This window comes from Pedobacter miscanthi, from assembly GCF_003315595.1.
GTDB classification, from domain to species: Bacteria; Bacteroidota; Bacteroidia; order Sphingobacteriales; family Sphingobacteriaceae; genus Pedobacter; species Pedobacter miscanthi.
In genome coordinates this window covers 1-57,671 of record NZ_QNQU01000017.1, presented here as the reverse complement: position 1 = coordinate 57,671, position 57,671 = coordinate 1, and the positions used below count along the sequence as shown (strand labels likewise).

Here is a 57,671-nt window from a genome sequence, read left to right as displayed (position 1 = left end):
TATCAAAAACGGCCGACATGGCATTCACTATGGTTGTTTCATCTACACTGCCTGTATTGGGGCTCATCATACGGAAAAACCGATCCAGCGATAAACTATCTTTAGGGAACTGAACACCCTCATTAAAGGCAGGGTACAAGCCGATACGAAACTGGGTAAACCAGGTCTGGTCGTCAGGTATTGCTGTAATCTGTGCTGGTTTTGTAGTTTGTCCGGCTTCCCCACGTCCAGGCTGATCCACAAGATATACGCCGTAACCTTTCCTTAAAAACTGATCAGAAAATCCTTCCCTGCCATCGGCAGTGGTTTGCCAGCTCCTTCTTGTCTGGCCGTAACCATGAAGAAAAACCATCGAATGGTGTTTTGCTTTCTGGGGGATCTGATAAAAAACATCCGCGTGGTCTCCATGCCGTGTTTGTCCGCCCTGTGGTAAATTCCATGGTTTGAGCGGGTCGAATACGCCTTCGCTTTTAACCACTGTACCACCAGCAGAAAACGTACCTTGCGCCGCAATGATTAAAGGTTTTGTGTTAGGTTTTTGCTGCGCCTGAAGCGTTATGTAACTTAGCGAGAGCAAGAGTATTGCGCTGGCATAATTTCTTAATTCTCTTTTCATAAAAGTGACTTATTGTGCAGGCTGATTTATTTTGGTGAATGATAATGAACCCATTTTCCAGCCTTTGCCTTGTTTAACATAAACTTCTGTTACGATAAATGGATTGCTTACTTCGTTGCCACCAACTACCGCGAGCAGTGTGATGTTATTGAGCAGGATGGCAGTATTTCCGATTATATTTACAGAAACCGAATGGATATCGGCCTTTTTGTAATGGATGCTACCGCTTTTAATTACAGCTATTTCCCTTTCTTTTCCCCAGCTTCCACCCATGTGTACAAATACCGCTTTTTCATCAAATAGTGTACTCAACGAATCTACATTTTTATCAGCCATCCAATCCCATTTGGTTTTAGATAGTTTAATGATTTCCTGTTCTGCTTTTGCAGGCGTATTGCTTTGTGCATGAGCGGATGCGATACTAATGATGGAGAAAAATAGTAGGATAATTAAAGTTTTCATAATCTTGTTTTTAGGTTGATGTTATCTGATTTATATGCTGATTTTATCTGGTTACAGATCAAGTTTTCGTTCCCCAAGCCATTTAACCATTGCCGGGTCGCGGTGATCAAAAAAGCTGCTGGTAAAAGTGTCCATACTCCTGATCGAATTCATATCCTCATCGCTGAGCTTAAAATCAAAAATATTGAAGTTTTCTGCCATGCGTTCTTTATTAACTGACTTCGGAATAGCAACTACACCACGTTGAGTAAGCCAGCGAAGCACAACCTGAGCCACAGATTTATTGTATTGTGCACCAATGGCCAGCAGCAGCTCATCTTTAAAAATATTGTTCTTTCCTTCTGCAAACGGCCCCCACGACTCAATCTGTACATGGTTATCATTCAGAAATCGATGCGCCTCCCATTGTTGATGAAAAGGATGTGTTTCGACCTGATTAACAGCCGGAACAACCTCATGATGAACAATCAGGTCCATAAGCCGGTCGGGCTGAAAATTACTGACACCAACTGCCCTTACCTTGCCTTCTTTGTACAATTCTTCCATGGCCCTCCATTCTCCGTATACATCACCAAAAGGCTGGTGGATCAGGTATAAATCAAGGTAATCTAACTGCAATTTCTTTAGTGATGCTTCGAAAGCCTTTTTCGTATCCGTGTAACCGTTTGATTGTATCCAAAGTTTGGTGGTAATAAAAAGCTCTTCCCTGGCTACATTGCTCTGTTTAATTGCCCTGCCTACCGCTTCCTCGTTCATATAGGAGGCTGCAGTATCAATCAGGCGGTATCCGGTATCAATTGCGTCCGATACACTGCGTTCGCATTCTTTCAGATCAGTTACCTGAAATACGCCGAATCCAAGTAGTGGCATTTCTATGCCGTTATTTAATTTTACTGTTTCCATAACTAATGGTTATGCCCTTTAAATGATATAATACAAAGATCTGTTCAATATGTAAGACGGGAGTAGACAGATTCCTGCTTTTACTACCAATTTTACTGATCACCTGACAGATAGGCCTGCAAACTAATCGAATTGATTAAGTTTGTACAAGCAATGACATAACGTTATGAAAAAGGAATTTAATTTTGATACGATCAGTGAATACAACGCTTTTAATAACCACGAAACGTTTCATCCACTGGTAAGCGTGCTCGATTTTTCGAAAGCCCATGAACGTACAGGCTCCAAAATGAATTTTGAACTTTATTGCGTTTTCCTGAAGGATGTAAAATGTGGCGACTTAAAATATGGACGTCATAATTACGACTACCAGGCCGGAACATTGGTTTTTATCTCGCCGGGCCAAACCATCGATGTGGAAAATAAAACAGATTATTATCAGCCCGTAGGGCATGGCCTGGTATTTCATCCTGATCTCATCCGCGGGACATCACTTGGAAAAACTTTAAGTGAGTATAATTTCTTTAGCTACAATACCAGCGAAGCCCTACACTTATCAGCTAAAGAAAGGCAGCTGGTATTGGATCTGTTTGCAAAAATTGATACAGAACTTCAGCAATCTATTGATAAACACAGCAAAAAGCTCATTGCCTCAAATATTGAACTGCTGCTGAATTACTGCGATCGTTTTTACGACCGCCAGTTTATTACCCGCGATGCCGTAAACAAAGGTGTGCTCGAGAATTTTGAAGAATTGCTAAATGGCTATTTCAGATCAGAAAAGCCCTATTCAATTGGCCTTCCTTCGGTTGCTTACTGCGCAGAGGAACTTCATTTTTCGGCAAATTATTTTGGCGATCTCATCAAAAAGGAAACCGGCAAATCAGCGCAGGAGTTTATCCAGACTAAAATTATTGATGTGGCCAAAAATAAAATCTTTGACAGCAATAAAACCGTTAGCGAAATCGCTTATGAGCTTGGATTTAAATATCCGCAGCATTTTATCCGCCTGTTTAAAAAAAGGGTTGGCAGTACGCCTAATGAATACCGTATTATGAACTGATTTAAAGTATTGATTTAATACTTAATAACCTTTTATACCCACTACCCACATTTAAGCCTTAGCGCGCGGCATCAAACAGTGGGCAGAATGTGCCTTATTAAAAATTTTACAGGTAAATCTTCCATTCACCTGCATTACTGTTGATTTACTGATCTGTTTCAGAAATTACATTAGTAAAGCCGTAAATAACCATTCACAGTTTTCAAACACCGTTAAAAGGATTTGAAAATTCATCCATTAGATTGTAAAAATTATCCATTCCACAGGATGAGATCATACCGCACCTTTGTATTGTAAACAATTATGATGGCAAAACAGCAATCATAATCTGCGGAAATTATTTAATCCCTTGGTAAAATGGAAAACGTATTTCATGCCGGCGAACTGGAAATCCAGAAAAGGACCGGAGAAGCAGGACTGGCAGAAAGGAACAAAAAAATGTTTAATCCTTTTATTGTTCCTGGCGCGGTAAACTTTGTAGAAAAGCAAGCCATGGCCATTGTAGGAAGCAGAAACCAGAAAAATGAGCTATGGGCATCCATCCTGATCGGCAACTTTGGTTTTGTAAAGGTACCCGATCCGTCTACGATCATTTTCGATACCGATAAACTGGTAAGCAATCCTTCTGACATTTTCTATTCCAACATCGTTCATAATCACCAGATCGGGAGTTTATTTATCGAACTCGATACACGTAAACGACTGAGGGTAAACGGAAGCTGTTGTATTAAAGATTCAACAATCGAATTCAATATTGAACATGCTTATCCCAATTGCCCCAAATACATACAGCGCAGGGTAATTTCAATGCCCGAATATTTTGAGAAAACACTGCCGGAAACCACTCAGGGAACCGGACTGAGCGAAGTGGCCATCAACTGGATTAAAGGTGCCGACACCTTTTTTGTGGCCAGCTCTGGTATTGATGGCCGTTTGGATGCTTCGCACCGAGGAGGTAATCCGGGTTTTTTGGAAATAACCGACAACGGAAGGGTAAAAATACCAGATTATCCGGGCAACAGCATTTTTAACACTTTAGGAAACGTACTGCAAAACCCTAATGTAGGGCTGCTTTTTATCGATTTCGAAAAAAGGGAAACCCTTCAGTTAACCGGTACGGCAAGTCTGCTGTTCGGACAAAGTTCGGAAGAAGATCTTTTGAAAACTAAGGGAACAGGTCGTTTCTGGTTTTTCGAGAGTACGTGCTGGATCCATACCACCGAACACCACCGTGTAGGATGGCAATTTTTAGACTATTCACCATATAATCCATAATAAATGTTTACCGTATTTTTTGATTATTTTGGTGCGCAGCATCTGATATGGAGATAGAACTTTAAAAAAAGCAAGTGGAATCAGAAAATTATATGCATCAGTGTCTTAGCCTGGCCAAAATAGCCTTAGATACAGGTAATCCGCCGGTAGGGGCACTTATCGTGTTGGATGGTAAAGTAATTGGCAAAGGTGTAGAATCGGGAAAATCAACTGGCGATATCAGCAACCATGCAGAAATAATGGCCATTAGGAATGCTATTAAAAATGGTTATTCGGGCAAACTGGGTTCAGCACAGATGTATACCACTCACGAACCCTGTATTATGTGCTCCTATATGATCAGGCACCACAGGATAGGCGAAATAGTATATGGGGTTTCTATTCCTTTTGTTGGTGGTTTTAGCTCCGAATTTAGCGTGCTCTCAACAGCCTCAGTGCCAAAATGGGGAGCCGCACCAAAAGTACTCACCGGAATATGCCTCGATGAGTGTAATGCGCTTAATGAAGAATTTTTGAAAACCTTAAATAAACCCTGACATGCTGGTACAATCTGTTTATACCCTTACCAATCAACAGAACGGAAACCTGTCGTTTAAGGTTTTTGAATTCGATAACAACAGTTATTTCGACCATATCCAGCGAAACAATTATTTTACCCTCATCATAATTACTGCTGGCGAAGGGTTGGCCAAAGTAGACCTTTGCGAGTATCCCTTTAAAGAGAATACCCTGTTTGCCTTTTATCCTTATCAGCCTTTCATGCTGGAATCGAAAGGGACGTTAAGAGGGGTATCCATCCAGTTCCACCACGATTTTTTCTGTATTTACAGGCACCATAAAGAAATTGCCAGTAATGGTATCCTGTTTAATAATGTTTATCAGCAGCCCTTTATCTGGTTACAGGAAAGTTCGAAAAATACCCTGTTAAATTTCGTACAGGAAATTACAGGAGAGCTAAAAACAGAAAGCCTGCGGAGGGATGAAGTGATTGTGTCTTACCTGAAGATTTTTCTGGTACTCGCCACCAGGATAAAACTAGAGCAGCAGCATATCGAAGAAACCGGGGCCGCTGGTGGTAAACAATTGCTGATGGTACAGAACCTGAGAAATGCCATTGAAGAAAATTTCAGGGTTAAACATTCGCCCAGCGACTATGCCGATCTGCTGAATATCGATACAAAATCGCTGGCAAGGATCGCAAAAAACCATTTCAACAAAACACTTTCCGACCTGATCAGCGAGCGGATAATTATCGAAGCTAAAAGGGAATTATACCTCACCAATAAAACCGTTAAGGAAATTGCTTACGAGCTGGGCTATGATGATGAGTTTTACTTCAGCCGTTTTTTTAAAGGCAAAACAGATATATCGCCACAGTTTTACAGGGATACCGTAGGTTTTAACAGGGGTGCCACCGGTTAAGATTGAGTTAATAAAGAACAGAGCGGGATGCTGTAACAGCATAACATTTCATTTTACTGCTGCTTCAAGCAATTAAATGCCATTTATTTTTTCTGTAAATAGAGCTATTGCATATATTTGAGTATTAACAAAATGATGATAAACCTGCCTGCAGGCCGTTATCCCTACAAACCAGATGATACAAAAAGAATTAGCGCAATTAACCGATCAGGAATTATTACAGGAAGCAAAAAAAGTAAAATCAGATAAGATTATTACTGCTGCATTAATCGGCTTTCTGGCCGGAGTTATCGTATACAGTGTGGTGAAAAAAAGCTTTGGTTTTTTAACCCTCATCCCTATTGTTTTCATATACAAACTCATTAACAAACCAAAATACAACACCAAAGAACTGGAAGAAGTATTGAAAGAGCGGGGGTTGAGATAAGCCCTCATGAGGCTTTAACAAGCTATTTTCAAATTCACCGACGTAAACCTAAAAACAATGAACAAAAAAATTGATTTAATACTTCGGGAAACAGAAATTGCCGACCTTGAGCATCTTTTTCAATTTCAAACGGATAAAGAAGCAGGGTACATGGCTGCATTTATGCCAAAAAATCCTACAGACAAAGCTGCCTACCTGAGCAAATACACTAAAATACTGGCCGACCCAACCATAAATAACCAAACCATTGTTGTAAACGGAAATATCGTTGGCAGCATAGCCAAATTCGTGATGCATGGAGATAATGAAATTACCTATTGGATCGACAAAAGTTTCTGGAAACAGGGTATTGCGACTACCGCGCTGCAACAATTTTTATCCATAGAACCGGGCAGACCAATTTTTGGTCGTGTTGCCTTTGATAATTTTGGATCGAAACGGGTGCTGGAAAAATGTGGTTTTGTAAAAGTTGGCTCTGATTTTGGTTTTGCAAATGCCAGGGACGCAGAAATTGAAGAGTTTATTTATAAACTTGAAAGCTAAAAATATTGCAGTAAACCGGTCAACAAAAAGATAAACACAGACATAAATCTGTGTTTATCGGTGTACATCTGTGGTTAAACATTTCCCCCAAGTGTTTCTGACTATAAATCAATTGCTCGTCTTTTTCGTATCATCGTTGTTAATACTCCGCTCATTCTTCTTGATAGAACCTTTTAGTTTTCCGAATTTCCAGCTCATGCTCAGGTTAATGCGCCTGAAAGGATTTTCGCGGATACGCTCCTGTGTAAAATTTGTTCCTTCCGTATAATTCCGGTAAGCCCTGTATTTTTTAAAGGGATTGGCAACCAGGGCAGAAAAGGTCAGTTTGTCCTTGATGATATCCTTGCTTCCGCTAACAGCTACATAATAGTAGTTGTTAGATTGCCCCTGCAACATTACATCAGGTGCACCATAATTAAACGAGAGGTTTGTTTTCCAGTTTTTTTCGAATTTGTACCCGGTAGTCAGATTGGCATAACCCGTTAAGCCACTATTTTTGGTCAGTATACCATTAATCATTCCTTCTAACCAGATATAGTTGAGGTTAGCACTGGCATTAAGACTCCATTTCGCTGTAATCGGGTAATTAAAGTTAGCATTAAGCCCCAGAAGTTTATTTTTACCGATATTGAAAGACGTTACGCGGGTAAGGTTTTCGGCCGCGATATATTCGGATACCTGTTGCTGCGTATTATTCGAAAAATTGTAACTCAAACTCAGGTTAAGCGATCCTTTTTTAAAATTGCTATAAGTTAATTCGAAGTTATTGCTCAGCGTAGCTTCCAGATCGGGATTTCCAAAATATTCAAAATTTGGCCTCGATTTATCTACAAACGGGTTCAGGTCCCATATTCCCGGTCTCTGGATTCTTTGGGTAAAACCTAAACTCAGGCTCTGGCTATTTTTAAGCGTTCGGTTAAGCGAAACAGAAGGAATCAGGTTGAAATAGTCTGATTTTACACTCGAATTTGTGCTTTCGAAGTTACCCGTAACATAAGTTCCTTCCAAACGTGCCCCTGCCTTAAAAGTCCAGTCTTTAAGTTTTAGCGTATAGGTATTATATACTCCGAAAATATCCTGCTGGTTGCTGTAAACATTGCTTTGTGCAGGATCAATCAGATAGTCGTTTTGCGCGGCGTTGAAATTCAGGTACTGGAAATTACTTTCGCCGTTTCTGATGATGGCCTTAACCCCTGCTTCAACAGTAAGCTTTTTAAAAGGATTGATATAATCAATCTGTGCAGTATGTTCTCTTGAGATACTGTTATTATCCTGCCTGTAGTTTAAGCCTGTAAAATTAATCCTGTTATTGAACATCACATCATTACCTTGTGGTGCCGAATTATCGAAAAACTTATATGAAAAAGTTAACAGATGCTCTTTTTTATTCTTAAATCCTTTCTGGTAGTTTAGGGTGTAATCTGTTCCGCTCCACTCATACCGGGTACGGCTATCCATATCGTAACCTGATGATACCGATCCGTCTCTGATGTCGAAATGCTGGTTAAGGTCCTGCTGATTATATCCGCCGTAGGGATTTACCTCTGCCGTGATCAGGTTGAGCGAATCAATCTCATAGCTTAATTCTCCACCTCCCCAGCCCCACCTGTTATCTATTTCCTGAAAACCCAAAGAATAAAGGCTTGATGGCGCTGCTTTGCCCCTGCTGTTCCGCACATCTGTAATTTTTATCCCATGCACCTGCCATATACCCGTACCACCATATAAGTTTGCACCAAAATTACCCTGTTTAAAGGTCAGATTTAAATTTCCGCTTGGTCCGCCCGGAAATTGATGCCGTACGTTAACATTTCCGTTATAGCCGTTTTCCATCTTGCGTGAAGTAATGATATTGATGATGCCCGATAAACCTTCACTTTCATATTTGGATGGCGGTGTGGTAATTACTTCTATTTTTTGCACACCAGAGGCCGGCATGCTTTTTAAATATTCTTTCGGATCGCGGGTGAGTATTCCCGATGGTTTACCATTAATCAGGATGCGGTAATTGCCGGTACCTTTAAGTTTCACATTATCATCTGCATCAACCGACAAAAGCGGCACTTTACGCATCATATCCATCACAGAGAGCACCTTATTTTCTACATCGGCCTGGATATCATACACAATCCGGTCGGGCTCCTGTTTAATGATAGGCCTGCTCGCCGCTACCGAAACCTCATTAAGCTCATTGCCGGAAGGACTAACAACAATTTTCCCCAGATCCATATCCCTGGTTAATTTCACCGCCAGCTGTTTCGGTTTGTAGCCCAAAGAACCTATCATAAGCGTGTATTGCCCTTCACCTATACCTGCAAAGGTAAACTTGCCATGTGCATCAGAAACAGCACTTTTTATGGCTGACGTATCTTTTTTCAATACGATGGTAAAGTATTCTCCACCTTTCTGGCTAAGGCTATCTACAATTACACCAGTAAGCTGATGCTTATTTTCCTGCGCCCGGGCGCTGTTTAACATAAAACTACACTGCATGGCAATGCAAATGAATAATAGGTATCTGCTCATAAAATTTTCCGGTATGCAAAACATTTCTGCATCGCTATACCTACTAGATGCAAAAGTTTAGAGAATGTTGCATCCCTAACAAAAATTTTCTTCAACACATTAACATTCAGACTAATAATTTAGTTCAATTTATTCCTTATGATATCCATAGGGATTATGAATAATTAATTAAACATCAAGATTTTATATTACGACACAGATGTATAACTAAAATTACATTCGTTTTATTGAACACGGCATCAAAAAATCCTTTTCTGGTCGATTATGCCTTTTTTACCCCTCTTCTTTGAAGAGTTTGCCCCTCACAGGGATGATTTGTTAGCTTTAATTTAGCCACAGATAAATGGGATAAAATGATTTTAAATTCAGGGAAACAGGTTTGTACCCGAATGCTTTATTGTTTGTATAACCATTAAACTAACCAGATATAAACTTAAAAACCAGTTATGAAAACAGTAAAAATTTTAACGGGGCTGTTCTTGCCCTTACTATTAATTTTCGTGGTATTGAGCTGCCGTAAAACATCCGAACCTAATGATCCGCAGCTGGAGCAAATAACGAGAGGAAACAACGACAAACTTAGCGCTGTTAATTTTGCACCCGACCCCAGTGCAACATTTTATACCGGTGGAGATATTTATGATACCAACGGGAACATTGTACATGCGGTAGAAGGTGGAATTATCAAAGTTGGTAACCTCTTTTATTTATGGGGCATGGACCGTTCGGATAACAATTATACGTTTAAAGCGGTAAACCTGTATTCATCTCCTGACCTTAAAACCTGGACATTTGTAAATGCCATTCTTAAAAACTCCTCCCACGGGGATGTTGCAAGCGGTTCGGTGGTGGAGCGGCCTAAACTACTCCATAATACCAGCACAGGGCAGTTTGTACTATGGGTACATTACGAAGGCTGGAATGCCTATGCTACATCAGAAGTGGGCTATGCAACAAGTAGTACGATTGGCGGCAATTATAGCTGGAAAGGACATTACAGGCCTTTGGGTTTGGATAGCAAGGACATGAATGTTTTTAAGGATACCGACGGGAAAGCCTACATGATCAGCAGTGTGAACAATAACTCGCAGGTAGCGATTACGGAACTTAACTCATCTTATACCGGACACGTTAGGGAGGTATTTCACGGATCGAGTGTAGGCTGTGAAGGGCATGCCCTGTTTAAATCGGGTAGTACTTATTTCCTGATGGAATCAAATTGTTCGGGTTGGGACACCAATGATAACAAATATTATACTGCCAGCTCACTTGCTGGCCCCTGGACATACCGGGGGTTGCTTGCACCTTCGGGGGCCAGAACCTACCAATCGCAGGTTACCAACGTTTTGGCAGTTTCAGGATCGAGTAAAACTACTTATTTATATCTTGGCGATCGCTGGTCAAGAGACGGCATGTCTTCGAGCCGGTTAGTAATATTACCCCTCCAGGTTTCAGGAACAACAGCTTCGCTTCCATGGTACGATCAATGGACAATTAATACCTCAACGGGTAATACTTCATCTTCTGCGGCAGTTAGTTTTAGCGGAAAGGTAAAGATCATTAACCGTAATTCGGGAAAAGCCTTAGAGGTTGACGGCTGGTCGCAAAACGACAGCGCACCGATAAAACAGTATGATTATAGCGGCGGAAACAATCAACGCTGGACGATTACCAACCTTGGCCGCGGAGAATTCAGGATTGTGAATGTAAACAGTGGAAAAACCCTGGAAGTACCAGGTGGAACACGAACGCCAGGAACAACAGCCACCCAATATACCTGGAACAATGGTTATAACCAGAAATGGCACATCCTGCCATGCAAAGGGGGATATCATCGTTTTGTAAGTGTGAATTCGCTGGGAAAAACACTTTGTATTAAAAATGGATCAACATCAAACAGTGCTGATGCGATTATATATGACTTTGGCTTTCAAAATGATGCACAATGGCAGATATCAGCCGCTAACTAGCTCTTAAAAACAAACTTATTATTTACTATTGCCTTGGAGCAGATCGGAACAGAAACTGATCTGCTCTAATTAAATCAACGCAGGATACGAGAGAGTACCTCATCCTTTTTTTGCCTTGAAATAGGAACAGTACTGCCATCTTCCATCGCAATATATCCTCCATCCTTTTTTACATAAGCACTAATCTTTTTGAAATTAATGAGGTGTGATTGATGCGTACGCACAAACTGGTGTCCTTCTAATAGTTCCTGGTATTCTTTTAATGTTCTGCATACCAGTTGGTGTTTTCCATCATCCAGATAAAAATGGGTATAATTTCCCTCGGCTTCCAACCTCAGGATTCTGGCAACAGGAATAAATTCAATTTTATCGGCAAGAGGCACAGCAATGCGTTGTTCTTCTTCTTTGCGGTCGATATTGGCCATCAGCTCCCTCAATCTTTCATTTTCTTTTTTTGGGCCAATCTGTCCTGAAGCTTTATTTACTGCACTGCACAACTCCATAATATTGATGGGTTTGAGCAGGTAATCAAGCGCACAGGCCTTTACCGCCTGTATACCATATCTATCAAAAGCCGTAACAAAAATCAGTTCGAAGGTTTGTGGCGTATGGAGCATTCTTAGGAGATCGAACCCGGAAAATTCACCCATCTCAATGTCGAGAAAAAGCAGGTCTGGCTGAAGCCTGACAATAAGGGCGAGCGCTTCTGTAGCCGAAGCAGCTTCGGCAACAATTTCAATATCCGGACAATACTCATCCAGCAGCTGTCGCAGGTTTTGCCTGCTTCTTGCCTCATCATCTATAAGAATGGTGCTGATTTTCATTTGTATTTTCGCTTTGCTTACTGCTTTATTTACTAATCGAGGGGAATATTGAGTACCGCTGTTACTCCTTTTGCTGCTGGTCCTAAATTAGGGATTATCTCCAGTTTTCCAACCTCACCCTGCGCATTTAAAAGGGATAGGCGTTCTCTAACCAGTTTCAGGCCCAATCCGATAGGTTTTCCGCTTGTCTTTTCTACTAGGCCGATACCATTGTCCGATACCTCCACCCTCAGGTAAATCCCCCTTCTGCTGATCCGGATATCCAATATTCCTGATGTGCCCATCTGTGCAATGCCGTGTATGATAGCGTTTTCAACCAGTGGCTGGATGATCATGCCGGGTATTTCGATTAGCCCACTGTTAATCCCTTTCTCAACAGAAAGGTTAAACACAAAATTGAAACGGAGTTTTTCCAGTTCGGCATAAAGCGAAACGGCTTCAAGGTCATCTGAAAGGCTTACAAAAGTTTTTTCCGAATTGTTGAGCACCCTTCGCATCAACAGTGAAAATTTTTCGAGGTAGATGTTTGCTTCCTTATATTGCCCGCTATTAATGAGCGACTGGATCGAATTGAGTGCATTGAACATAAAATGTGGGTTCATCTGCGAGCGGATGGCTTTGATTTCGAGTTTCTTGATTTGTCTTTTTAGCGACTCTTTTCTTTTAACAGCCGCAATCCTTGTGCGGTAAATAAGCAAAAAACCTAAACTAACAAACAGTATGGAGCCTAGGCTCCATACTGTAATTTTAATCAGCTCGGCTTTATCCTGCCTACTCATTTTTTTGGGCGCTAATGCCCTTTGTATCGCTTCTTCAAAGCTTTTATCCTGTGGAAGCTCGTTTGGACTATCGTTAATATTATCCTCGATAATATTGAGTTCGGGATCCAAAACAAAGGTTTTAACATCAAAATACTCCAACAATACCTGCTACTTAAGTGCCTGGTTATCTGCCGCAACCTCTACCAGCGTTACCTGGGCAAGTTTTTTCAGTTCGTTTATAACAGTAGATGGCGGATAGCCCGGTTGTTTAAGCTGCACAATAAGGAAATGCACTTGTTTGGGGTCCTGTTTTTTAATCCTTTCCAGCAACCGCTTCATTTCATCCGGGTAGTGGTAATTGAAAGTGATGCTCAATGCCTTTCCTTTAAATTTGTCGAGGCTGAGCAGGCTGCCATCTGCTAGTTTAATACTTTTTAAAGGCAGCGGTTTTCCAGGCGCCCAAGTTGATAAGGTTTTCCATTTTTGGCGTACCGATCCGGTTAAAACGGTATCAGCGCAGTTATTGATAAAATCTTCGTAATAGGGCTTCAATGTCTGGGCCGTTTTCCAGCTGTTATTGCCGAGTTGGTTTTCAAAAGCATCGGCCAGCGAACGGTAAAGCGGAAAACGCCTGAGGTGATTTAACGAAAGCACATAATTTCCGAGGAAAAAATCATTGCTTCCACCGTTAAATTGTCCATCCCTGCTACGTAAATAAGAATGGGAGGCATTAATGAAACTGGTATACCATACCGCATTATTATAATCGGTCATCAATACAGGAAGCGTATCAATCGCCTTAAAAAAATGCTCAGGAAAAGCTTCGAACATTCCATTGGCTGTCGGACTGCTTTTATAACTGGTTTTGGAAAGGAAATCGAGACGTTCACTCCCCTGAAGAAAAGCAAACCTCAAGCGGTAATAATTTTCTGTAATTGGTGAAAGCTGTTTGTCGTATGTTGTATTAAGCTTATTAAAAGTGGCTCTATCAGCATCCTGTTGCTGCATAAAGGTTTCAGCTGCATACGATTTTGTGCTGTAAGGTATTTCCTGCGTCTTTTTCTGAAAATTGGCTTTAGCCAGATCAAGGGCAAATTCAGCCATTTTCGCTGTTTTTCCTGAAAACTGGAGATCAATGTCGGGCTTAAGTGCATCTCCTGTAATCATGAGTGTATCGCCGGGCCTGAAAAAAAGAGGAATATCAATTATGCGCTTGAATACCATCACATCAACGTTTTTCAAATCGCTTTTATTCGGTTTTTCCTGAACCTTTTCTATTGGATAATAGCTTAGGCGCGCACCGGTTCCTTCTGAAAGGCGAGTGGCAATACTGAAATTTCCATCGGCTGAAATCCTGAATGGCTTATTAACACCCGGCAGATAAAAATCTAAGCTACGGGCAAGTGCGGCAGTCATGTTTTTGATATGCCCCACTACAAGTACATTTGGTTTCAATTCAAAAGAGGTAGCCGACAATACAAAACTTAACCCTGAATTTCGGTAAAGTGTTCCATTGTACCACTGCTGTTCGTGGTTTGCTATGGCTTTCATAATGATTCCGGAAATGGCAGTTGCAGTTTCTCCGCTTATCTGTTCAAGCTCTACAGATGTGCCACCATAAGATTTACGGGTGCCGATTTCGTAAAGATTGATTCTGGGCAAATCAGTCTCTGCTTTCATGGAAAGAATGTTGCCTGCCGCATCAACTCTAGAATGGAAAACGGGCTTTTGAACGGGCTTTTCAATACCCTGTTTATAAGGCGGGTAATAGGAATCATAACCAAGCGCAACAGTACCTGCATGGGAGAGAATGATCCTGGTCCGCTCAAATGTTAATGTATATTCGCGGTTACCAGAGGCATCGGTTTTTTTGAGTTGATACCTGATATTATAGCGGTAGCTTTCATTATCAGGTTTTCGGGAGGTATCTGCAACAAGTACCTCAAACCAGTCGCCGGGTTTCATTTTCTGGAATGCATTTTCCTGCTGGGCAAAAAGTGTTCCCGGGAGTCCGAGGAGCAGCATGAGGAGTAGTCGGATAATGTTTTTATGTTTCATAATTCTTGGATTTGAAACAAAGAGAAACATAAGGCTTTTATAAAAAGTAGCTGGCCGAGTAGATGGCAGTTCTGATTTATTATTCTGCAAGATTTCATTTTTTTCGGTTACAAAATGACTGGGCGTCCCGGACATGGAAGAAGAAATCGGTGACTGTACCCTTCCTTCAAAAATAGTATAAATACAACATCACGCAACAATGTTAAAAGCCTGTTTAAAGGTGAATTTTTATTTTTGAGAAATCTAGTTTCCCAAATTATTTTTTTTCCTGATCCGTTGAACTTAAATTTGATAACCATAAACTTAAAATATGCCCCCTTTCAACATGTTGCACCAGGAATTTGAAGCTCCCGAAGCTCTTCGCGAGACCATCAGATGTTTTTGGTATAACAAACGGATGTCGGGCAATGAGCCTTCCGGTTACGAGGTAATTCCCGATGGTTATGCGGAGATCATTTTTTACTTTGGGAATATCTCCATAGAGCAGAACGGGAGTTTGCAGCAATTACCCTCTCCCTTTATGATGGGTCTGCTGAATCAACCGGTTCATTTTTATACAGAAGGGCAACTGGAAATTATCGGGATCAGGTGTTTTCCCTGGGTAGTGGCCGATCTGCTCTCTTTACCTTCGGGAAAATCCGGTGTGCAGGTTTTTGAACATCCAATGGCAACACTTCAGGATAATTTGAGCAGATTAGTGGCTGATGGACAGATAGAAGAAGCGATTGCAACAGTAAAAGAATATTTTCTGGATGCACAATCCGGCCTGGCTACCAACAGTATGTTGCACAAGGCAGGTATTGCCATGCAGGCTGCCAAAGGTAATCTGTCAGTAAGCGGGGTAGCTGAGGCCGCCCATGCCACCGTACGCACACTGGAAAGAAATTTCAAGCAATCTTCCGGACATACGGTTAAAGATGTATCGGGTTTAATGCGTTTTGAGCAGGTACGTAACCGCTTGTGGCTCGAACCCGGTGTAAGCCTTACCAGTTTGGCCTACGAAATGGGTTATACCGATCAACCGCACCTGAGCCGCGAATTTAAACGTTATAGTGGTACTACGCCCGCAGCTTTTGCACGAAATGCGAAAAACGCAAAGTCGCAAAATTTAACGATGTTCTTACCGACGGCGAAAGGCGATAAAAAATAAATTCTGTTATTTACTTTTGGCCCTTAATACATAACAAAAACAAACATCTATTTTATGACAGCAGCTTTCAAAATTATTGGTATTTCTACCCGCACTACAAATCAGAACAATCAATCGGCAGCAGATTTGGGCAAACTTTGGGCTCAATTTTATGCAGAAAACATTTTTGAGAAAATACCGAATAAGGTTTCTACCGATATCATCACCATTTATACCGATTACGTGAGCAATTATACCGATGCCTATACCACCATTATCGGGGTTCCGGTATCTACCTTCGAGCATATTCCCGATGGATTGATCGGCCGTGAGTTTGAAGCAGAAAACTTTCAGCAGTTTACTGCAAAGGGAGAAATGCCCGGTGCCGTGGTAAACACCTGGATGGGTATCTGGAAACGCGATAGCGAACTGAACAGAAAGTACACTTATGATCTGGAAGTTTATGGAGCAAAATCGCAGGATGGTGAAAATGCAGAAGTGGAGATTTTTATAGCGGTTAAGTAAACTCTATTGTCCCGATTTGCAATCCTACCATGTGAACACAATTCCAAAGATATTTCTTTTTCGCTCCTATGCCGCGGGGCATGGTAGTTTTTCACGTTTAAATGTTGTTTTTAATTGTGTTCAAGAATGCTCCGCATTTTGGGGCGCCAAAGTACCCAAAGCACTTCGTCAATCCAGCTAGGTGCTTCCCACAAGGCCCATTCACATCAAAAAAACAGCGGCACTTCGTTTTGTGCAGAAAATATTAGAAAGATTAAAGTCTATCTAAGACCTGCACAAAACCACTGCGTTTTAGGTTTAATAGTGCCAATTGTACTGTTCTGCAACTGTTTTTTTGATTTCCCTGCACTTGGGATTGACGGGCGTAATCGGTAAAACCTGTACGTTTTCAAAGCAAGTTAGCAAAGTGCCTTAAAAAAATGTGTCCACACGATAGGATTTGCAATCAGGATTACCCAATTGATTACCGAACGATTGTCGTATTTATACAAGCCTGGGCTAAACACATTGCCCAACTTTGTGCCATAATCATTACAATATGAATACGACAATCAATAGCGGTACATCCGCACAAAATCATAAAATTTACGATGTGATCATTTCTGGCGCCGGGCCAGTAGGACTTTTTCTGGCCTGCGAACTGGCCCTGGCTAGATGCTCGGTTCTGATCCTCGAAAAAGCGGCAGAGCCAAACTCGGTATTAAAACAACTCCCATTTGGTATCCGCGGACTTTCGGCACCATCGATTGAGGCACTTTACCGCCGTGGTTTGTACCACGAACTCGAAATACACAAACAACTTAAAAATCCGCATCAGCACCAAAATAACAAACAAGGTGCACAAAGACAGGTTGGTCATTTTGCAGGCATTCCTTTTCTGGAAGGCAATATCGACCAGTCTAAATGGAAATACCGCCTGCCCGGCTCAACCGAAACGAGTTTAATCTCTGAAATGGCAGAGCTGGAAACCATCTTTTCGCGCCGTGCAAAAGATCTGGGCGTAACCATTAAACATGGTTATGCTATTGATGGCTTCGATCAAAATGCCGACGGGGTAACTGTTCAGTCGGGCAGTGAAACTTTTAGTGCCAAATGGCTGGTGGGTTGCGACGGCGCCCGTAGTGTGGTGCGTAAAAGCGGTGGGTTCGAATTTGCGGGGACCGAGCCCGAATTTACAGGTTACACTGCCAAAGTAGAGATTTTAGATCCCGAGAAACTTCGCCCCGGCCGTAATGTAACCGAAAGGGGTATGTATATGCAATCGCAACCGGGTTATATGGCTATTCAGGATTTTGATGGAGGTGCTTTCCATGCATCCGAACAGCCCATTACGCTCGAACATGTACAGGAAGTGCTTCGCAGGGTTTCAGGCACCGATGTATCGCTTACCGCTTTACACACGGCCACCACCTGGACCGATAGGGCGCGTCAGGCCACCACTTACCGTAACGGACGGGTATTTCTAGCTGGCGATGCCGCACATATCCATGCCCCACTGGGCGGCCAGGGACTAAACCTTGGTTTAGGAGATGCGATGAACCTGGGCTGGAAATTAGCGGCAACCATTAACAACACCGCGGCAGAAGGCTTGCTCGATACCTATTATTCCGAACGTTATCCAATAGGTGTTAAAGTGCTCGATTGGTCACGGGCGCAGGTAGAAATTATGAAACCTAGCCCGCAAGCCAAGGCGCTGCATTCCATTGTAAGCGAATTGATGAATACCCAGGATGGCGCTACCTATATGGCCGAACGCGTTTGGGGAATTTCTACCCATTACAATCTTGGCGATCAACATCCTTTAGTAGGTTATAGTGTACCAAATTTCGAATTCGATAACGGCAGCACTATCGGCGAACAAATGTATGATGGTAAGGGTATTCTACTTGATTTTAGGAACGATGCCCAGATCAAAGCGCTTGCGGAGAAATATAATCAGCTGAAATATATGGCTGAAGGTGCAAAAGATCAATTGGGATTAAGCGCAGTAGTGATACGCCCTGATGGGATTGTTGCCTGGGTTTCGGAAGGTGAAGCTGATTATAGCAAACTTGAAGAGGTGGTAAATAAGTGGTTTATAGCGGTAAGCTAGTGCTTAGTCAGCATTTATTCGCTGGCGTTAGCTACCCTAGCAAGGTCGTCATTTCGAGCGGAGTGCGACGCAGTCGAGAAATCTATTGATGGATTTCTCCGCTCCGCGATGCTCCGGTCGAGATGACGATTTGCATTTAAAGTCTGTTAATGGGAACTTATCTCAACTGTTCCCTAAGCGTTCAATCCACCATCAATGGTTAAAAACGAACCGGTAATGTATTTGGCTTCGTCGCTTGCGATAAAATTCACAAAAGAAGCAATATCCTCAACCGTACCATATTCTGGCAATGCCATACGTGTTTTTAAGTAATCGGCCAGAGGTGCATCTGCCGGGTTCATATCTGTATTGGTTGGTCCGGGCTGAACAAGGTTTACGGTAATTTTACGTGCGCCCAAATCGCGGGCCAGACCGCGGGTAAAACCCTGTAATGCCGATTTACTCATGGTATACAAGGTAGTTTCAGGTCCAATGGCATTATCGCCCATGTTACTGCCAATGGTAATAATCCTGCCACCTTCGGGCATTCCTTTTACCGCAGCCAAAGCCGCTACAAAAACCGCCTGAACGTTGATCGCCATAATATCATTGTAATCTTCAAGTGTATGCTCTTCAAAAGCCTTACCAATATAGATTCCTGCATTATTGACAAGGATATCCACACGACCAAAATCGGCAATGGTTTTAGTTACTGCTGCAGTTACTTCAACAGGAATTGCACTGCTGGCTTTAATCGCCAATGCCTCGCCTCCGGCTGCTTTAACATCGGCAACAACCGCCTCTGCCTTTTCGGGCGAATTGGCATAGGTAAATACAACTTTTGCACCTTCGACAGCTAATCTTTTTACTATTGCGGCGCCAATACCCCTGCTTCCACCGGTAACAAGGGCTATTTTATCTGTTAATTTTTTCATCTGATTTTCTAAATTTTATGCTAAATTAAAACAGATACTTTATATTTGAGGGTAAGCAACAAATTGTTAGGTACTAACAAAAAAGTTAGAAATGAGAAAAGAGACTTCAACCAACGCATTGAATGAAAAAATGATGATCGATACCTGCGGCATGTCGGCATCTTTAGCTGTAATTGGGGGCCGCTGGAAACCCGCTATATTATGCCGACTTTCTTATGGCACCATGCGTTATGGCGAGTTAAAAAAAGATATTGTGGGCATATCCGAACGGATGCTGGTGGCACAATTAAGGGAGCTGGAAAAAGACCAGATCATTAGCCGCGTGGTTTTCCCCGAAGTGCCTCCACGGGTAGAATATAACTTAACCGACCTGGGCCGTACGATGAAAGATATGCTCAATGCCATGTCTGATTGGGGGAACATGTACCGTACACACATTCATCAAACAGAAGATCTGGAGGTTGAGGAAACGGTGAGTTCACTATAAATTATTTTTCTTTTTTTTGAAAAGCAGGGCCTCTGGTTCTTTTTAATGTTCGTCCTGCTTTTCATTACAAGTCTGCACTCGTTCCTCGTTTACGGGCTTTTCATTTCAATCTGGTTTATTGGGCAATGCACCTGCAATTATTAAAGGTTAAACATGATGCCAATAGTTTTTTCGGCAATAGCAGCCCTAAATAGCACCACATCCCCTGCTCCCTAAACCCGATTGCAGTGGTAGCTGCCGGCTTTTCGCCGGTACTACAAACGGAAAGCGGGAACTACAGCAACCCAAGGGCTTCTGTTTTTGCTTTCCCAAAAAACTTATCACTAAAAAATCTACATCTATTAACGGAAATCGCCTTAAATCTACGGGAGAATATATGAGAAATCTGTCATCGGTTTCCCGCTGATTCCGGAGATATTCACAGAGCTACTTTACGCAGGAAACCCCAAATAGTACCACATCCCCAGCTACCTAAACCCAATAGCTTCTGTTTTCGCTTTCCCAAAAACTTACCACTAAAAAATCCATATCTATTAGCGGAAATCGCCTTAGATCTGCGGGAGAATACATGAGAGATCTGTCATCGGTTTCCCGCTGATTCCTAAGATATTCGCAGAGGTACTTTATACGGGGCAAAACCCTAAATAGTAGCACATCCCCTGCCCCCTAAACCCGATTGCAGTGGTAGCTGCGGGCTTTTCGCCGGCACTACAAACGGAAAGCGGGACCCACAGCAACCCAAGAGCTTCTGTTTTTGCTTTCCAAAAAAATCACCATGTATCATTGGGTGAGCCCTATCCGGTTTTGGCTACAACATCAGCTGATTTGGCTAAATCCTTCTTCCTGACACGAACGATATTTGTTTTATTCAAAAATTAAATCATTTGTTTTAAATAAAATATCAACCATGCGTGTATTTGTAACAGGAGCCACAGGTTTTGTAGGTTCCGCAGTAGTTAAAGAATTAATCAATAATGGTCACCAGGTTTTAGGTCTGGCCCGTTCCGAAGCCTCGGCCAATGCATTAATTACAGCTGGTGCCGAAGTGCATCGCGGCGACCTTACCGATTTAGATAGTCTGCGTAGTGGTGCCGCCGCAGCTGATGGGATAATCCATACAGGTTTTATTCACGATTTTTCGCGTTTTAAGGAAATGTGCGAGGTAGACAAAATTGCCATCGAAACCATGGGCGCAACACTATTGGGCACTGATAAACCATTTATCATTACGTCTGGTACCGCCCTGGTAAGTCCTGGCCGTTTAGCTACCGAAGATATTATTGCAACACCGGGTGCTTCCATTCATCCACGCCAATCAGAACCGGCAGCCGATGCATTGGCTTATCAAGGTGTGCGGACTTCAGTAATCCGCTTATCGCCCTCGGTACACGATGCTGGCGACCATGGATTTATTCCACTGTTAATTGATTTGGCCAAAGAAAAAGGTGCCTCGGCATATATTGGCGAAGGCTTAAACCGTTGGACAGGTGTACACCGCCTTGATGCGGCCGTTCTGTACAGGCTAGCTTTAGAAAATGCCAAACCGTATGCCAGGTTTCATGGTGTGGATGAAGAAGGTATTGCTTTTAAAGAAATTGCAGAAATTATCGGTAAGGAGCTTAACCTGCCTATTATAACTGTCCCCCAGGCAGAGGCAGCCGCACACTTCGGATGGTTTACCGGTTTTGCAGGTATCGATTGTCCAGCCTCTAACAAGATTACCCGCGAAACCTTAAACTGGGAACCTAAACAGACCGGTTTGCTTGAAGATATGAGAGCCGTTTATTTCTAAACCTTTTAACTACGCCACAGATGCGCAGAAAAATACCTGTGTAATCTGTGGCTAAAAATTTTAAAAGCCTTGCAACCCATTTCCATTTCCTATCGTCAAGAAAGAAACAACGATTTATATGCTTGGAGATATGAACAAACCTGTACTTAAAGATTTCGAAATTAACCCTAAAATTAAGCTATCGGCACTTTGGGCCGCAGTAACACTTTGTTATCTATACGGTGATTATTTCGAACTGTATGTACCACACAAAGTAAGGGGATTAATTAGCGGAAACAACCTGCTTAACAGTCCGTCAAAACTTTTAGCTGCGGCAGTATTACTGGCCATTCCGGCGTTAATGGTTTTTATTTCCATTGTATTGAAACCCCGGCTCAACAGGATTTTAAATATCTTTTTCGGGCTTATGTATAGTGCAATCATGATTTTGATTGCTTGTACTTCCTTAACCGAATGGCGTGCATTTTATGTTTTCCTGGCCATCGTAGAAAGTATAATCACCATTCTGATTGTTCGTTACGCCTTTACCTGGCCGAGAGAATAAATGGCTTACTGCAATTGAGATAACGACCTCGATAAATCTATCCAGTGCGGTTCGCTCCAATGGAGATGACGATATCAGGGGACAGATTTTGTGTCCTTCGCATCATCGTGAGCATAATGATTGTGGTGTTTTCATTGCTAAAAACACCTTAGTTTTTCACTACCGCAGCGGTAACCATTAACTGGCCAACATGCCGCATGGTATGTTCGGCTGCATGGAAAAGGAGGCCGATAACTGTTGAAGGAAGTTTAACGCGGCCAACGCCCCTAAAATCGGGCAATGTGCTGATGTCTGTTGTTCTTAGCTGATCCATAGCCAGATCAACCTGCCGGTTAAACCGGTTAACCAGATCAGCTATAGTATACCCTGCTGCACTATCCTTACCTTCTTCTGCCAGTTGGGCAAACTGAAATTCAGATAACCCTTCGGCCCTGGCATAGGTAAATACCCGATCCAGTACGCCACTTAAATGCTGAAGATGAAACCCGGTAGATGCCATACCCGCCGGGCGTTCCCAAAGTAATGCTACCGGAAATTCGTGCATGTATTCCTCAATTTCTTCCCTTGCCTGTATAAGTGCATGTGCAACAGGCTGTAATAATGGATCAATATCGGGCAGTGGCCCTCTTTGCCATACTTCTAGTTTTTGTGCCACCTGAATTGTTTTTTAAATGTATGCGATTGTTACCATTACGATCCAGATCAAACTAAATACGCCACCAAAATAAACCACCGGCATATTCTGTTTAAGGTTCTTTGTTACAAATGCACTGTAAGCAAGCCAGCCTAAAAAGGCAATAAAATATAGTGGTACGGCGAATAACAACATAAGGTGAGGTATTGATAATCAAATATAGTGAAATAGTCACAAATATGGGTGTTGGAGGCTCGAAGACTGACAATGGAATCCGTTTGTCCATCCAACGTTAATTATTCTTTAAAATCAATATTAATCTCTGGAAAGGTTCTGCAACTAATCCCAGTAAATTACCGTCATTTCGAGCGGAGTGCAACTCCAGTGTAAGGATCTATTTGTTTGCTTGCCAAGGATGCACGGAAAACACTGAATACGAATATATCATCCTGAACGCAGTGAAGAATTTTAGATGTTACGCTCAGGATGATAATCTTTATTATAATATCGACCGTACCAAACCACCTTCTACCCTGATGGATGCACCATTGGTACCAGAAGCGAGCGGACTTGAATAAAATGTTACCGCATTTGCAATTTCACTTACATCCAGAAAACGTTGCAACAATGAGGTTGGGCGCATGTTTTTAAAGAAATCGGACTCTACTTCTGCAATGATAATATTTCCTTTTTTGGCTAAATCTTCAATAAAACTTCCCACACCTTTTGATTTGGTTGGACCGGGTAAAATTGAATTTACGGTTACCTGTGTTCCTTTTGTTAATTCAGCCAAGCCACGACTAACGGCTAACTGTGCAGTTTTAGTCATACCGTAGTGGATCATTTCATCAGGAATAAATACGGCCGATTCGCTCGAAATAAAAATAATCCTTCCCCAGTTTTTCTTTAACATTTTAGGAAATAATTCACGCGATAAACGAATGCCGCTCATTACGTTTACTTCAAAAAACCTGAACCAATCTTCATCGCTGATTTCTTCAAAAGGCGTGGGTTCAAAAATACCTGCATTATTGATCAGGATATCGATTTCAGGCAGCTGTGTAATCAGATCATTTACTTCTTCAACCCTTGAAAAATCGGCCGCAATGCCCAAAACCGTTCCGCTGCCCGCAATTTTTTCCAATGCTTTCACCGCATCATTTACACTTTCCTGCGATCGGCCATTGATAACTACCTTTACACCTTCTTTTAATAAACTTTCGGCAATTGCGAATCCAATACCTGCGGTAGAGCCGCTTATAAAAGCTGTTTTATTCTTTAATTGTAAATCCATTTTTCGTTTTTTAAATTATGTTGATAACCGAACAGGTATTACCCGCGGGGATATACAAACTGAATAAATTTTTGGCAAAAATGTGTCATAACAATATGCTAAAATGGAATAAGGAAGGTAAAATGTAATGTGTATAATGGGGTGTAATTTTACCCATGCAGGTTAATCCCCGTGTATTTCTACGTGCAATTGTGGTAAAAAATGTATTCACCAATGCCGTTAGATGAAATTAATTCCTTTTGCTTAATTGCTGGTCAACTTTTTTAAGTAAATCGAAAATGTCGAAAGGCTTGGCAATAAATTCTTCGGCCTTACAAGTATGCTTCATTTCATTCAGGCTGGCATGGGCACTCATCATCATAATGGGGATGCTTTTAGTGCTTTCATTATTTTTCAGGTCATCGCAAACCATTAGTCCGCTGCCATCGGGCAGGCGTACATCAAGCAGGTATAAATCCTGAGATCCTTTATCCTCAAAGGCCATAAAATCCTTTACGTTTGAGAAACCATATACTTCGTAATGTTCATCGGTTAATATCATTTCGATAATCTCACGTATTCCCTCATCATCCTCCAATAAACATATCTTTTTCCCCATAGTTAAATTCTCTACCCATTAAGTGATCAGCAATAAAATTTAACACCAGAACAGAGATAATGTTTTACCCGAAATATGATTTATTTAAGCAATAGTACTTTTACAACTTATGTGTTTAAGTTAGGACTGTTTTCTGATCCGAGATAAAGATTGCGGGGTAATTCCCAGATAAGAAGCAGTATCTGTTAAAGATACACGGCGCGCAATATCAGCCTGTTTGGCCAGAAATAATCGGTACCTGCTTGCCGAATCCTGACCTAAATAAGCATTACGGATATTAATTTTATCAATCAGCGCCTGTTGCGTAATCTGATCGATCAGTTTTAGAAGTCCGGGCACCTCTTTGTAAAGTTTAAAAAGTGCTGTCCTATTGATACAAAAAACCGCGGTATTACAGGCCGCCTGTATGCATTCTTCGGCCGGTACCTGATTATGAAAACTATTTAATATGGTGCAAAACTGGTTTTCCTTTAAAAAATAGTGCGTTACTTCATTTCCTTTCTCATTCCGCATCACAATCCGCAATACGCCATCTGTTATAAAAAAGAGTTCCCTGCATATACTTCCAGGCTCCGTAAGTTGTTCCCCTTCTTTTAATAACCTGGGGTTAAAAGCCGCTTCAATCCGTTGTGCTTCCTTTACAGAAAACGATTGGTATTGGTTTAGGAAGCTGATTAGTGGGCTGGACATTAGATTGCTTATTGGAGAAATTAGGTTTTACAAAAATATAAGCTATAATCGATTTTACCAATTGGTAAGTAGATTGGCTGCAGATAACCTAAAATTTGCATATTAATTTATAATATCATGAAAATAAAAGCAAATGAATTTACACTGGAAGGCAAAACAGTGATTATATTAGGTGGAAGCTCTGGTTTAGGTTTTGCAACAGCAGAAGCTGCAGCATACAACAGAGCAAAAGTGATTATTGTTTCGGGCAATCAGAACAGGATTAATGAAGCATTAAAATTATTACCCGAAAATTGTAGTGGCGTATCGGTTGATTTGAGCAAAGAAGAAAACATTAAAAATTTCTTCGATGCTGTTGAAAATTTCGATCACCTGGTATATACTGCCGGCGAAAACCTGACTTTGCATACCATTGATGAAACCAATATCGATGAAGCCCGCACTTTTTTTAATTTAAGGTATTGGGGTGCTTTTGCGGCAGTTAAATATGCATCGAAAAAAATAAAAGCCGGAGGTTCTGTTAATTTAACGGGAGGTACTGCAAGCCCGAGGCCAGGCGCCGGCTGGGGCATAGCTGCCAGTATATGTGCCGCCATGGAAGGTTTTACCCGTGCCATGGCTGTAGAATTGGCTCCTGTAAGGGTAAATCTGGTAGCACCGGGTGTGGTTAAAACCAATTTATGGAACAGCATGAGCGAAGAAGACCGAAACAACCTGTACACAGGAGTTGGCGAAAGTTTGCCGGTAAAACGTGTTGGAGATGCAGGCGATATTGCACAAACATTTTTATACACCATGAAACAACAATATGGTACCGGCCAGGTGATTTATGTTGATGGTGGTTCGTTGTTGGTGTAAAAGAGGTTTCATCATTTCGAGGAAAATTTACTGCATAAAAGTCAACATTATTGACGTAAATAATTGATTTTTTGCCATGCAGCTCAGTCTTGCCTCGGCTCGCCGCCGCCGAAGGGCTCCTTCTTTTTGGCGTCAAAAAGAACCAAAACCGAGGCTTGCCGAGCTCATTAATGCAAATAAAAAAGATAAACAGCTTATTAATAAAACACCGGCTGAAAATTTTTCTTTGGCAGCCAGTAAGTTGGCTTGGTCTGTGGAGCCCGAAAAATTTGTTAGGCCGGAATTATGGTGAACGTTGATGCAGTGCCTTGGCCTGACTGGGCGTAAATTCAATGAACATAAATAACTTGTTGTAAACCAATTATGATATACATCAATAATACCAGAGTGCGATATAGTGTAGATATCTACACTATATGATGCTCGGGTCGAAATGACGGTTTTTTGGCGAGTCGTCACCCTGAACTTGTTTCAGGGTCTTTAATGAAGATTAGAGCTATCTCACAAATATCTGGAACTGCGTTCTGATCGGGATGACGGTCTTTTTTTAAGGATATAACTATCCCAACAATTGTACAATATTGCAATTAATCGACCTTAGCAATAAAGTTTTTTTTTTTATATAGAATATCTAAACTATCTGCCTTCTCACTGCTTTAAGTTGTATGGCCAGTAACACTCCGCCAAGTGCCGCAGTTAAGAAAATACCCTCAAAAATCAACAGGCGTTTTTTTCGTTTAAAGCCACGGTAAAAAGCATGTGCAGCAATTATACCTAAACCAACAAATTCTATATTCCTCTGATCCCGTTTTGACGGATCCTTACTCTTAATTAAAGCAATGCGTAACAACTCATCTATTAAACTGATATTTTTAGAAACGCCTTTTCTGATCTGTTTCTTACTTGCCGAAGCCCCCAGTTTCTTAGCTGCGGTTTGCAATCCGGTAGTCGTAATTTCGTTAATTAAATGTGTTTGAGTATCTTTTTTTTCCATATCGCTTTCCATAGGTCCTATTATTTCAACCCATGTAAAAGGATATAGTTTTGAGAAATTTTAGAAAAATTGTACTCCCCAAACTTATTACCAACAAGGATTTTTTAATAATCAGAAAATGAGTGTGCAGTTGCTCATGGAGACAACAGTCCCGCCATTTGCTTTATCCCGCCTAATCCCGATGTAAAATCGGGACGGGATGTTCGCTGCTGTTGGATTTGAAATATCAGGTCAATCTCACTGCGATTGGAACAAAACACTCTTTGAATGATAAGTTTTCGCTTATGAAAGTATTATCAGATCAATATCCTTCATCGCCAGGTTTTTCAATAGCCCATTAAAAACGGCAGTACGTAAAATCACCTGAAAAATATTGAGATGGGGTTTTCCGATACATATCGTGGTAACTTCCTTTTCGGTAGCGATATCGATAATGGTTTTGGTAACGGCATTGCTTTTTATTTTAATTACTTCTGCTCCGAGTTCGGTAGCCAGTTTAAAATGGTTAATCAGGTGGCGCTGCTTATCGAGTTTAATGCGTTCCATACTTTCACTATCACTCTGCACGTATAACACCATCCATGGTGAACGGTAATAAGAAGCCAGTCTTGCCGTTTTGCGAATCACCACACCGGCGGTTTCTGCATTAGAGGAGATACAGGCTAAAAAACGTTCGGGCCGGAGTTTAATTGATTTGGGAATTTCGGTCTGGATTTTCCGCTCTACCTGGTGTACCACTTCTTTTAGGGCCAGTTCGCGCAGTTGGAGGATTTTATCCGACTGGAAAAAGTTACCCAGCGCCCTTTCGATTTTCGATTGATCGTAAATTTTCCCCTCTTTTAACCGGGTAACCAGTTCATCGGCGGTAAGATCGATGTTTACAATTTCATCGGCCAGTTCGAGTATTTTATCAGGTATCCGCTCGGTAACCGCAATACCGGTAATTTGTTCAATTTCTTCGTTTATACTTTCTAAATGCTGGATATTTACCGCCGAAATTACGCTGATGCCTGCTTCGAGCAAATCGAAAACATCCTGCCAGCGTTTGCTGTTTTTGCTGCCTTCGGCGTTGGTATGGGCAAGCTCGTCAACAATTACAATTTCGGGATGGCGGTTCAGGATCGCCTTGAGATCCATTTCTTCTATTTCCTTACCGCGATAAAAGATTTTCCGCCTGGGAATTAGCGGTAAACCTGCAACAAGCGCTTCTGTTTCTACTCTTCTATGGGTTTCTACATAACCAATACAAATATCGACACCGTTACGCAACAATGCATGAGATTCTTGCAGCATGCGGTAAGTTTTGCCCACACCTGCACTCATACCGATGTAGATTTTCAGTTTGCCACGCCTGGATTTTTTCACCAGATCCAAAAAGTGCTTTACCGATTCTTCTTTTTGCTCATCCATGGTTATTTACCAGCTAACGCTCATTATTCCGTTTTCTATTAACAGCGTAATGGCAATAATCATCACTAAGGTGAATAATACAACCATAAATCTAAAGGAAATCTTGTTAAAAAGCAGTTTAAAGTATTTTTCTGTAGCATAACTTTTTTTTATAGCAGATGCTCTTTTACTTTTTAACGAGCTTAATTTTCTCATCATTAACACGCCTAGCAATGCTAAAAACAGACTGAATAAGATTTCTATGTAGGGATGCATTATTTTATTTATTTTTTAATGTTCGTCATCATCTCAACTGCGCTACGATTAACAAAATCAATAAAAGGGTCGTCATTGCGAGGCACGAAGCAATCTTAATGCGCACGCCAGGTAGCGATTGTTGTAAGATTGCTTTGTCGGCTGAAAAAGCCTTCTCGCAATGACGAAAACCTGGTGGATTAAAACGACACCGCTATACTTGCCGTTACGCTTGCATTGGCATTAACCGCAGCACCTTCGCGGGCAAATATTTTGTCTTTACTATCGTAAGCTTTTCCCTCCAGCCTGATTACCGCATTTGTTATTGGCGAATAATCGAGGTTAAGCGAATAACCTTTGGTTTTGAAGCCCTGTGGTGTACCAGTGGCGATAAAAATTCCGTTTTTATCTTCATAATATTCAAATCTGCCTGCAACAGCCCATTTTGGGGCAAATTTGTATTGGGCAATGGCTACTGGAGAAATGATTTCGCTTTTATCGCTGCTGCCTTTTTGTTTTTGCTGGGTTCCGTAATCAAAGCCAAGCGTTAGGCCGAACTTATCGGTAAGCTGGAAAATTCCGTATACGTTATGGTAAAACCTGTTAACCCGAACCGAATCAGCACCTTCAGCACCTAAATAATTGCTGTAGTTTACCGTAATTTTGTCGGTTGGTTTCCAGGTTAATTGTAGTCCACCGGCAGGCTTATCATTACCGTTCTGGCGTGTTATGCGCTGCCATCCGTTTAAATACAATGCGGTAGCTGTAAATTTTCCATCTTTGGTACCATAAGTAATTTTTGCCCCCGATTCGTAATAAGGGGTATTTTCTGATGAGATATTCCTCGTAAGTACCCAGCAATCTTTAGAAATGGCACTTTCGAAACCAATGTGCGATGAAAATATACCGGCATCAATCCAAAGGTTTTCTGTTTTGGATAATTTCACACCTGCATTGGCCTCAAAAATGTTTTTCAATACACCAGGTTCGGCAGCAAGATTGGCATTGGTATAAGTCCCGGCCATTACCGCTAAGTTAGCCCTGATCATTCCGCTATCATAAGCAGCCTTGATAAAACCCAGGTTCAGGTTCACCTCATTTGCACGGTTATGCGAATAGATAAAACCAGGGCGGTTATGATCAGTCGGTTTATTAAAATCGTATCCATAATAGGCTTCAAGGTATCCGCTTACTTTAATTTTAGGTTCGTCCTGTGCTTTAGCTAAGATGGCAGTAGTAAGTGTAGCGGCAAATAATAATAGTTTTTTCATTTTATCTGATTGTTTTTATTGGGCAAAGCATGAGGTCCTCATTTGTTATTGGGGACCAAATGCATCGCTATTGTTATTGTTTTGAGATATTGTTTTTTGTTAAAGCTCCCCCGCGGTCGTCATTGCGAGGAAGAATGACGAAGCAATCTATTTTGCTATCATAAGCTTTCAATAAAGATTGCTTCAACCAATGAAAAATTGGTTTCGCAATGACGACTTTGGGAGGAAAAGCTTAAGTTAAAGTTCATCAAGGGCAAGGTTCAGTTTCAGCACATTTACTGATGAAGGGCCAAAAACACCCATGAAAGGTTTAAGGGTATTCATGGCAACCAGTTCTTTTACCTTTTTTACATCGATTTTACGGGCTGCAGCAACTCTCTGGATTTGAATAGCGGCACCTTGTTCAGAAATATTCGGATCAAGTCCGCTTCCTGATGCGGTAACCATATCAGCCGGGATATCTGATTTTTTAAGCCCCGGATTGTATTTCAATAAAGTATCGATACGGGTTTGAACCTCTTTTAAATAATCGGGGTTAGATGGACCCTTGTTAGAACCTGCAGAACCTGCTGCATTGTAAGCAACTGCCGATGGTCTTCCCCAGAAATATTGTGGTTTGGTAAACGATTGTCCCAACAAGACATAACCTACAGTTTTACCGTTTTTGGTGATTTTTTCTCCTCCACCATTTCCTTTAGACATTTTACCGATAAAGGCCACTGTGATTGGATATATTACGCATAATAACACCAATAATACAAGTGTTAAGCGGATAGATTGAATGATGTACTTTTTCATCTTTTTATTTTTTAAATTTTTATTGTTGTCATGCTGAGCCTGTCGAAGGATCTTTGATCAGGCACTACTGGTTTTAAGCAACTTCATCATCGCCTGCAGATGCTTCGCTGCGCTCAGCATGACATTTTTCTTTACACAAATAAGCCGACCAATAAATCGATTATTTTAATACCAATAAATGGGGCTACCACACCGCCTATACCGTATATAAATAGATTACGGCGTAATAAAGCGGTTGCACCGATGGGTTTGTAAGCCACACCTTTTAGCGCCAGTGGAATCAGGATCGGGATAATGATGGCGTTAAAAATCACTGCCGACATAATTGCCGATTCTGGTGAATGTAGCCCCATAATATTCAGGCTTTGCAAAGCTGGAATTGATGCAATAAACAATGCTGGCACAATGGCAAAATATTTGGCTACATCGTTAGCGATAGAGAAAGTGGTTAGTGTACCACGGGTAATCAGCAATTGTTTACCGATTTCAACTATCTCGATCAGTTTGGTAGGGTCGTTATCCAGATCCACCATGTTACCGGCTTCTTTTGCAGCTTGGGTTCCACTGTTCATGGCTACACCAACATCGGCCTGTGCCAAAGCAGGGGCATCATTTGTACCATCGCCCATCATGGCCACCAGTTTACCCAATGCCTGCTCATCTTTGATGTAGTTCATTTTATCTTCTGGTTTAGCCTCAGCGATAAAATCATCAACACCTGCTTTTTCAGCGATATATTTAGCGGTTAAAGGATTATCTCCGGTAACCATTACCGTTTTAACACCCATTTTACGTAGACGTTCGAAACGTTCGCTGATGCCCGGTTTAATGATATCCTGTAATTCGATTACACCAAGGGCTTTTTCGTTTTCAGATACCACTAGCGGTGTTCCGCCATTGGTGGCGATGGTTTTTACGTGGTTTTCGATATCAGAAGGGAAATTATTTCCGGCTTTCTGCACGATATTCCTGATCGAATCGAAAGCACCTTTTCTGATCCTCCTTCCGTCTGCAGTATCCAATCCGCTCGAACGGGTTTCGGCAGTAAACTTGATAAATGCAGATCCCTCCGGAGTTCCGGCAGATTTAACACCCTGCTCGGCAGCCAGCTCGATGATTGATTTTCCTTCCGGGGTTTCATCGGCCAAAGAGCTTAATACGCAGGCATCGGTAAAAGCTTTAATGTTTACACCCGCGGTTGGGTAAAAATTGGTGGCTTTACGGTTACCAATCGTGATGGTTCCGGTTTTATCCAGAAGCAGCACATCAATATCACCGGCAGTTTCTACCGCTTTACCCGATTTGGTAATTACGTTGGCTCTTAATGCCCTGTCCATCCCTGCAATACCAATGGCCGATAAAAGTCCGCCGATGGTGGTTGGGATTAAACACACAAAAAGTGAAATCAATGCAGCAATGGTAATCGGTGTATTGGCGTAATCGGCAAAAGGTTTTAAGGTTACGCATACAATGATGAATACCAGGGTAAAACTCGCCAGTAAAATGGTTAAGGCAATTTCGTTTGGTGTTTTCTGACGTGATGCACCTTCAACCAGGGCAATCATTTTATCTAAAAAGCTTTCGCCGGGAGCAGTACTCACCTGAACTTTGATTTCGTCTGACAAAACTTTTGTACCGCCTGTTACCGAAGATTTATCACCACCTGATTCGCGGATTACCGGAGCCGATTCGCCGGTGATGGCCGATTCGTCGATTGTGGCAATCCCTTCGATAATTTCTCCATCGGTAGGGATGGTGTCGCCGGCTTCGCAGACAAATACATCTCCTTTTTTTAACTGGTTTGAAGAACGGATCTCAATGGTACCATTTGCCAAAAGTACTTTGGCCGGTGTCTCTTCCCTGGTTTTACGTAAACTATCGGCCTGTGCTTTACCTCTTGCTTCGGCAATGGCTTCGGCAAAGTTTGCAAACAGCACGGTAAGCAATAGCACCAAAAAGATAAAGAAGTTATATAATGGAGATCCCTGGCCACTGTGGCTGAAAGAATATACGGTAACGTAAGCCATCACCAGGGTTCCGATCTCTACGGTAAACATTACCGGGTTGCGGACCATCGCCCTTGGATCGAGCTTAATGAAAGATTGTTTTAGTGCGGTCTGCACTAAGGCAGGTTCGAACAATTTATTATTGGGTTTCATGTTTTTATTTTTATGTATGATGGAAGATGTAAAATGGATGATGGAAAGGTTAATTCCCCATTTCCCATCTTACCTTTTCCATATTGATTTTTGTATGATGGATGATGTAAAATGGATGATGTAGGAGTTAATGGTTAACTTTCCATTTCCCATCATCCATCTTACCTTTTCCATTTTAGTGTGTAAAGTATTCTGCCAATGGACCTAATGCCAGTGCAGGGAAATAAGATAATGCGTTCAATACCAGAATTACCGCAAAAGTCATCAGGGCAAAGGTTTTGGTATCTGTTTTAAGTGTACCAGCCGATTCGGGAATGAATTTTTTGGCACCTAATAAACCTGCAATCGCCACCGGACCAATAATTGGTAGGAAACGGCCAAGGAAAATCACAATACCGGTTGATAAATTCCAAAAGATATTGTTATCGCCCAGCCCTTCAAAACCCGAACCATTGTTGGCATTGGATGAAGTCATTTCATACAACATTTCAGAAAATCCATGGAAACCAGGGTTATTGAGCCAGTTTTTAGGTTGAACGGCCCAGGCTGCATCACCATGACTGGTAAAAATGTAACTGGCAATGGCTGTTCCGGCAAGGATTAAAAACGGACTTAACAAGGTAATCATGGCGGCGATTTTAATCTCTCTTGCTTCTACTTTATGGCCGAGAAACTCCGGCGTTCTGCCCACCATCAGGCCCGAAATAAATACGGCAACAATCAGGTAAATAAAGTAGTTTAATAAACCTACCCCACAACCACCATAAAATGAGTTGATCATCATTCCAAGTAATTGCCATGTACCTGACATCGGCATGGTACTGTCGTGCATGCTGTTTACCGATCCGGTAGAGATAATTGTCGTCACAGTTGCCCAGTAAGCGGAGGCAGCCGGACCAAAACGTACTTCCTTACCCTCCATAGCTCCCGTTGATTGTGAAATTCCCATTTTAGCTAAAGCTGGATTTCCGCCCAATTCGGAACTGAGCATCGGGATAAGCAACATAAACAGACCAATAGTCATAACGCCAAAAATGGTCCAGGCTAATTTTTTCCTGCGGATGAAATAACCAAAGGCAATTACCATTGCAATAGGAATGATCACTTGCGCAATCAGCTCAACCATATTGGTAAAGTAGCTCGGATTTTCGAATGGATGTGCCGAATTGGCGCCGAAATAGCCCCCACCGTTGGTACCTAAGTGTTTAATGGCAATCATTTGTGCAGCAGGTCCTCTCGAAACATTTACTGTATCGCCCTGTAAAGAAATAAATTTGTCTTTACCCTCATAACTTGCAGGTGTACCGTTAAAAGTTAAAATCAAGGCTACTATAACCGATAATGGTAACAATAAACGGGTGATCGATTTTACAAAGAACTCCCAGAAATTGCCCAATTGAGTAGTTGTTTTATCTCTGAATGCTTTAAAAAATACCACCGCAGCGGCTATACCCGTTGCCGCACTTACAAACTGAAGGAACATCAGTACAAATTGCTGTGTGAGGTAACTTACGCCACTCTCGCCTGAATAATGCTGCAGGTTACAGTTGGCAACAAAGCTGATAATGGTGTTGAAAGCCAGATCGGGTGTCATCCCCGGATTTCCGTCCGGATTGAAGGGAAGTTTATCCTGAAAGATGAGTACGAAAAAGCCATAGAACAACCACAATATATTAATGGTAAGCAAGGCTTTCATCTGCTGCTTCCAGTTCATTTGTTCTTTTACGTTAATGCCGGAAAGCTTATAAATACCAGTTTCCAATGGTTTTAAAAAGTCTGTCCAGACTTTTTCTCCTGCAAAAACCTTGGCCAGGTATTTACCCAATGGTATTGCGATAACCAGGGTAAGCAGGAAGGTGGCGATAATGCCTGTTAATTCAGTGTTCATTTTTTGATTTGTTAATTGCCCTCCAAAAAGGAGGAAGGATTAAAATTTTTCGGGTTTGATCAGCACGTAAATCATATAGATAAATACGGCGATGGCGATAATGAATAATGCGATCATAATGTTAGATTTTTTCGAACCAGTCGATTGATTTGTAAGTAGCCCAGCAGAGCAGTACAAGGATTAAAAAAAGTAGTATTGTCATGATTCTAATGATTTTGTATGCCATTAGCCAAACTTGTACCAACAAAAGAAAATAATTAGTTAATTATTTGATTATCAATTAATTATTTTAAATATTACTTACTAAATAAATTTTAGGCATAAAAAAACCCTTCCATTTTGGAAAGGTTTTTTTCATTGTGGGAATTATCCGTTATTGCGGGGAGGGCTTTTGAAGGGCCGTCACCCTGAACTTGCTTCAGTGTCTTTCATGCAGGGTTAAACCTCTCTTCTGGCTTTAGCGAAACTCTCTTTATTCCGTCATTTCGAGCGGAGTGCAACGCAGCCGAGAACCACATAGTTCTCAGCGAAGCTAAATCTGTCTCGAGATAGATCTCTCCATTCCGCTTTGCTCCAGTCGAGATGACGATCCTTTCCGAGGGCCGTCACCCTGAACTTGCTTCAGTGTCTTTCATGCAAGATTAGATCTCTCCATTTCACTGCGTTTCAGTCGAGATGACGCTCATTTTATTAAGTCGTCACCCTGAATTTGTTTCAGGGTCTTTCATGCTAGATTAGATCTCTCCATTTCACTGCGTTTCAGTCGAGATGACGCTCATTTTTATTAAGTTGTCACCCTGAACTTGTTTCAGGGTCTTGCATGCTTGCGCTCGTTTCCAAACGAGTGCATAAATAGTCGCACGATTTTATCGTTGCAAACGATATCCTATTACAAAGCTCGTTAGAAACGAGCCTTCGCGGAGGTTCAGAATGACAGCGATTCCAGCAAACTGATATAAATATCAATTCCTTCTTCAATCTCTTCAATGCCGATAAACTCATCAGCTGTGTGCGACCGTGCAGAATTGCCCGGTCCCATTTTAATGGATGGCATATCCAGCCATCCCTGATCCGAACTTGTGGGTGAGAGATACGTTTTTCTTCCCAAAGAAATTCCGGCCACCACCAAAGGATGAAGAATATCGATATAAGAAGGTTTTAAAACATTTGGCCTTAGCGAAAAATCGCATGAAGTATGGTTAATGATGGTATTTACAATTTCCCTTTCGGTATAATTGTGGTCGAAACGGATATCAACAGTAAAGCTGCATTCACCGGGTACAATATTATGCTGAATGCCTGCTTTAATTTCCGTCACCGTCATTTTTACAGGCTGCGGTTCACCATCCATAATCGGAAATAAATGGTTTTTAAACCATTCGATATCTTTCAAAGCATGATAAATGGCATTATCGCCTTCTTCGCGTGCGGCATGGCCTGACCGCCCTTTGGCAACACAATCGATCACCATCGAACCTTTTTCGGCAATGGCCATTTGCATACAGGTAGGTTCGCCAACAATGGCAAAAGCAATTTCTTTAATCTCACTCAAAATATCGCGTATGCCCAATTCGCCCGAGGTTTCTTCTTCGGCAGTGGCGGCCAAACAAAGGTTAAAAGGCAAGTCTTTCCGTTCAAAGAAATATAAAAAGGTAGCAATTAACGATACCAGTGGTCCACCGGCATCGTTGCTACCCAAACCATATAATTTTTCATTTTCAATAGTCGGACTAAAAGGATCGCGGCTATATTGTCCGTTAGGTTTTACCGTATCGTGATGGGAGTTTAAAAGGATGGTGGGCTTTGCCGCATCCATATATTTATTATAACACCATACATTATTATGCTTTCTTAAGGTATTAACGCCATGCTGATTTAAAAAAGATTCAATGTGGTCGGCAGTGTGTGTTTCGTCGCCGCTAAATGATGGGATGGTAATCAATTTAGAAAGGAGTTCGACCGATTCCTGATATAAATGGTTAAGATCATTACCCTCGGTGAGGTGTATTTTGCTAATGGTATTCATGATGATGTGCTTAGGTGATTAAGAATGGGCTACTTCCTGATAGATTTCTGTTTGCTGGTACACTACAGGCTGTGCATCGATAAAATATTCGGGATCAAAAAGCATAGCGGTACAAAGGCAGTTACATTTTTTCTTGCGTTCTAAAATATCGTAGTTTACACAGCTTTTGCAGCCTTCCCAGAAATGCTCGTCGTGAGTGATCTCGGCAAAACTTACCGGAAGAAAACCGAGTTTGGAATTCATCCTCATAATGGCCGGACCAGAGGTAATACTAAAGATTTTTGAATTGGGGTACAACCTTCTCGACATTTTAAAAATCCTGTCTTTGATGGATCTGGCTACGCCCGAATTCCTGAATTTTGGGGCTACAATTAATCCCGAGTTGGATACAAAACGGCCTTCTTCCCAGGTTTCGATATAGGCAAACCCCACCCATTCTCCGGTATCGGTTAGGGCAATAACTGCCTTGCCAGCACGCATTTTTTCGATTACGGATGCTGCTGTTCTTTTGGCAATACCCGAGCCACGTGCAATGGCTGATTGTTCTGTTTCTGTTATAATTTCTTCTGCATAAGGTGCGTCGTTCTGATTGGCGATGCGCACAAAAATGATAGGGTTATCCATGATGATTAAATTTCATGCCGCGCCTATTACAAAGCAAATGCCCTAAATCACAATCCTTACTTAAATCATGGTTTAAACCTGATTATTGAATACTATTTTTTTTCAGATGATACTACTTTTCATCTGTACCCTACCAAAATGAAAGGCTTAATTTCATTTTGATAAATCTGTTTTATTCTTTTTTAGAAAATATGGGAAAACCTTATTCTTTTACTTAACGTATGTATTTTAAACCAATCAGGAATAATCTGTAAAATTTGTACAGACAGAATACCTTAATTGGTCATAATAACCTTAACTTAAGTAACCAACATTAAATTATTGGCATACTTAATAATCCCTTTTTAACCTAAACTTAATGATATGGTGCTCAATCCCAACAACAAATCTTTTGTAAGGCCACTTATCCAATATATGGAACAATATCATAAAATTTCCAGCGCTTTGGTTGCACAATATGAAATGCAGTGTACCCCTGTTGCGGTAAAAAAGAATAAACACATTGTTTCGCCTATCGATCATAATGCGGCACTGTATTTTGTGGTTAACGGTATTGTGCGCGGTTTTGTAAAAGATGGCGACAAAGACATTACCACCTGGTTCTGTTTTGGGAACAATATTGTGGGTGCTATCCGTCATCCTGACCAGGGATCAAATCATTCGGTAGAGTATTTACAGGCACTGGAAGACTGCGAACTGATCCGTATTCCCTATACTTTAATTGAATATGCTTATGCCAATTACCAGGAGGCAAATATTGTTGGCCGGAAACTTTTGGCTTTACATTACCACGCAGCCTCAGAACGGGCAATATTGGCCAGAATTCCAAATGCCTCACGCAGGTACCAGAAAATGGAAGAAAGTAGAAAAACAGACCTAAACAAAATACCCCTGCGTTACCTGGCCAGCTATTTGGGCATGCGTTTGGAAACCCTGAGCAGGCTTAGGAGTAAAGAACTGAGCAAAAACCCCGAACAAGCCATTGCTGTTTAAGGCGAACAATGGGGGGATAAGTAAATTTGATTATTTATCTTTGGATGGGCATTAAACGCAGATCCAACCATGAGCGAAAACCTATTTTCTTACGGAACATTGCAACAGGAAAATGTTCAGCAGGATACTTTTGGAAGGCTGTTAACAGGCCATCAGGATGTATTAACCGGCTATAAACTTTCGTGGGTAAAAATTACCGATGAAAAGGTCCTGGCTTCGAGCGGGGCAAATCAACATCCGATTATCCGTTTTACAGGCGATGCGGATGATAGAGTTGAAGGAACCGTTTTTAAGATTACAGCTAATGAGTTAAAACAGGTCGACGAATATGAGGTAGATGATTACAAACGCATTTCGGTTAAGCTGCAATCTGGCGAAAACGCATGGGTATATGTTAATGCAGAATAAATCATGATGACAAGGGCCTTGCGTGTAAAACTGGAAAAAGAATTGAAGGATTCTTTCTCCATCAATCATATTGAGGATCATCTTCGAATCGATCCTTCAGCATACCGTTTAACCTATCATAGGATTTTACTGATATCACAGGGTTCAGGAGAAATCCGGATTGATGAGAAACATTTTCAATTAACCGGCCGGGAAATTTTTCTGATCGCCAAAGGCCAGATCATCAATTTTAATGAGAATACCAGCTTTTCGGGTTTTGAGCTGAGTTTTGGAGATTGTTTTTGGGAAAGAAGTCCTTCGAGTGCCAATAACTGCAAGGCAGTGCTGTTTAATAACGCAGCCAATAACCAGCAGTTATCTCTTAATGAAAATGATCATACCCATTTAAATGCCTTGTTTGGCAGTTTGTATGATGAATTTTCATCTGCAGATTATGTGAATAAATTAGATGCTTTGGCCGCTTATTTAAAAATCATCATGATTAAAATTGCCAATGTAAATGCAGCGTTAACGGCCGGAATAGATAGTCATGAAAATAAACTTTACCGGAATTTTATCGAATTAATCAGTCAGCATTACCAAACTTCGCATGAAGTAGGCGATTATGCTAATTTAATGGGTGTATCGGCCAGAAAATTAACCGAGCTTTCTAAAAAATGCAGTGGCAAAGGTGCCAAAGACCTTATTAACGGGCAATTGATTGCAGAAGCCAAACGTGCGCTTCAATTTTCGTCGAAACCGGTAAAAGAAATTGCTTATCAGCTTAATTTTAGTTCTCCGGATCAGTTCAGCCACTTTTTTAAAAAAAACACGGCTATTTCTCCACAGGATTACCGGACGCATTTTGTGAATATGGGAGTTTAGGAAATTTGTTAAACTAAGAAACCGTCATTTCGAGTGAAGCATAGCGAAATCGAGAAATCTATCCCGAGACAGATCTCTCCACTCCACTGCGTTTCGGTCGAGATGACGGCCGCTTATTGAAACTGTCGTCGAGATGAAGCTCTTTCTAGCTAGTCGTCACCCTGGACTTGTTTCAGGGTCTATCATGCAAGATAGATCTCTCCACTTCACTATGTTCCGGTCGAGATGACGATCAATCTATTCACTCCACGGAGAATGCAAAATACAATCGCAAAAATTCTTGCGGTGAAAATTCGGAATCATATAAGCACATACATCGGCCTTAATGTTGCCAAAAGTAGTTTCCGTTTTATGTTCGAAACCGCTAAAAAATGTCGGGATAATATTCTTCTTAAAATCATTACGTGGAAAAGCTTCGATAATTTCCAGGCGATTGGATTCGGAAAGATTTTCGTAACCCTCGCCCATTACATCCAAACCGACACCGCTGTACATTAGTGCTACTTCATTTTCTTTATGCTCGGCGATGCCAATGGTAGTGTGCAGGGCAATGGTATCCCAAACCAGTTGTAAGGATGCTGCTGGCAAACCATGGCTTTTTAAAAAATCCCTTGCCGCGTTCGCACCGTCAACTTCGAAACGCAGATCGACGCTGCTGTATTTTTTGGTTAAACCCAGATCGTGAAAAACAGAACTTATATAAAGTAACTCCGGATCGTATTTAAGGTTATTTCTTTTTCCATTTAGCGACGAGAACAGAAACACACGTAAAGAATGGTTGTAAATAAATTCGGTTCCATGTTCCAATAAAAGTTCTGTTGCCTGGCTGGCAATCGTACTATCGGGAATGGAAATCCCTGCAACTGATTTTGGTTTAATAACTGACATATCTTTAAAAATTTATACATCAAAGGTAGATCGTTGAAAAAACCGGTTATTGTTAAAAACCGACGGATACATGTTAATTTGTGCAATAGGCTATAAACAAAACGGCGCCTCCATTTAGAAGCGCCGCACTGAACCTATAAGTCAAAACGGTTTTAGATTAGAAATTTGTATTAACGATTAATTGGCTACGGCCTGAATCAACAAAATCAAGCGGAATAATTCCGTATTTACCATGGGTATTATTGGTAAAAAAGGTGGTGATTTTTGGGTTTACAGCGTTAGATACCGTAGTAATACTTGGGATACTAAAAATACCTGCCTTATATCCGCTTGCGTAATTCAGGTATAGTTTATTCGAAGTATCATTTTTTGCTTCATTCAACAAGGTTTCTATCCTTGCCCACTTGGTATTTACATCGTTGACGTTGTAAAAATCCTGGATTTTTAAACTGGCGGCCGAATTGTTGATATCGAAAGTGGTATTATCGGCCCAGGCAGTGGCATCAATCCCTTTTGGAGAAGATGCTCCGAACCTTCTTAACAGTCTTATTTTTCCACGGATACTACCTAGGGTTGGGATGTTATTCCCCAAATCCCATTTGCCGGCGTTTTGCTGCACATACGAATCGAAAGTCTGTTCGAAAGAACGGGTATTGTTCGATGGAGTATGCTCCTCTTTCACGCTCATAATAATGGCTTCGGTTGGGTGACTGTTCAAAAAGTTAATGCAGGCAGTCAACACATCATTAAAATTGAGGTTCTGGTAAATGGCTCCGTGATGGATGGCAAAAGCATTATCAATGTGCCTGCAACGTATATCAAGGTAACGTACACCTGCATTTAACTGATCGGCAATGCTCAGGTTCTGACATTTGGCCGTACCAGAAACAGGTTCGATAGTAGCACCAGAATCATGAGTGCCGGGGATAGACAGGGTGGCAATACTGTTTTGGTCGGCCAGTACGCCCATCCAGTTATTAAGCGAAAAGCTTAATAATGCTGAATTTGGATTTACATTTTCTTTTAATTTCGGGCCCGAAAATTTTTCAGTTTGTTGCGTTTCTTTTTTACAGGCACTAAAGGTGAGTACCAGGGCCACGAAAAGCGGCAGTTGTAATTTTTTCATAGTTTTTTGAGGAAGATTGATGATCTATTTGGTTCAGTATCTTAAAATTAGTAAAAGGTTTTACTAAATCGTTATACTTAACCATATAATAATGATTACTTAATTTTTCCTCAGCCATGTAGGATGTTGTAAGGTTGGAATGTTTAAATGCTGGAATGTTTTAGATGCCCAATCAAATCTGTGCAATCATACCACAAGGAATTTAATCACCTTCAATAAAATCGAGGTCTCTATCGCTTGTTTCGGGTATGGTGAGGATACAATAAAATCCCAGGGAAAAACATATCAACCCTAATAGAGCAGCAGCATGAAGCTCAAACACGAATGGTTTTAAATAAGCATACAGTGTAGTCATGAGCACAACCGTTCCGCGCACCATGTTCGGAATAGTTGTTGCCGCCGTTGCCCTTACGTTGGTACCAAACTGTTCGGCCCCAATGGTAACAAACATCGCCCAATACCCGATTCCGAAACCCAGCCATAAACACATCAGGTATAAGAGTTGTGCGCTTTGAATTCCGGCATAGAGATAAATTAATGCACCAATAAACGTAAAAAGCATCATAATGGTTACGGCTTTTTTTCTCGAGGAGAGGTAATAACTCATCACGCCGCTCAACAGATCGCCAGCTGCAAGACCAATATAACACCACATTACAGCTAAACCGGGCTTTACAGCTTCAGGTATACCTAAAGCTTTAGCAAATTCATTGCTGAATGTTGCTAAAATCCCGATTACATACCACGTTGGCAAACCGATTCCTATACATTTAGCATAAAGTTTTAAACGACCCGTGTTTGTAAAAAAAGACAAAAAATCTCCTTTTTTCAATTCACTCTTTTCGGCCATCTGTTTAAATATGCCCGATTCGAAAACACCAATCCTTAAAAGCAATAACAATACCCCTAGTACGCCGCCAGTAAAATAGGCATACCGCCAGCTCAAAAGTTCAACCGTAAAATAAGCTGCAACTGCACCTAAAAGCCCTACACCTGCCACCACCGAGGTACCAATTGCCCTTAATTTTTTTGGCAGGCTTTCGGAAACCAAAGTGATCCCTGCACCGAGTTCGCCGGCTAAGCCGATCCCTGCAACAAAACGCAGTGCTTTATAAACAGCAACATCCTGTACAAAACCACAGGCAAAATTTGCGATTGAATAGGTAATAATGGATCCAAATAAAACGGAGAGACGACCTTTTTTATCGCCTAAAATTCCCCATAAAATACCCCCGATTAATAAACCACCCATTTGCCAGTTTAAAATGCTGGCACCTTCTATTGATCTTTCTGCTTCGTTCAGGCCTAAATCGGTTAAACTGGGGATTCTTACAATTCCGAATAATAAGAGATCATATATATCTACAAAATACCCGAGTGCAGCAACAATCACAGCAGCACTAAAAAGATGCTGCCATGATTTTTTATTCTGGTTTGTTTCCATTTTTACAAATAAGTAAGTGTTACGGTTGCCTGGCAGTTTTTATTAGCAACGGCCCTTACCCAGTGCGCACTAAACCCATCAGGAAAGGTATAATTGATGGTTTGACCAGCCTTGATAGAAAAAGTTTTGTATGGGTTAAAGCCTGTTAAATCGAAATCAACTTCTAAAGTAATCTCTACATCTTTATCTGCCTTTAAGCCCACTTTTTTCTGATCGTAACCCGTCATTAAGTAAGGCAGCGATGGATCATTTGCTTTTACGTCCGTATTTTTCCATACTCCTCCCTGGCCAACCGGTTTGCCCATTTTCCAAAGATCGTCAATACCGCCATACCATAAGCCGTTGGCCTGAGTGCCAAAATAATGTCCATCCGATTTAGCATCCTGTTTGGTTCCGCTAAGCACCAATAATCCCCTCCAGGTACAGAAATCGGTTATTTTTTTGTTATGTGTGGTAACCGGACGGATGGCATTAAAACCTGATTCGCGGCCAACCTCGTAAAATGTTCCTTCGATGTTCATCATAAAACGCTCGGATTCGACCTCCCTTTTATCGCGGTATGGAAAAAGTTCATAGTTAGCTGATCCCTTTGGCAAACGGAAAGTACCAGTTTTATCTTTAATGATGATAGAGGCATCGTCAACCGTATAATTTTTGGTCAGCGCCAAAAGCTTTTCCATCTGGGAAGTACTATCAGCAGTATTGTTTACGAAGGCTAATTTTTCGTCAACTTCCAGATACTGTTTTTTACCATCGGTAATATTTAAAGCCTGAAGGTTTTTATTGTATCCTGAAGGACGGATCAGGTTTTCGTTAACTTTTGCCTGCTCATTGATGCCAGCAAGTGTATTAAACATTGGATCCGCTTTCTCGTGCATTTTCCCGGTAAAGTGAAAGAATGCCGAAGCCGTACAATTTTTATCGGTTTTAAACCTAACCCATGTTGCCTTAAAACCGGCTGGAAATATAAAATATCTGTAAGATTTGGCACCTACGGTTATGGTTTGATAATCTTCCCATTTGTTATTTCCTCTTTTATCTACCTGGATGGTGAAACGTACGGGCTGACTTGATTTTTGTGCCAGATGCAGCACTTTTTTATCGAAACCATTCACCAGAAATGCATCCGACGGGATATTTGCTTTAACTTCATCATTATCCCAGGGGCCGCCCCAGCCTGTAGCACCGCCCCAGTTTTTTAAATCGCTCCACTGCCCGAACCACAAGTTGGATTGTGCCCTGCCTGCCATGGGGTTTTCTAAAACTGTTGTTTCGTCTGTAGCAATTACAATCTGGTTGTTCCAGCTGCAAAAATCGGGGATGTAACGTAAATGGCTGTTAACCGCAGTAATACCACTGCTGTTGTTCCTTGAAAAAGTTTTAGGGAAATCGTACATCATGCCGTGCATATCCATCAGCATTTTATCCTTGCCAACCTCGCGGATTCGAGGCCACTCGGTATACCAGCCACCACGGTGATCGTAGGTATGGGCAGCTTTGGGTAAACGGTAAGTATACCATTTACCGCCATCCAATAATTTCAACATTACCGAACGTTTATCCCAGCCAATACTCCATAGCGGGGTTTTATCATTTGGCGAACCATAAATACCCCCTGGCCCGGTAACATCTGTAAACTGACGTCGTTCGATAATTTTCCATGTTTTACCATCCCAGCTGGCTAAAACGCCTTTTTCTTCTTCATTTTTTGGCACATCGCCAACTTCAAGCATATCTTTTGTCAGTTTAAAAACAGCTTCTTCGCCATTATTGGCTACTACTAACTGGTTTTGTGCGGTATAGGCACCTTTGCCATGCCAACCGGGTACCGGTTTGTTAAACAGCTTTTTTACCGCAAGTGTATGTACATTAACTTCGTACAACATGCCTTCCATATCGTAAAAATAGACCATATTGGCCGGATCGGTAAGGTGGCGAGTGGTTGAGGTCATACGGCCCGGCATAACCGAAAAGGGGATTACTCTGATATTTCCCTTATCATCGATAAAATAGTTGCTTGTAATTAGCTGGTTCGATTCCCTGTGGATCAGCCTGTTTGCAGGTGTACCACCAATACTTTCGGGGTGAATGGTTACATTAAGATTGTTATCTATACTGTATAACTTATCCGAACTTCCCTTCGGCATGTGTGGCGAATAGGTAACCATCCAGAGCTTACCTGCCCAGGGGGTAATGGCACCAATACCATTTTCGCCACCATCGCCATAACTTTTGGTAGCACCTTTTTTTTGCCAATCCTGTTTATCCCAGCTTTCGTTAAATGTGGCCAAATGCGGATAAACGCCACTTACCTGCAAGGGTTTTGTTTGTGCCTGGGCAAAATGGGCTGTAAAAATTGCTGAACTGATCAGCGCGCTAAATCTTAATTTTAGGTTTCTTTTCATGTGCGGAAATAAAGCCGAAAGTATTCCTTCCGGCTACTATGTTAATAATTAGGATTCTGGGTAATATTGCTGTTTACTCGTCTCTCTACAGCAGGAATAGGCCATAAATACTGTTTGTTTTTATCGAAACTTCTGTTCACTAAAATTTTAACATCTGCCCCAAAACCTGAATAGTTTGCAATTCCATCGGCATCAATTGGTGTAGTACCCGGAAAGGGCCATTTGGCGCGGTTCTGATTGGCTGGATCGGGCAAACCGATTACGGGTGTTGTTAAAGCTTTTTCGGCCAGTTTCCACCTGATCAGGTCCATGTAACGTAATCCCTCCCTAACAAACTCTACCCTTCTTTCTCTACGTACAATTTTTCTCAATGCGGTTACATCAGTAGCTACTATTGCCGGATACATGGTGCTTTGCGTCGCTGTAACCCCATAAGCCCTTGCCCTAACCTGGTTAATGGCATCTAAAACCGATGCATCAACTTCACCGAGTTCTATTTTGGCTTCGGCATAGGTTAATAATATTTCGGCATACCGGAAAATGATGGCGTCGTTATCTTCAGTTAAGCGGTCGGCCCAGGTTTGGTCGATTCCTTTTTTCCATAAAAAACCTGTAAAACTTGCATTTACAGCTACCTTGCGGGTATCGTTGTTGGTTACTTTTCTGCCCAATTTACTGCTCCAAACCTGTAACGAATCGGGATGTGGAGCATAATTATACCCTAACCAATAAGTATTAAACTCCACTACGGTGGCGGTTAAACGGGGATCCCTGTTCTTAAACGGATCTAAAGGATTGTATAAGGAGGATTCGTTAATAGGCTTTCCATCTATGCACTCGTAAGCATCAACTATTTCCCTGGTGGGGAGTTGAGCACCAAAACCACCTGCATTTCTGGATATGTTATCCTGAACGTAGGCCGCCGAGCTCGATACATTCTGTGCCTGCTCCCGGGGGATGCTGATAATTAATTCTTTGCTGCTTTCGCCGGCTTTTAAGAATAATTGGGAAAAATTTGCATTTAAGGCATAGTTGCCGGCAGCAGCTAAATCCATTACGGCTTTGGCTGCATCACGGGCAATGGCATAATCGCCCATATATAAGGCAATTCTTGCCTTTATTGCGAGAGCAGCTCCTTTGGTTAATCTTTTAACGCTTGCCGTACTGTAATTTGCCGGCAGGTTTAATGCAGCAAAATCCAATTCGGTATAAATAAATTTTAGGATTTCGCTTTTAGGAGTCCTTTTTATGCCATAGGCTTCTGATAATTCTACGGGTTCGGTCAAAAACGGAACATCGCCAAAATGTGCAATCAGTTTCGAGTATTGGTATGCCCTGATCAGCCTCATTTCGGCTTCCAGTTTTAAAATTACAGCTGCCGGTGTATTTGCTGCAGCCCTGTTTTTATTGGCAATAAAAGAATTTGCCCTTGCAATGGCTTTGTAACAGATTAGCCAATAATTACTTACGGTGCCGTCTTCTGCCGTCATGGTGCCGCCAATTACTGCATTGGTTAACTGTGCCCTGTGCCATTCGTTATCGCTAAACAGTTCATTGTCATTTTGCCAGAAATCCAACCGGTAAAGATCGTTTACTGCAAGCTCCAATTCTGTTTGGTTTGAGTAGAAGGTACTTGTTGCTGCCTCCGAAAGTGGATTTAAGTCGAGCTTGTTGCAAGCTGTTAAAACCAATGTTGCTAAAAGGAGAAAATATATCTTTTTCATCTTTATATCGTTTTTTTCAGTTGTGATGAAACCATCATATTTTATGTATCAAATGGTAATTGATTTAGAATTTAATACTGGCCCCTGCCAATACGGTAGAAACTATTGGGTAGGCATAATCTCCACCTTCGGGATCCAGGTATTTTGGAAATTTACTTGCTGAAAAGAGATCGTTTCCGGAAATATAAACCCGCAGGCCTTTAATGCCGATCTTTTTAACCCATTCTTCTTTTAAACTATAGCCCAGGGTGATATTCTTCAACCTGAAATAGGAACCACTAATCAGGTAGTGATCTGATAAGGCATAGTTATTACCACTCGACGTACTGGAGAGCCTTGGATAAAAGGCAGCCTGGTTTTGCTCGGGCGTATTGTTTAAGCTCCAAAATTTGCCGACAATATCCTGTGGCACATTTCCGAAAGCTTCGGCAAAAGGCCTTATTGCTTCGCTATTTAAACGGCTTAATTTTTTGCCTATGCCCTGAAAAACCAAATTAAAATCGAAGCCTCTGTAATCAGCCCTGATATTCCCGCCGTATTGGTATCTTGGTAAAGCACCACCCAATAATACCCTATCATCCGGTGTTATTTTGCCATCATTATTGGTATCCATATACCTAAAATCGCCAGGTTTGGTATTAGCGTTGGCAACCGGACCGGCTGCAACTTCTGCTGCATTCTGAAAAATGCCGTTATATTTATAACCAAACCACTCGTTGTACTCACTTCCGGTTCTGATAATCTGATCGCCCAAAAACTGTGTACCTTTTAAATCGCCGATTTTTGATTTGGCATCGGATAAATTTGCACCAATGCTGTAATTGATTTCGCCAATCTTATCCTTCCAGTTTATTTCCAGTTCGAAACCTTTAACATCCAGCGTTCCGGCATTTTGGTTTGGTTTATCATAACCAATGTAAAGGGGAATATCCAGAGGTAATAAGATATCGAAAGTTTTCTTTTTGTAATATGATGCAGATAAGCTAAGGCGATTATTAAAGAAAGCGGCATCCAAACCAAAATCTGTAGTCTGACTGGTTTCCCACGTAATGTTATCCACGGCATAAACCTGTTGACCGGCACCGCTTAAGGGTACAACAACTCCATTCTGATAGAATAAAGCGCTGGTAAAATCTAAAGTAGCCTGATAAGGATAATATGCCGGGTTGTTATTTCGATCCAGTAAACGTTCGTTACCTGCCTGGCCCCATCCGCCCCTAATTTTTAAGAAGGATAACCATTTGACGTCCTTCATAAAATTCTCTTCGCTTATTGCCCAACCTCCTGAAACGGAAGGATAAACGGCAGTACGGAACTGAGAAGCAAAACGCGACGACTGATCAGAACGAATATTACCCTGCAGATAATATTTATTTTTATAATTATACTGCAAACGACCGAAAAAAGAGTGCAGACCCGATTCGTTTGCACTGCCATTGTTATCCCTCAACTCCGTACTTCCGGTATTAAGATAAGGAAAATCAGTTAAAGAAAATCCTGACCTTGAAGCCCCTAAACTTTCGGTATTCCGATAATTTTCTTCATAACCAGCCAATAAATCGATATTATGATCATTGGCTATGGTTTTAGTATAATTTGCCAGGAACTGCCCGTTTATGGTAAAATTTTCTGTCCGCCCTTCTGTTAAAATAGTCCGGGCCTGGTTCACCACTGTACTTACTGTGCCGTCAGGATTATTGAATTTTATTTGTTCTGAAAAATTCTTGCCTTTGTTAAAATCGAAAGTTGGTGCAATCAGTGCCGTTAAGGTTAAGCCGGAAATTGGCTTGTAATTTAAAGCCATTCTTCCGCCCAACTGGTTGGCAACATTTTTCTGAAAGCCCCCTTTTTTAAGCTGTGCTACAGGATTTCTGCCATCTTTACCGAAAGCGAGATCACCGTTATTATAAACATCATCATAAATGGGCGGCATGATGCGCGATTCGTAAATTGGATTATAACCATTTAATTCTCCCGCATTCGCGTTATTGGTCGTCCGGCTAAAATTAACATCCAGGTTGGCGTTTAATTTTTCGCTTATTTTAAAATCGTTGTTTATCCTGAACAGGTACCTGTTAAAATTCCGGTTATCATAAAAAGCCCCTGCATTGCTGTAATCAAATGATGCCTTGGATTTAATTTTATCGGTACCTGTGGTAAAAACCAATCCATGGCGCTGGCGTGGAGCAGTATTGTTTGTTAAAATGGAATTTTGCCAATCGGTATTCGGAAATTTATCAGGATCCGACGCATTATTGGCCAGGTAACTATCAATGGTTGCCTGTGGATATGGCCCGCTGCTTCCGCCATCGTTGGTAACCTGTTCGTTTATATAACGCATATAATCTGTTACCCCAACATATTTAGGCAGCGCTGTTGCCTTTTGTGCACCATATTCGTAGTTATACTCAAAGGTGCTTTGACCGCTCAATCCCCTTTTTGTAGTAACCAAAATTACTCCTGCAGCACCACGCGAACCATAAATGGCTGCAGAAGCGGCATCTTTTAATACAGTAATGTTTTCTACATCATTGGGATTAATGTTATCGATATTGCCGGGAACGCCGTCGATAATAACCAGCGGACTATTGGTACCAATTGTGGTAATCCCCCTGATTAATATGGTAGAACTGCTACCGGGCGCGCCACTTGTCCGGGTAGAAGATAAACCAGGTATACTTCCCTGCAGGGCTTCGGAGATCTGTAAAGTTTGCCTGCCGCCTACATCTTTGGCACCAATACTGGTAATAGAACCTGTTAAATCTTTCTTTTTCTGCGTGCCATATCCCACCACCACAACATCATTGAGGTTTTTGGTATTGGCAGTCAGACTGATGGTAAGATTAGCTCCTGTTATGGCCACAGTTTGTTCCTGATAACCAACATAACTCACAAAAAGCTTATCTGTGCCTGCAGGGACATTTAAACTGAACTGCCCGTTTGTATCAGTTGTGGTGCCTGTTTTTGTACCCGGTATGCTAATGGTAACACCAATAAGACTTTCTTTGGTACCTGCATCAATCACCTTCCCGGTAACCGGTCTGGTTTGTGCCTTTAGTGCGTAATAACTGCACAAAAAGAACACCATTAGGAGTAGTTTTTTTTTCATTAAATTTGGTTAGTTTTATAAAAAATAGTTTGTTTTGCAGCGAAAGAACCTTTTGTCGTCATTTGCTTTTATAAACTTAGGTAATGATATAGGTCCAAAAACAATAACCATTTATACAAATGTTTACCAATATTATTGACAAGCCAACAAACTAATAATCATCCACTTAAACCAAATGAACAATGAGTTTGTACATGCCGAAAATTCTGTTTTTTTTAAACAGCTGGATATCTGTTGCAAAAAAGTAGCTCTTCAGGTTGGCGAAAAAAGCATTTCGGAATGGAAGAACAGCGATTACATTAAATTAAGTGCTTTATTACATCGGCAAACGAAAGTTCATTTAAGTGAAAATACACTGAAACGTATTTTTGGGAAGCTTAAAAAGCCTACACGTTATTACCCGCAAAAAGCTACACGAGATGCCCTTGCACAGTTTATCGGCTTTCGCGATTGGTATGAATTTGAACTTTTACATCCGGTAACGGAAAAAGAAACAACTCCAGACACATTTTTAACAGCAGCACCGGTAAAAACAAAAAGTAACAATACTTTTTATTTCATATTAACATTTTTCACCATCCTTACCGTTACCGGCATTTATTATGTTCTGAGCAATGGTGAAGTCCGAAATGTTAAACTGCTCTGTTTAAATCCTGAAGGGAAAAGTCCGCATTCTGCCATTTTTAAACTCGGCATTAAAGGAAAACTTTCTGATAAGCTCAGTAATTTTATAATCGATTTTGCCGATGGCAGCCTGAAACGATCTAATTTCAGCGATAGCATTGCAAACCATTATTACGAAACCCCGGGCAGATATTTTCCCCTTTTGTATCATAAAAATGCTGTTATAGATACCGCCTATGTATACCTGCAGAGCAAAGGCTGGGATATTATTTCTACCATGCAAAATGATTCGACAAGGGTATATCCGATACTCAAAAAGATTTCTGCAGCGTACGATTACCATGTTACAAGCAGGGAAGTACTGGATGCGGGTGTTGATACCAGCAAAACATTTTTCGTCTCATTTGCCAATGTGAGGCCAACAGAAATCAGTGCAGATAATTTTGAATTCAGTGCATACATTACCACTTCGGCCGAACGGCCGGGGGTACGCTGCTCGCAGGTAGACCTGGTTGTTTATGGCGAACACGACAAACATTTTCTCAGCATCATCAAACCCGAATGTACAGTTTGGAGCTCTTATAAATTTTCGGAAGTACAAAAAATGGGTGCAAAAGATGATTTAAGAGAGTTTGGTCACGACCTTACCAATGGAGGACAGGTTAAATTACGGGTAGAAAACCAAAAGGTAGTTTTGTTAATAGATGACAAGGAAATTTTTAAAACAAAATACCATAGCCCGATAGGAAAATTGATGGGCTTTAAAGTAATTTTCGCTGGAATAGGCTCATTTAAAAACTTTAAGCTTTCTGATTTAAAGACCGGACAAAAATTTTAATGATGCTTTATCAATAAACTTCGGTCAGCGCAAAACTGTTAAAATGGTTATATTAGCGGCACTAAATCATTAATGAATAATTCAAAAAACGCTAATCTGAGCAAACTATCATCATTTCTTTTAAAAAAGGAATGTGTGATTGCCATTTACCTTATTCTGGCCATTGTTGCGGGTTTTAAACAGTACCATCATCATTCGTACAACAATTACCTGATCTTTAAATATGTATACCTACATACTACAGATCTTCAGAATTTATATAATAATTATGCTGAATATCGGGATAGCAACCATTATGGACCTGTATTTTCGGTTTCTATTGCACCATTTGCCCTTTTACCCGATGGTTTAGGCTGTATTTTATGGAATATTGCCAACGTATGTATTTTATTGTGGGGCATTTATAGTTTACCCATTTCGCTTAACAAACGCACCCTTATTGCCTGGATTTGTGCGCATGAAACATTAACCGCATTATTCAGTTTTCAATTCAATATTGCACTAACCGGTATTATCCTGCTCAGTTTCTCTTACCTGGTCAAAAAGAAAGAGGTACAATCGGCATTTTTTATCGCTTTTGGCACACTGGTAAAACTATACGGTATAGTCGGACTTGCTTTTTTCTTTTTTACCAAGAATAAACTCAAATTTATTTTAGGCTGCATCATTGCATTTGGGCTGTTATTTGCCTTGCCGATGGTAATTTCATCGCCAGAGTTTGTTATTCAATCTTACAGCGACTGGTACCATTCTCTTGCGCATAAAAATGACCTGAATGCCTCATTAACTTCTTTTCAGGATATTTCTTTAATGGGCATGGTGAGAAGAGCCACAGGAAATGTAAACATCCCAAACATGCCGTTTTTATTGGGTGGATTAATCCTATTCGGATTACCCTATACCCGTATTAAGCAGTATAAACATTTAGGTTTCAGGCTGATGTTGCTGGCATCAACATTAATTTTCACCGTAATTTTCAGCAGCGGGTCAGAATCGCCAACTTATATTATTGCGTTTGCAGGTGTGGCCATTTGGTTTATGGTACAGCAAAACCCGAAGAAAGCCTGGATAATTGCTTTATTTATTTTTGCTTTTATACTCACCAGCCTATCGCCAACCGATATTTTCCCAAGGCCGGTTAAAGAATTTATTCGTCTATATTCGCTTAAAGCCCTACCTTGCGTAATCATTTGGCTCACCATAATATACCAGATGATGAAAGAAGATTTTGAATCGTACCTGATTGCCGATTAATGAATAAGTTAGTTTCTATAGTAATCCCTGCCTACAATGAAGCCGATAATATTTTCGTTATTGCCGAAAGTATTAAAAACGTTTTTGCTAAGATCGATTACCGCTACGAAATTATATTGGTAGATGACGGGAGTGCCGATCATACCCTCCAGACGATTAAGGATTATGCGGCAACCGCTGAAAATATTTTTTTCCTGGAGTTTTCTAAAAATTTCGGACATCAATTGGCGGTAAAGGCAGGTATGGACCATGCTTTTGGAGATTGTGTAATTTCTATGGATTGCGATATGCAGCACCCGCCAGAATTGATCCCTCAGATGCTGGAGAAATGGCAGGATGGGTTTGAGGTGGTTTACACCATACGCGAAGAAGATAAAAGTTTATCGAAAGGCAAAAGAAGTTCGTCCAATCTCTTTTATAAAACCTTAAACTGGTTATCTGATATCGATTTAGAGCCGGGAGCAGCCGATTTCCGCTTATTGGATCAAAAAGTAGTGAGTGTTTTCAGGAATTTCCATGAAAACGAACCTTTTTTACGCGGTTTGGTAAAATGGCTGGGCTTTAAACAGTTTGCCATCAGGTATAATCCGGCAGCACGTTTTTCTGGTCAAAGTAAATATACCCTTAAAAAAATGTTCAGGTTAGCGCTGCATGGTGTTACTTCCTTCAGCATTAAACCACTATATTCTGCAGTTTACCTTGGTTTTATTCTTTCATTTGCCTCTGTACTTTACATTCCATACATCATTTACGCTTTTGTAAACCATGTAGAGGTTTCTGGCTGGGCATCGGTAATTATGACCATTGTCTTTTTTGGAGGCTTACAGCTCATTATTCTGGGCATTATTGGCATTTATGTAGGTAAAATGTTTATGCAGTCTAAAAACCGTCCAAATTATATTATCCGTTCAACTAATATCCAGCAAAAATAAATGGTACTGTTAAGTTTTGATATCGAAGAGTTCGATATGCCTTTCGAATATGGAAAAGATATTTCTTTTGAAGATCAGATTGCCATTTCGAGGGCAGGAACCATTGCTATTCTGGATATCCTGGATAAATACAAGGTAAAAGCCACATTTTTTTGTACGGTAACTTTTGCCGAAAATATCCCTGACCTGATTAAGCGTATTACCGAAACAGGCCACGAACTGGCTTCGCACGGTTATTATCATTCTGATTTTAAACCGGAGCACCTGCTTCAATCGAAACTTAAACTGGAAGAACTTTCGGGCAAAGAAATTACGGGTTACCGCATGGCGCGGATGATGCCCGTAGATGAAAAGGAAATTGAAAAAGCGGGTTATGCCTATAATACTTCGATCAATCCAACTTATTTACCAGGCCGTTATAATAATTTTAACATCTCCAGAACGCATTTTGTTAAGGATAATGTACTCCAAATCCCCGCTTCGGTAAGTCCGTTAGTCAGATTTCCCTTATTCTGGCTGTCGTTCCATAATTTACCATTAAGCATTTACAAAACCTTAGCCAGCTGGACCTATAAAAAGGATAAGTATTTAAATATTTACTTCCACCCCTGGGAGTTTACCGATCTTAATGATTTTGAACGCTTTGGTTTCCCGGGTTATGTGAGAAAAAATACCGGAGCAAAAATGATCGCACGCATGGAGTCGCTTATTTCATGGATGAAAGCGAAAAACTATCCATTTGGTACCTTTCAGGAGTTTATCAGATCAATACCTGAAACTGCGAACTAGAAAATTGCAAACTTCAAACTATTTATAACTTGCTGCTAATTTGAGTGCATTGTAGGTGTTAACAATACCACCGCTCACACATATTTCGCTAAAAAGCACCCGTACGTTTTCGCCTCTTTCGTTTTTATATTTCACTTTGTGGGCCACTTTAGATACCGATTTCATAATAATTTCCCTTACCTGAGCAGGTTTTAATTCGGGATAATAACTTAAAATTAAAGCCGCTAAGCCAGCTACAACTGGCGAGGCCATACTTGTTCCATCCGCTTCTTCATATTTGTTATCAGGCACTGTAGATTTGATCAGAAATCCCGGTGCGAAAACATCAACACTATACTTGCCATAATTAGAAAAATCGGCCTTCAGGTTATCATCATCCTTATAAGCACTTGCGCCAACCTCGATCCAGTTGGAGGCGTGTGGCAGGTTGAATTTAGCCGAATCTGCCACAACAGGTTTTAATAATGCCGATCTTTCAAAAGGAGGCCGCATGCCCATTCCATTGTTTTGTGCCATTGGTCGCGGAGGAGTAAAATCAGGCTTGGCAGGTTTTTTATTTGCTTCCTTATAAGCTTCGGCTTCTTTACTATCGTAAAACTTATTCGGATAATTTTCTTCCAAATCATTGTTTTGGTTATCGTTTCCGGCAGCATGTACCAATAATACGCCCTTACTTTCGGCATATTTCACTGCCGAGTCTACTGCTTTTTTATCCCATTTATAACTTTTGCCAAAACTCATGTTAATTACCCTTGCTCCGTTATCTACTGCATAACGGATACCGTTGGCCACATCTTTATCACGTTCATCGCCGGTAGGTACAACCCTTATGGCCATAATACTTACATTATTGCCCACCCCCAAAACACCTTCCGTATTGGTACGATCGGCACCAATAATGCCTGATACATGGGTACCGTGGAAAGCATCGGGTCCTTTTACATCGTTGTTACCATAATCTTTCTGGTAAGAATTGCTGTAATCATCGCCAACCAACTCTGCACGCACATCGTATTTAGGATTCAGGTTATATTTCAACATGGCATCATATTGCTTATAACCTTCTTTAATATTTTTATAAAACTTTTCAAAAGAGCCATCTTCTTTCGAGCCTTTTCTGATAATCGTTTTTACCTGTTCTTCAGTCTCATCATCGGGCTTGTAACTGTCGATATCTGCTAAAGTTGGGATTTCCTTTTTATTGATTTTCGCTACAGAATCAAGGACTTTGTTTATGGCAATAAGCACAGAAAAAGTATTGCTGGCATCTTCATATTTCTTGCCGAAATCGCCCACCATTTTTTTGTACAACCTGAATTCTTCTTTCTGAGTGCTGTCGAGAGGTGTTAAATTGGTTGTAGATTGATATTTCGGCGTATAAATCCTTAATAACCTTACCAATTCCAAATTATCAAATTCAAGGTTACCTTTTTTTGAACCGATAAAATTCCAGCCATGGATATCGTCGATGTAACCATTACCATCGTCATCTATACCATTACCCGGGATTTCCTTTTTATTCGTCCATAAAACACGCTTCAGATCAGGATGATTGATATCCACGCCACCATCAATTACGGCTACAATAACATTTTGCTTAGGCTTTTTATCTTTTAACAGCTCGCGATATGCCTTTTCGGTACTGATACCAAAATATCCGTTTTCGAGTAGATCTAAATTAAACCAATTGGCAGGGAGCTGTACATTCTTACTCTGCCCGAAAACAGTAAAGTTTAAGCACAAAATAAAAGCAAGAAAAGTTAATTTCTTCAGGTTAGCGTTCATCATCATATTATGTACGTAATACTACAATAATACGGTTTTATTAACTTGAGCATGAAAGATTTTACATTTTTTAACAGGAGGGTTAAGTGAGGTAAGATGGAAAATGGATGATGGGAGATGGAAAGTTTCTGCGGCTATCAACGCTTCGTGTGGGGACTAATATTATTATCCTTTGATAAGTTGGCTTAGCACGTAAAGCCTTAATATTATTTGGAGCGCAGTTGCTGTGCTTATAGGTTGGGTTCTGTCCTGCTGTACGCTTTCCCGATGAAAAATCGGGACCGCTTCCATCAGGGCTATTTAACCTGGGATAGAGGTATGATGGAAGATGGAATGGTCTCTGCGGCGATCACCGTAATCTGCGGGAACAAATAAAAACAAGCTACCCGTCACCCTGAATTTATTTCAGGGTCTATCATGCTAAAAAGATACTGAAATGAATCAAATTGCTGTAAACGAAGAAAACCCTTCAACATTTCTGCTGAAGGGTTTCTTTTAAGATTTGGCACCGACCTACTCTCCCATCCCGAAGGTTCGGGACAGTACCATCGGCCCTGGTGGCGCTTAATTTCCTGTTAAAGACAGCAAATAAACATTATGTACCCCCCCATAAACCAAGAAAACCCTTCAACATTACTGCTGAAGGGTTTCTTTTAAGATTTGGCACCGACCTACTC

52 protein-coding genes (1 of these 52 running past the window's edge) are annotated in these 57,671 nt (G+C 41.1%); 22 read left to right on the top strand and 30 right to left on the bottom strand.

Annotation, left to right across the window (positions count from 1 at the left end):
- The 3 genes in view from DRW42_RS18915 to DRW42_RS18905 are tightly spaced (at most 51 nt apart) and all read right to left on the bottom strand, a layout consistent with a single transcriptional unit that may run on beyond the window.
- Positions 1–616: the 5' portion of an alpha/beta hydrolase gene (locus DRW42_RS18915; protein ID WP_113950396.1), read on the bottom strand. 455 nt of this gene lie to the left of the window's left edge; only the first 616 of its 1,071 coding nucleotides appear in the window; its start codon is at positions 614–616; its stop codon lies off the left edge, out of view.
- Positions 617–625: 9 nt separating this feature from the next.
- The gene (locus DRW42_RS18910) at positions 626–1,078 is read right to left on the bottom strand and encodes a nuclear transport factor 2 family protein (RefSeq protein WP_113950395.1); all 453 of its coding nucleotides are present in this window, start codon (positions 1,076–1,078) and stop codon (positions 626–628) included.
- A gap of 51 nt (positions 1,079–1,129) precedes the next feature.
- A complete protein-coding gene (locus tag DRW42_RS18905; protein ID WP_113950394.1) occupies positions 1,130–1,981 on the bottom strand; it encodes an aldo/keto reductase in 852 nt (283 codons plus the stop codon).
- Positions 1,982–2,147: 166 nt separating this feature from the next.
- Here DRW42_RS18905 and DRW42_RS18900 point away from each other — a divergent pair, with 166 nt between their 5' ends.
- The 6 genes from DRW42_RS18900 (at position 2,148) to DRW42_RS18875 (ending at position 6,711) form a co-directional block, all read left to right on the top strand.
- On the top strand, positions 2,148–3,044 hold the full coding sequence (locus DRW42_RS18900; protein ID WP_113950393.1) for a helix-turn-helix domain-containing protein: 897 nt from the start codon (positions 2,148–2,150) through the stop codon (positions 3,042–3,044).
- Between the two features lie 357 nt (positions 3,045–3,401).
- A complete protein-coding gene (locus tag DRW42_RS18895; protein ID WP_113950392.1) occupies positions 3,402–4,319 on the top strand; it encodes a pyridoxamine 5'-phosphate oxidase family protein in 918 nt (305 codons plus the stop codon).
- 74 nt (positions 4,320–4,393) lie between these two features.
- On the top strand, positions 4,394–4,855 hold the full coding sequence (locus DRW42_RS18890) for a nucleoside deaminase (RefSeq protein ID WP_147243780.1): 462 nt from the start codon (positions 4,394–4,396) through the stop codon (positions 4,853–4,855).
- Between the two features lies 1 nt (position 4,856).
- Positions 4,857–5,741 (top strand): helix-turn-helix domain-containing protein, encoded by an 885-nt coding sequence (locus tag DRW42_RS18885; RefSeq protein ID WP_113950390.1) that lies wholly within the window; start codon positions 4,857–4,859, stop codon positions 5,739–5,741.
- Positions 5,742–5,916: 175 nt separating this feature from the next.
- Positions 5,917–6,168, top strand: coding sequence for an FUSC family protein (locus tag DRW42_RS18880; protein WP_113950389.1), 252 nt, complete (start codon positions 5,917–5,919; stop codon positions 6,166–6,168).
- 57 nt (positions 6,169–6,225) lie between these two features.
- Positions 6,226–6,711 (top strand): GNAT family N-acetyltransferase, encoded by a 486-nt coding sequence (locus DRW42_RS18875; RefSeq protein WP_113950388.1) that lies wholly within the window; start codon positions 6,226–6,228, stop codon positions 6,709–6,711.
- 108 nt (positions 6,712–6,819) lie between these two features.
- Here DRW42_RS18875 and DRW42_RS18870 read toward each other — a convergent pair whose 3' ends face one another.
- The gene (locus DRW42_RS18870; protein WP_158544368.1) at positions 6,820–9,237 is read right to left on the bottom strand and encodes an outer membrane beta-barrel family protein; all 2,418 of its coding nucleotides are present in this window, start codon (positions 9,235–9,237) and stop codon (positions 6,820–6,822) included.
- 446 nt (positions 9,238–9,683) lie between these two features.
- Here DRW42_RS18870 and DRW42_RS18865 point away from each other — a divergent pair, with 446 nt between their 5' ends.
- Positions 9,684–11,207: an RICIN domain-containing protein gene (locus DRW42_RS18865; protein WP_113950386.1), complete on the top strand. Its 1,524-nt coding sequence runs from the start codon at positions 9,684–9,686 to the stop codon at positions 11,205–11,207.
- Between the two features lie 74 nt (positions 11,208–11,281).
- On the opposite strand, the gene DRW42_RS18860 is transcribed toward DRW42_RS18865, so the two are convergent.
- The 3 genes from DRW42_RS18860 to DRW42_RS18850 are packed head-to-tail and all read right to left on the bottom strand — an operon-like array spanning position 11,282 to position 14,850.
- Positions 11,282–12,031 carry a LytR/AlgR family response regulator transcription factor gene (locus tag DRW42_RS18860; RefSeq protein WP_113950385.1) on the bottom strand — a complete coding sequence of 250 codons (750 nt, stop codon included), beginning with the start codon at positions 12,029–12,031 and terminating at the stop codon, positions 11,282–11,284.
- 32 nt (positions 12,032–12,063) lie between these two features.
- Positions 12,064–12,921, bottom strand: a complete 858-nt coding sequence (locus DRW42_RS18855; protein WP_147243779.1) for a sensor histidine kinase — start codon at positions 12,919–12,921, stop codon at positions 12,064–12,066.
- Positions 12,922–12,960: 39 nt separating this feature from the next.
- Positions 12,961–14,850, bottom strand: coding sequence for a hypothetical protein (locus DRW42_RS18850; protein ID WP_147243778.1), 1,890 nt, complete (start codon positions 14,848–14,850; stop codon positions 12,961–12,963).
- 310 nt (positions 14,851–15,160) lie between these two features.
- On the opposite strand from DRW42_RS18850, the gene DRW42_RS18845 reads away from it, so the two are divergent.
- The 3 genes from DRW42_RS18845 to DRW42_RS18835 all read left to right on the top strand — a co-directional run bounded on the left by DRW42_RS18845 (position 15,161) and on the right by DRW42_RS18835 (position 18,596).
- Entirely contained in the window at positions 15,161–16,000 is an 840-nt protein-coding gene (locus DRW42_RS18845; RefSeq protein ID WP_208643593.1) for a helix-turn-helix domain-containing protein, read from the top strand.
- 54 nt (positions 16,001–16,054) lie between these two features.
- The gene (locus DRW42_RS18840; protein WP_113950381.1) at positions 16,055–16,504 is read left to right on the top strand and encodes a GyrI-like domain-containing protein; all 450 of its coding nucleotides are present in this window, start codon (positions 16,055–16,057) and stop codon (positions 16,502–16,504) included.
- Positions 16,505–17,042: 538 nt separating this feature from the next.
- The gene (locus DRW42_RS18835; RefSeq protein ID WP_113950380.1) at positions 17,043–18,596 is read left to right on the top strand and encodes an FAD-dependent monooxygenase; all 1,554 of its coding nucleotides are present in this window, start codon (positions 17,043–17,045) and stop codon (positions 18,594–18,596) included.
- A gap of 173 nt (positions 18,597–18,769) precedes the next feature.
- Here DRW42_RS18835 and DRW42_RS18830 read toward each other — a convergent pair whose 3' ends face one another.
- Entirely contained in the window at positions 18,770–19,510 is a 741-nt protein-coding gene (locus DRW42_RS18830) for an SDR family oxidoreductase (protein ID WP_113950379.1), read from the bottom strand.
- A gap of 91 nt (positions 19,511–19,601) precedes the next feature.
- On the opposite strand from DRW42_RS18830, the gene DRW42_RS18825 reads away from it, so the two are divergent.
- The 3 genes from DRW42_RS18825 to DRW42_RS18815 all read left to right on the top strand — a co-directional run bounded on the left by DRW42_RS18825 (position 19,602) and on the right by DRW42_RS18815 (position 22,333).
- Positions 19,602–19,997, top strand: a complete 396-nt coding sequence (locus DRW42_RS18825; RefSeq protein WP_113950378.1) for a winged helix-turn-helix transcriptional regulator — start codon at positions 19,602–19,604, stop codon at positions 19,995–19,997.
- 907 nt (positions 19,998–20,904) lie between these two features.
- Positions 20,905–21,789: an SDR family oxidoreductase gene (locus DRW42_RS18820; RefSeq protein WP_113950463.1), complete on the top strand. Its 885-nt coding sequence runs from the start codon at positions 20,905–20,907 to the stop codon at positions 21,787–21,789.
- 130 nt (positions 21,790–21,919) lie between these two features.
- A complete protein-coding gene (locus DRW42_RS18815) occupies positions 21,920–22,333 on the top strand; it encodes a DUF6326 family protein (RefSeq protein ID WP_167437815.1) in 414 nt (137 codons plus the stop codon).
- A 148-nt stretch (positions 22,334–22,481) separates the two neighbouring features.
- Here the strand turns inward: DRW42_RS18815 and DRW42_RS18810 are convergent, their stop codons facing one another.
- From DRW42_RS18810 to DRW42_RS18795, 5 genes are all read right to left on the bottom strand, one after another.
- Positions 22,482–22,988, bottom strand: a complete 507-nt coding sequence (locus tag DRW42_RS18810) for a DinB family protein (RefSeq protein ID WP_113950376.1) — start codon at positions 22,986–22,988, stop codon at positions 22,482–22,484.
- A 12-nt stretch (positions 22,989–23,000) separates the two neighbouring features.
- Positions 23,001–23,162 carry a hypothetical protein gene (locus DRW42_RS28840; protein ID WP_158544367.1) on the bottom strand — a complete coding sequence of 54 codons (162 nt, stop codon included), beginning with the start codon at positions 23,160–23,162 and terminating at the stop codon, positions 23,001–23,003.
- A gap of 304 nt (positions 23,163–23,466) precedes the next feature.
- The gene (locus DRW42_RS18805) at positions 23,467–24,261 is read right to left on the bottom strand and encodes an SDR family NAD(P)-dependent oxidoreductase (RefSeq protein WP_113950375.1); all 795 of its coding nucleotides are present in this window, start codon (positions 24,259–24,261) and stop codon (positions 23,467–23,469) included.
- A 229-nt stretch (positions 24,262–24,490) separates the two neighbouring features.
- A complete protein-coding gene (locus DRW42_RS18800) occupies positions 24,491–24,859 on the bottom strand; it encodes a response regulator (protein WP_113950374.1) in 369 nt (122 codons plus the stop codon).
- Between the two features lie 120 nt (positions 24,860–24,979).
- Positions 24,980–25,549, bottom strand: coding sequence for a Crp/Fnr family transcriptional regulator (locus DRW42_RS18795; RefSeq protein ID WP_113950373.1), 570 nt, complete (start codon positions 25,547–25,549; stop codon positions 24,980–24,982).
- Positions 25,550–25,666: 117 nt separating this feature from the next.
- Between DRW42_RS18795 and DRW42_RS18790 the strand changes: the two genes are divergently transcribed.
- Together DRW42_RS18790 and DRW42_RS18785 are read left to right on the top strand one after the other, a co-directional pair.
- The gene (locus DRW42_RS18790) at positions 25,667–26,407 is read left to right on the top strand and encodes an SDR family oxidoreductase (RefSeq protein WP_113950372.1); all 741 of its coding nucleotides are present in this window, start codon (positions 25,667–25,669) and stop codon (positions 26,405–26,407) included.
- A 76-nt stretch (positions 26,408–26,483) separates the two neighbouring features.
- Positions 26,484–26,699, top strand: a complete 216-nt coding sequence (locus DRW42_RS18785; protein ID WP_113950371.1) for a hypothetical protein — start codon at positions 26,484–26,486, stop codon at positions 26,697–26,699.
- Between the two features lie 339 nt (positions 26,700–27,038).
- Here the strand turns inward: DRW42_RS18785 and DRW42_RS18780 are convergent, their stop codons facing one another.
- The 10 genes from DRW42_RS18780 to DRW42_RS18735 form a co-directional block, all read right to left on the bottom strand.
- Positions 27,039–27,413 (bottom strand): hypothetical protein, encoded by a 375-nt coding sequence (locus DRW42_RS18780; protein ID WP_113950370.1) that lies wholly within the window; start codon positions 27,411–27,413, stop codon positions 27,039–27,041.
- A 270-nt stretch (positions 27,414–27,683) separates the two neighbouring features.
- Entirely contained in the window at positions 27,684–28,811 is a 1,128-nt protein-coding gene (locus DRW42_RS18775; RefSeq protein WP_113950369.1) for a sensor protein KdpD, read from the bottom strand.
- 6 nt (positions 28,812–28,817) lie between these two features.
- Complete coding sequence (locus DRW42_RS18770; protein ID WP_147243777.1) at positions 28,818–29,066, bottom strand: hypothetical protein; 249 nt, start codon at positions 29,064–29,066, stop codon at positions 28,818–28,820.
- Positions 29,067–29,245: 179 nt separating this feature from the next.
- Positions 29,246–30,316 (bottom strand): porin, encoded by a 1,071-nt coding sequence (locus tag DRW42_RS18765; RefSeq protein WP_113950367.1) that lies wholly within the window; start codon positions 30,314–30,316, stop codon positions 29,246–29,248.
- Positions 30,317–30,553: 237 nt separating this feature from the next.
- A complete protein-coding gene (locus DRW42_RS18760) occupies positions 30,554–31,114 on the bottom strand; it encodes a K(+)-transporting ATPase subunit C (protein WP_113950366.1) in 561 nt (186 codons plus the stop codon).
- A 131-nt stretch (positions 31,115–31,245) separates the two neighbouring features.
- Positions 31,246–33,273, bottom strand: coding sequence for a potassium-transporting ATPase subunit KdpB (kdpB, locus tag DRW42_RS18755; protein WP_113950365.1), 2,028 nt, complete (start codon positions 33,271–33,273; stop codon positions 31,246–31,248).
- Positions 33,274–33,448: 175 nt separating this feature from the next.
- Positions 33,449–35,161: a potassium-transporting ATPase subunit KdpA gene (gene kdpA / locus DRW42_RS18750; RefSeq protein ID WP_113950364.1), complete on the bottom strand. Its 1,713-nt coding sequence runs from the start codon at positions 35,159–35,161 to the stop codon at positions 33,449–33,451.
- A gap of 39 nt (positions 35,162–35,200) precedes the next feature.
- Positions 35,201–35,278 carry a potassium-transporting ATPase subunit F gene (locus DRW42_RS18745; RefSeq protein WP_082035969.1) on the bottom strand — a complete coding sequence of 26 codons (78 nt, stop codon included), beginning with the start codon at positions 35,276–35,278 and terminating at the stop codon, positions 35,201–35,203.
- Positions 35,279–36,086: 808 nt separating this feature from the next.
- On the bottom strand, positions 36,087–37,187 hold the full coding sequence (locus tag DRW42_RS18740; protein ID WP_113950363.1) for a M20/M25/M40 family metallo-hydrolase: 1,101 nt from the start codon (positions 37,185–37,187) through the stop codon (positions 36,087–36,089).
- Positions 37,188–37,205: 18 nt separating this feature from the next.
- Positions 37,206–37,811 (bottom strand): N-acetyltransferase, encoded by a 606-nt coding sequence (locus DRW42_RS18735; RefSeq protein ID WP_208643592.1) that lies wholly within the window; start codon positions 37,809–37,811, stop codon positions 37,206–37,208.
- A 363-nt stretch (positions 37,812–38,174) separates the two neighbouring features.
- Between DRW42_RS18735 and DRW42_RS18730 the strand changes: the two genes are divergently transcribed.
- From DRW42_RS18730 to DRW42_RS18720, 3 genes are all read left to right on the top strand, one after another.
- The gene (locus tag DRW42_RS18730) at positions 38,175–38,804 is read left to right on the top strand and encodes a Crp/Fnr family transcriptional regulator (RefSeq protein WP_113950362.1); all 630 of its coding nucleotides are present in this window, start codon (positions 38,175–38,177) and stop codon (positions 38,802–38,804) included.
- A 69-nt stretch (positions 38,805–38,873) separates the two neighbouring features.
- Entirely contained in the window at positions 38,874–39,212 is a 339-nt protein-coding gene (locus DRW42_RS18725; RefSeq protein WP_113950361.1) for a gamma-glutamylcyclotransferase family protein, read from the top strand.
- Between the two features lie 3 nt (positions 39,213–39,215).
- The gene (locus DRW42_RS18720) at positions 39,216–40,076 is read left to right on the top strand and encodes a helix-turn-helix domain-containing protein (protein ID WP_113950360.1); all 861 of its coding nucleotides are present in this window, start codon (positions 39,216–39,218) and stop codon (positions 40,074–40,076) included.
- A gap of 237 nt (positions 40,077–40,313) precedes the next feature.
- Here the strand turns inward: DRW42_RS18720 and DRW42_RS18715 are convergent, their stop codons facing one another.
- From DRW42_RS18715 to DRW42_RS18690, 6 genes are all read right to left on the bottom strand, one after another.
- Entirely contained in the window at positions 40,314–40,964 is a 651-nt protein-coding gene (locus DRW42_RS18715) for an HD domain-containing protein (RefSeq protein ID WP_113950359.1), read from the bottom strand.
- 157 nt (positions 40,965–41,121) lie between these two features.
- The gene (locus DRW42_RS18710; RefSeq protein ID WP_113950358.1) at positions 41,122–42,090 is read right to left on the bottom strand and encodes a phosphatidylinositol-specific phospholipase C; all 969 of its coding nucleotides are present in this window, start codon (positions 42,088–42,090) and stop codon (positions 41,122–41,124) included.
- Positions 42,091–42,292: 202 nt separating this feature from the next.
- Complete coding sequence (locus tag DRW42_RS18705; protein ID WP_113950357.1) at positions 42,293–43,534, bottom strand: MFS transporter; 1,242 nt, start codon at positions 43,532–43,534, stop codon at positions 42,293–42,295.
- 2 nt (positions 43,535–43,536) lie between these two features.
- Complete coding sequence (locus DRW42_RS18700; protein ID WP_113950356.1) at positions 43,537–45,939, bottom strand: hypothetical protein; 2,403 nt, start codon at positions 45,937–45,939, stop codon at positions 43,537–43,539.
- Between the two features lie 41 nt (positions 45,940–45,980).
- Positions 45,981–47,663 carry a RagB/SusD family nutrient uptake outer membrane protein gene (locus DRW42_RS18695; RefSeq protein WP_113950355.1) on the bottom strand — a complete coding sequence of 561 codons (1,683 nt, stop codon included), beginning with the start codon at positions 47,661–47,663 and terminating at the stop codon, positions 45,981–45,983.
- Positions 47,664–47,727: 64 nt separating this feature from the next.
- Positions 47,728–50,772 carry a SusC/RagA family TonB-linked outer membrane protein gene (locus DRW42_RS18690; protein WP_113950354.1) on the bottom strand — a complete coding sequence of 1,015 codons (3,045 nt, stop codon included), beginning with the start codon at positions 50,770–50,772 and terminating at the stop codon, positions 47,728–47,730.
- Between the two features lie 175 nt (positions 50,773–50,947).
- Here DRW42_RS18690 and DRW42_RS18685 point away from each other — a divergent pair, with 175 nt between their 5' ends.
- From DRW42_RS18685 to DRW42_RS18670, 4 genes are all read left to right on the top strand, one after another.
- The gene (locus tag DRW42_RS18685; RefSeq protein WP_113950353.1) at positions 50,948–52,234 is read left to right on the top strand and encodes a hypothetical protein; all 1,287 of its coding nucleotides are present in this window, start codon (positions 50,948–50,950) and stop codon (positions 52,232–52,234) included.
- A gap of 72 nt (positions 52,235–52,306) precedes the next feature.
- Positions 52,307–53,488 carry a glycosyltransferase family 87 protein gene (locus tag DRW42_RS18680; protein WP_113950352.1) on the top strand — a complete coding sequence of 394 codons (1,182 nt, stop codon included), beginning with the start codon at positions 52,307–52,309 and terminating at the stop codon, positions 53,486–53,488.
- Positions 53,488–54,420: a glycosyltransferase family 2 protein gene (locus DRW42_RS18675; protein ID WP_113950351.1), complete on the top strand. Its 933-nt coding sequence runs from the start codon at positions 53,488–53,490 to the stop codon at positions 54,418–54,420. Before DRW42_RS18680 ends, DRW42_RS18675 begins: the two co-directional genes overlap by 1 nt.
- Positions 54,421–55,209 carry a polysaccharide deacetylase family protein gene (locus DRW42_RS18670; RefSeq protein WP_113950350.1) on the top strand — a complete coding sequence of 263 codons (789 nt, stop codon included), beginning with the start codon at positions 54,421–54,423 and terminating at the stop codon, positions 55,207–55,209.
- 18 nt (positions 55,210–55,227) lie between these two features.
- Here the strand turns inward: DRW42_RS18670 and DRW42_RS18665 are convergent, their stop codons facing one another.
- Complete coding sequence (locus tag DRW42_RS18665) at positions 55,228–56,994, bottom strand: S8 family peptidase (protein WP_167437816.1); 1,767 nt, start codon at positions 56,992–56,994, stop codon at positions 55,228–55,230.
- Positions 56,995–57,671: the final 677 nt, after the last annotated feature.

Coding starts and splice junctions, on each gene's coding strand:
- DRW42_RS18910 (WP_113950395.1), bottom strand. CDS start 1,078: ATGAAAACTTTAATTATCCTACTATTTTTCTCCATCATTAGTATCGCA.
- DRW42_RS18905 (WP_113950394.1), bottom strand. CDS start 1,981: ATGGAAACAGTAAAATTAAATAACGGCATAGAAATGCCACTACTTGGA.
- DRW42_RS18900 (WP_113950393.1), top strand. CDS start 2,148: ATGAAAAAGGAATTTAATTTTGATACGATCAGTGAATACAACGCTTTT.
- DRW42_RS18895 (WP_113950392.1), top strand. CDS start 3,402: ATGGAAAACGTATTTCATGCCGGCGAACTGGAAATCCAGAAAAGGACC.
- DRW42_RS18885 (WP_113950390.1), top strand. CDS start 4,857: ATGCTGGTACAATCTGTTTATACCCTTACCAATCAACAGAACGGAAAC.
- DRW42_RS18880 (WP_113950389.1), top strand. CDS start 5,917: ATGATACAAAAAGAATTAGCGCAATTAACCGATCAGGAATTATTACAG.
- DRW42_RS18875 (WP_113950388.1), top strand. CDS start 6,226: ATGAACAAAAAAATTGATTTAATACTTCGGGAAACAGAAATTGCCGAC.
- DRW42_RS18870 (WP_158544368.1), bottom strand. CDS start 9,237: ATGAGCAGATACCTATTATTCATTTGCATTGCCATGCAGTGTAGTTTT.
- DRW42_RS18865 (WP_113950386.1), top strand. CDS start 9,684: ATGAAAACAGTAAAAATTTTAACGGGGCTGTTCTTGCCCTTACTATTA.
- DRW42_RS18860 (WP_113950385.1), bottom strand. CDS start 12,031: ATGAAAATCAGCACCATTCTTATAGATGATGAGGCAAGAAGCAGGCAA.
- DRW42_RS18850 (WP_147243778.1), bottom strand. CDS start 14,850: ATGAAACATAAAAACATTATCCGACTACTCCTCATGCTGCTCCTCGGA.
- DRW42_RS18845 (WP_208643593.1), top strand. CDS start 15,161: ATGCCCCCTTTCAACATGTTGCACCAGGAATTTGAAGCTCCCGAAGCT.
- DRW42_RS18840 (WP_113950381.1), top strand. CDS start 16,055: ATGACAGCAGCTTTCAAAATTATTGGTATTTCTACCCGCACTACAAAT.
- DRW42_RS18835 (WP_113950380.1), top strand. CDS start 17,043: ATGAATACGACAATCAATAGCGGTACATCCGCACAAAATCATAAAATT.
- DRW42_RS18830 (WP_113950379.1), bottom strand. CDS start 19,510: ATGAAAAAATTAACAGATAAAATAGCCCTTGTTACCGGTGGAAGCAGG.
- DRW42_RS18825 (WP_113950378.1), top strand. CDS start 19,602: ATGAGAAAAGAGACTTCAACCAACGCATTGAATGAAAAAATGATGATC.
- DRW42_RS18820 (WP_113950463.1), top strand. CDS start 20,905: ATGCGTGTATTTGTAACAGGAGCCACAGGTTTTGTAGGTTCCGCAGTA.
- DRW42_RS18815 (WP_167437815.1), top strand. CDS start 21,920: ATGAACAAACCTGTACTTAAAGATTTCGAAATTAACCCTAAAATTAAG.
- DRW42_RS28840 (WP_158544367.1), bottom strand. CDS start 23,162: ATGTTGTTATTCGCCGTACCACTATATTTTATTGCCTTTTTAGGCTGG.
- DRW42_RS18805 (WP_113950375.1), bottom strand. CDS start 24,261: ATGGATTTACAATTAAAGAATAAAACAGCTTTTATAAGCGGCTCTACC.
- DRW42_RS18800 (WP_113950374.1), bottom strand. CDS start 24,859: ATGGGGAAAAAGATATGTTTATTGGAGGATGATGAGGGAATACGTGAG.
- DRW42_RS18795 (WP_113950373.1), bottom strand. CDS start 25,549: ATGTCCAGCCCACTAATCAGCTTCCTAAACCAATACCAATCGTTTTCT.
- DRW42_RS18790 (WP_113950372.1), top strand. CDS start 25,667: ATGAAAATAAAAGCAAATGAATTTACACTGGAAGGCAAAACAGTGATT.
- DRW42_RS18785 (WP_113950371.1), top strand. CDS start 26,484: ATGCAGCTCAGTCTTGCCTCGGCTCGCCGCCGCCGAAGGGCTCCTTCT.
- DRW42_RS18780 (WP_113950370.1), bottom strand. CDS start 27,413: ATGGAAAGCGATATGGAAAAAAAAGATACTCAAACACATTTAATTAAC.
- DRW42_RS18775 (WP_113950369.1), bottom strand. CDS start 28,811: ATGGATGAGCAAAAAGAAGAATCGGTAAAGCACTTTTTGGATCTGGTG.
- DRW42_RS18770 (WP_147243777.1), bottom strand. CDS start 29,066: ATGCATCCCTACATAGAAATCTTATTCAGTCTGTTTTTAGCATTGCTA.
- DRW42_RS18765 (WP_113950367.1), bottom strand. CDS start 30,316: ATGAAAAAACTATTATTATTTGCCGCTACACTTACTACTGCCATCTTA.
- DRW42_RS18760 (WP_113950366.1), bottom strand. CDS start 31,114: ATGAAAAAGTACATCATTCAATCTATCCGCTTAACACTTGTATTATTG.
- kdpB (WP_113950365.1), bottom strand. CDS start 33,273: ATGAAACCCAATAATAAATTGTTCGAACCTGCCTTAGTGCAGACCGCA.
- kdpA (WP_113950364.1), bottom strand. CDS start 35,161: ATGAACACTGAATTAACAGGCATTATCGCCACCTTCCTGCTTACCCTG.
- DRW42_RS18745 (WP_082035969.1), bottom strand. CDS start 35,278: ATGATCGCATTATTCATTATCGCCATCGCCGTATTTATCTATATGATT.
- DRW42_RS18740 (WP_113950363.1), bottom strand. CDS start 37,187: ATGAATACCATTAGCAAAATACACCTCACCGAGGGTAATGATCTTAAC.
- DRW42_RS18735 (WP_208643592.1), bottom strand. CDS start 37,811: ATGGATAACCCTATCATTTTTGTGCGCATCGCCAATCAGAACGACGCA.
- DRW42_RS18730 (WP_113950362.1), top strand. CDS start 38,175: ATGGTGCTCAATCCCAACAACAAATCTTTTGTAAGGCCACTTATCCAA.
- DRW42_RS18725 (WP_113950361.1), top strand. CDS start 38,874: ATGAGCGAAAACCTATTTTCTTACGGAACATTGCAACAGGAAAATGTT.
- DRW42_RS18720 (WP_113950360.1), top strand. CDS start 39,216: ATGATGACAAGGGCCTTGCGTGTAAAACTGGAAAAAGAATTGAAGGAT.
- DRW42_RS18715 (WP_113950359.1), bottom strand. CDS start 40,964: ATGTCAGTTATTAAACCAAAATCAGTTGCAGGGATTTCCATTCCCGAT.
- DRW42_RS18710 (WP_113950358.1), bottom strand. CDS start 42,090: ATGAAAAAATTACAACTGCCGCTTTTCGTGGCCCTGGTACTCACCTTT.
- DRW42_RS18705 (WP_113950357.1), bottom strand. CDS start 43,534: ATGGAAACAAACCAGAATAAAAAATCATGGCAGCATCTTTTTAGTGCT.
- DRW42_RS18700 (WP_113950356.1), bottom strand. CDS start 45,939: ATGAAAAGAAACCTAAAATTAAGATTTAGCGCGCTGATCAGTTCAGCA.
- DRW42_RS18695 (WP_113950355.1), bottom strand. CDS start 47,663: ATGAAAAAGATATATTTTCTCCTTTTAGCAACATTGGTTTTAACAGCT.
- DRW42_RS18690 (WP_113950354.1), bottom strand. CDS start 50,772: ATGAAAAAAAAACTACTCCTAATGGTGTTCTTTTTGTGCAGTTATTAC.
- DRW42_RS18685 (WP_113950353.1), top strand. CDS start 50,948: ATGAACAATGAGTTTGTACATGCCGAAAATTCTGTTTTTTTTAAACAG.
- DRW42_RS18680 (WP_113950352.1), top strand. CDS start 52,307: ATGAATAATTCAAAAAACGCTAATCTGAGCAAACTATCATCATTTCTT.
- DRW42_RS18675 (WP_113950351.1), top strand. CDS start 53,488: ATGAATAAGTTAGTTTCTATAGTAATCCCTGCCTACAATGAAGCCGAT.
- DRW42_RS18670 (WP_113950350.1), top strand. CDS start 54,421: ATGGTACTGTTAAGTTTTGATATCGAAGAGTTCGATATGCCTTTCGAA.
- DRW42_RS18665 (WP_167437816.1), bottom strand. CDS start 56,994: ATGAACGCTAACCTGAAGAAATTAACTTTTCTTGCTTTTATTTTGTGC.